Source organism: Mycobacterium sp. MMS18-G62 (genome assembly GCF_053877835.1).
In genome coordinates, this window is record NZ_CM132662.1 from 3627904 (window position 1) to 3684786 (window position 56883).

At 66.8% G+C, this 56883-nt stretch carries 56 protein-coding genes and 1 pseudogene (2 of these 57 cut by a window edge); 40 read left to right on the plus strand and 17 right to left on the minus strand.

Translation table 11 applies throughout. From position 1 onward, the window contains the following. Nucleotides 1–950: the 5' portion of an APC family permease gene (locus tag ACWW36_RS18055; protein WP_456137355.1), read on the minus strand. Its footprint begins 646 nt before the window's first position; the window shows 950 of its 1596 coding nt (coding positions 1–950); its start codon is at nucleotides 948–950; its stop codon lies off the left edge, out of view. A gap of 228 nt (nucleotides 951–1178) precedes the next feature. On the opposite strand from ACWW36_RS18055, the gene ACWW36_RS18060 reads away from it, so the two are divergent. Beyond that, nucleotides 1179–1505, plus strand: coding sequence for a DUF3349 domain-containing protein (locus ACWW36_RS18060; RefSeq protein WP_456137356.1), 327 nt, complete (start codon nucleotides 1179–1181; stop codon nucleotides 1503–1505). Here the strand turns inward: ACWW36_RS18060 and ACWW36_RS18065 are convergent. Continuing rightward, complete coding sequence (locus ACWW36_RS18065; protein ID WP_456137357.1) at nucleotides 1502–2551, minus strand: NAD(P)-dependent alcohol dehydrogenase; 1050 nt, start codon at nucleotides 2549–2551, stop codon at nucleotides 1502–1504. The genes ACWW36_RS18060 and ACWW36_RS18065 overlap by 4 nt on opposite strands. A 116-nt stretch (nucleotides 2552–2667) precedes the next feature. After that, nucleotides 2668–2943 carry a YciI family protein gene (locus tag ACWW36_RS18070; protein ID WP_456137358.1) on the minus strand — a complete coding sequence of 92 codons (276 nt, stop codon included), beginning with the start codon at nucleotides 2941–2943 and terminating at the stop codon, nucleotides 2668–2670. A 191-nt stretch (nucleotides 2944–3134) separates the two neighbouring features. Here ACWW36_RS18070 and ACWW36_RS18075 point away from each other — a divergent pair, with 191 nt between their 5' ends. The 4 genes from ACWW36_RS18075 to atzF are packed head-to-tail and all read left to right on the plus strand — an operon-like array spanning nucleotide 3135 to nucleotide 10019. After that, a complete protein-coding gene (locus ACWW36_RS18075; protein ID WP_456137359.1) occupies nucleotides 3135–3995 on the plus strand; it encodes an urea amidolyase associated protein UAAP1 in 861 nt (286 codons plus the stop codon). Nucleotides 3996–3997: 2 nt separating this feature from the next. After that, complete coding sequence (locus tag ACWW36_RS18080) at nucleotides 3998–4633, plus strand: urea amidolyase associated protein UAAP2 (RefSeq protein ID WP_456142539.1); 636 nt, start codon at nucleotides 3998–4000, stop codon at nucleotides 4631–4633. Next, nucleotides 4630–8268, plus strand: a complete 3639-nt coding sequence (gene uca, locus ACWW36_RS18085) for an urea carboxylase (RefSeq protein ID WP_456137360.1) — start codon at nucleotides 4630–4632, stop codon at nucleotides 8266–8268. Before ACWW36_RS18080 ends, uca begins: the two co-directional genes overlap by 4 nt. Further along, nucleotides 8265–10019, plus strand: a complete 1755-nt coding sequence (atzF, locus tag ACWW36_RS18090; protein WP_456137361.1) for an allophanate hydrolase — start codon at nucleotides 8265–8267, stop codon at nucleotides 10017–10019. The genes uca and atzF overlap by 4 nt, the downstream gene beginning before the upstream one ends. Here atzF and ACWW36_RS18095 read toward each other — a convergent pair. After that, on the minus strand, nucleotides 9968–10678 hold the full coding sequence (locus ACWW36_RS18095; RefSeq protein WP_456137362.1) for a TetR/AcrR family transcriptional regulator: 711 nt from the start codon (nucleotides 10676–10678) through the stop codon (nucleotides 9968–9970). The genes atzF and ACWW36_RS18095 overlap by 52 nt on opposite strands. Before the next feature lie 214 nt (nucleotides 10679–10892). Between ACWW36_RS18095 and ACWW36_RS18100 the strand changes: the two genes are divergently transcribed. Genes ACWW36_RS18100 through ACWW36_RS18150 form a run of 11 tightly spaced genes read left to right on the plus strand, consistent with a single transcriptional unit; the run spans nucleotide 10893 to nucleotide 22421 of the window. After that, nucleotides 10893–12899, plus strand: coding sequence for a dipeptide ABC transporter ATP-binding protein (locus tag ACWW36_RS18100; RefSeq protein WP_456137363.1), 2007 nt, complete (start codon nucleotides 10893–10895; stop codon nucleotides 12897–12899). Beyond that, nucleotides 12899–13768 (plus strand): ABC transporter permease, encoded by an 870-nt coding sequence (locus tag ACWW36_RS18105; protein WP_456137364.1) that lies wholly within the window; start codon nucleotides 12899–12901, stop codon nucleotides 13766–13768. The genes ACWW36_RS18100 and ACWW36_RS18105 overlap by 1 nt, the downstream gene beginning before the upstream one ends. Nucleotides 13769–13777: 9 nt before the next feature. Continuing rightward, nucleotides 13778–14782, plus strand: a complete 1005-nt coding sequence (locus ACWW36_RS18110) for an ABC transporter permease (protein WP_456137365.1) — start codon at nucleotides 13778–13780, stop codon at nucleotides 14780–14782. Then, complete coding sequence (locus ACWW36_RS18115; RefSeq protein ID WP_456137366.1) at nucleotides 14783–15412, plus strand: cysteine hydrolase family protein; 630 nt, start codon at nucleotides 14783–14785, stop codon at nucleotides 15410–15412. Continuing rightward, a complete protein-coding gene (locus ACWW36_RS18120; RefSeq protein ID WP_456137367.1) occupies nucleotides 15409–16989 on the plus strand; it encodes an ABC transporter substrate-binding protein in 1581 nt (526 codons plus the stop codon). The genes ACWW36_RS18115 and ACWW36_RS18120 overlap by 4 nt, the downstream gene beginning before the upstream one ends. A 4-nt stretch (nucleotides 16990–16993) precedes the next feature. Next, nucleotides 16994–17800 carry an N-acyl homoserine lactonase family protein gene (locus ACWW36_RS18125; RefSeq protein WP_456137368.1) on the plus strand — a complete coding sequence of 269 codons (807 nt, stop codon included), beginning with the start codon at nucleotides 16994–16996 and terminating at the stop codon, nucleotides 17798–17800. Then, nucleotides 17797–19089: an allantoinase AllB gene (gene allB, locus ACWW36_RS18130; protein WP_456137369.1), complete on the plus strand. Its 1293-nt coding sequence runs from the start codon at nucleotides 17797–17799 to the stop codon at nucleotides 19087–19089. The genes ACWW36_RS18125 and allB overlap by 4 nt, the downstream gene beginning before the upstream one ends. Continuing rightward, nucleotides 19086–19838, plus strand: a complete 753-nt coding sequence (locus tag ACWW36_RS18135) for an aspartate/glutamate racemase family protein (RefSeq protein ID WP_456137370.1) — start codon at nucleotides 19086–19088, stop codon at nucleotides 19836–19838. Before allB ends, ACWW36_RS18135 begins: the two co-directional genes overlap by 4 nt. Beyond that, nucleotides 19835–20863, plus strand: a complete 1029-nt coding sequence (alc, locus tag ACWW36_RS18140) for an allantoicase (RefSeq protein WP_456137371.1) — start codon at nucleotides 19835–19837, stop codon at nucleotides 20861–20863. The genes ACWW36_RS18135 and alc overlap by 4 nt, the downstream gene beginning before the upstream one ends. Beyond that, nucleotides 20860–21387 (plus strand): hypothetical protein, encoded by a 528-nt coding sequence (locus ACWW36_RS18145; RefSeq protein ID WP_456137372.1) that lies wholly within the window; start codon nucleotides 20860–20862, stop codon nucleotides 21385–21387. The genes alc and ACWW36_RS18145 overlap by 4 nt, the downstream gene beginning before the upstream one ends. Then, nucleotides 21384–22421 (plus strand): isopenicillin N synthase family dioxygenase, encoded by a 1038-nt coding sequence (locus ACWW36_RS18150; RefSeq protein WP_456137373.1) that lies wholly within the window; start codon nucleotides 21384–21386, stop codon nucleotides 22419–22421. Before ACWW36_RS18145 ends, ACWW36_RS18150 begins: the two co-directional genes overlap by 4 nt. Here ACWW36_RS18150 and ACWW36_RS18155 read toward each other — a convergent pair. Next, nucleotides 22414–23517: an iron-siderophore ABC transporter substrate-binding protein gene (locus tag ACWW36_RS18155; RefSeq protein WP_456137374.1), complete on the minus strand. Its 1104-nt coding sequence runs from the start codon at nucleotides 23515–23517 to the stop codon at nucleotides 22414–22416. The two genes, ACWW36_RS18150 and ACWW36_RS18155, sit on opposite strands and share 8 nt — an antisense overlap. Nucleotides 23518–23677: 160 nt before the next feature. On the opposite strand from ACWW36_RS18155, the gene ctaD reads away from it, so the two are divergent. Both ctaD and serB read left to right on the plus strand, forming a co-directional pair. Further along, nucleotides 23678–25423, plus strand: coding sequence for an aa3-type cytochrome oxidase subunit I (ctaD, locus tag ACWW36_RS18160; protein ID WP_456137375.1), 1746 nt, complete (start codon nucleotides 23678–23680; stop codon nucleotides 25421–25423). A gap of 16 nt (nucleotides 25424–25439) precedes the next feature. Further along, nucleotides 25440–26675, plus strand: a complete 1236-nt coding sequence (serB, locus tag ACWW36_RS18165; RefSeq protein ID WP_456137376.1) for a phosphoserine phosphatase SerB — start codon at nucleotides 25440–25442, stop codon at nucleotides 26673–26675. Here serB and ACWW36_RS18170 read toward each other — a convergent pair whose 3' ends face one another. After that, the gene (locus ACWW36_RS18170) at nucleotides 26676–26987 is read right to left on the minus strand and encodes a hypothetical protein (protein ID WP_456137377.1); all 312 of its coding nucleotides are present in this window, start codon (nucleotides 26985–26987) and stop codon (nucleotides 26676–26678) included. A gap of 80 nt (nucleotides 26988–27067) precedes the next feature. Continuing rightward, nucleotides 27068–27817 (minus strand): DUF899 domain-containing protein, encoded by a 750-nt coding sequence (locus ACWW36_RS18175; RefSeq protein WP_456137378.1) that lies wholly within the window; start codon nucleotides 27815–27817, stop codon nucleotides 27068–27070. Nucleotides 27818–28061: 244 nt separating this feature from the next. Here ACWW36_RS18175 and ACWW36_RS18180 point away from each other — a divergent pair, with 244 nt between their 5' ends. Beyond that, entirely contained in the window at nucleotides 28062–29069 is a 1008-nt protein-coding gene (locus ACWW36_RS18180) for a sigma-70 family RNA polymerase sigma factor (protein ID WP_456142540.1), read from the plus strand. 11 nt (nucleotides 29070–29080) lie between these two features. Here the strand turns inward: ACWW36_RS18180 and ACWW36_RS18185 are convergent, their stop codons facing one another. Together ACWW36_RS18185 and yczR are read right to left on the minus strand one after the other, a co-directional pair. Further along, complete coding sequence (locus ACWW36_RS18185; RefSeq protein ID WP_456137379.1) at nucleotides 29081–29551, minus strand: SRPBCC domain-containing protein; 471 nt, start codon at nucleotides 29549–29551, stop codon at nucleotides 29081–29083. A gap of 26 nt (nucleotides 29552–29577) precedes the next feature. Beyond that, nucleotides 29578–31023: a MocR-like transcription factor YczR gene (gene yczR / locus ACWW36_RS18190; RefSeq protein ID WP_456142541.1), complete on the minus strand. Its 1446-nt coding sequence runs from the start codon at nucleotides 31021–31023 to the stop codon at nucleotides 29578–29580. A 63-nt stretch (nucleotides 31024–31086) separates the two neighbouring features. On the opposite strand from yczR, the gene ACWW36_RS18195 reads away from it, so the two are divergent. From ACWW36_RS18195 to ACWW36_RS18230, 8 genes are all read left to right on the plus strand, one after another. Beyond that, nucleotides 31087–31239, plus strand: a complete 153-nt coding sequence (locus ACWW36_RS18195) for a hypothetical protein (RefSeq protein ID WP_456137380.1) — start codon at nucleotides 31087–31089, stop codon at nucleotides 31237–31239. After that, nucleotides 31232–31963 (plus strand): membrane protein YczE, encoded by a 732-nt coding sequence (yczE, locus tag ACWW36_RS18200; protein ID WP_456137381.1) that lies wholly within the window; start codon nucleotides 31232–31234, stop codon nucleotides 31961–31963. Before ACWW36_RS18195 ends, yczE begins: the two co-directional genes overlap by 8 nt. Then, the gene (locus ACWW36_RS18205; RefSeq protein ID WP_456137382.1) at nucleotides 31921–32763 is read left to right on the plus strand and encodes an ABC transporter ATP-binding protein; all 843 of its coding nucleotides are present in this window, start codon (nucleotides 31921–31923) and stop codon (nucleotides 32761–32763) included. Before yczE ends, ACWW36_RS18205 begins: the two co-directional genes overlap by 43 nt. Continuing rightward, on the plus strand, nucleotides 32760–33575 hold the full coding sequence (locus ACWW36_RS18210; RefSeq protein WP_456137383.1) for an NUDIX hydrolase: 816 nt from the start codon (nucleotides 32760–32762) through the stop codon (nucleotides 33573–33575). Before ACWW36_RS18205 ends, ACWW36_RS18210 begins: the two co-directional genes overlap by 4 nt. Next, entirely contained in the window at nucleotides 33572–34222 is a 651-nt protein-coding gene (locus ACWW36_RS18215) for an enoyl-CoA hydratase (RefSeq protein WP_456137384.1), read from the plus strand. Before ACWW36_RS18210 ends, ACWW36_RS18215 begins: the two co-directional genes overlap by 4 nt. 11 nt (nucleotides 34223–34233) lie before the next feature. After that, nucleotides 34234–35202: a class I SAM-dependent methyltransferase gene (locus ACWW36_RS18220; protein ID WP_456137385.1), complete on the plus strand. Its 969-nt coding sequence runs from the start codon at nucleotides 34234–34236 to the stop codon at nucleotides 35200–35202. Further along, the gene (locus tag ACWW36_RS18225; RefSeq protein ID WP_456142542.1) at nucleotides 35160–36362 is read left to right on the plus strand and encodes a THUMP-like domain-containing protein; all 1203 of its coding nucleotides are present in this window, start codon (nucleotides 35160–35162) and stop codon (nucleotides 36360–36362) included. The genes ACWW36_RS18220 and ACWW36_RS18225 overlap by 43 nt, the downstream gene beginning before the upstream one ends. Before the next feature lie 68 nt (nucleotides 36363–36430). Next, nucleotides 36431–37123 (plus strand): esterase, encoded by a 693-nt coding sequence (locus ACWW36_RS18230; RefSeq protein WP_456137386.1) that lies wholly within the window; start codon nucleotides 36431–36433, stop codon nucleotides 37121–37123. Between the two features lie 3 nt (nucleotides 37124–37126). On the opposite strand, the gene ACWW36_RS18235 is transcribed toward ACWW36_RS18230, so the two are convergent. Then, a complete protein-coding gene (locus ACWW36_RS18235; RefSeq protein WP_456137387.1) occupies nucleotides 37127–38410 on the minus strand; it encodes an outer membrane protein assembly factor BamB family protein in 1284 nt (427 codons plus the stop codon). A gap of 92 nt (nucleotides 38411–38502) precedes the next feature. Between ACWW36_RS18235 and ACWW36_RS18240 the strand changes: the two genes are divergently transcribed. Both ACWW36_RS18240 and ACWW36_RS18245 read left to right on the plus strand, forming a co-directional pair. Next, on the plus strand, nucleotides 38503–39240 hold the full coding sequence (locus tag ACWW36_RS18240) for an acyltransferase (protein ID WP_456137388.1): 738 nt from the start codon (nucleotides 38503–38505) through the stop codon (nucleotides 39238–39240). An 84-nt stretch (nucleotides 39241–39324) separates the two neighbouring features. Then, complete coding sequence (locus ACWW36_RS18245; protein WP_456137389.1) at nucleotides 39325–39612, plus strand: DUF4190 domain-containing protein; 288 nt, start codon at nucleotides 39325–39327, stop codon at nucleotides 39610–39612. Nucleotides 39613–39618: 6 nt separating this feature from the next. On the opposite strand, the gene ACWW36_RS18250 is transcribed toward ACWW36_RS18245, so the two are convergent. Both ACWW36_RS18250 and ACWW36_RS18255 read right to left on the minus strand, forming a co-directional pair. Beyond that, nucleotides 39619–40383: an ArsR/SmtB family transcription factor gene (locus tag ACWW36_RS18250; RefSeq protein WP_456137390.1), complete on the minus strand. Its 765-nt coding sequence runs from the start codon at nucleotides 40381–40383 to the stop codon at nucleotides 39619–39621. Next, entirely contained in the window at nucleotides 40376–41761 is a 1386-nt protein-coding gene (locus ACWW36_RS18255) for an MFS transporter (protein WP_456137391.1), read from the minus strand. Before ACWW36_RS18255 ends, ACWW36_RS18250 begins: the two co-directional genes overlap by 8 nt. Nucleotides 41762–41893: 132 nt before the next feature. Between ACWW36_RS18255 and ACWW36_RS18260 the strand changes: the two genes are divergently transcribed. Next, complete coding sequence (locus tag ACWW36_RS18260) at nucleotides 41894–42277, plus strand: hypothetical protein (RefSeq protein WP_456137392.1); 384 nt, start codon at nucleotides 41894–41896, stop codon at nucleotides 42275–42277. Between the two features lie 22 nt (nucleotides 42278–42299). Here ACWW36_RS18260 and ACWW36_RS18265 read toward each other — a convergent pair whose 3' ends face one another. Genes ACWW36_RS18265 through ACWW36_RS18275 form a run of 3 tightly spaced genes read right to left on the minus strand, consistent with a single transcriptional unit; the run spans nucleotide 42300 to nucleotide 45843 of the window. Next, complete coding sequence (locus ACWW36_RS18265) at nucleotides 42300–43541, minus strand: glycosyltransferase family 4 protein (protein ID WP_456137393.1); 1242 nt, start codon at nucleotides 43539–43541, stop codon at nucleotides 42300–42302. Then, nucleotides 43538–45061, minus strand: a complete 1524-nt coding sequence (locus ACWW36_RS18270; protein WP_456137394.1) for a 1,4-alpha-glucan branching protein domain-containing protein — start codon at nucleotides 45059–45061, stop codon at nucleotides 43538–43540. Before ACWW36_RS18270 ends, ACWW36_RS18265 begins: the two co-directional genes overlap by 4 nt. Further along, a complete protein-coding gene (locus tag ACWW36_RS18275; protein ID WP_456137395.1) occupies nucleotides 45058–45843 on the minus strand; it encodes a class I SAM-dependent methyltransferase in 786 nt (261 codons plus the stop codon). The genes ACWW36_RS18270 and ACWW36_RS18275 overlap by 4 nt, the downstream gene beginning before the upstream one ends. A 195-nt stretch (nucleotides 45844–46038) precedes the next feature. Between ACWW36_RS18275 and ACWW36_RS18280 the strand changes: the two genes are divergently transcribed. The 6 genes and pseudogenes from ACWW36_RS18280 (at nucleotide 46039) to mnmA (ending at nucleotide 52112) form a co-directional block, all read left to right on the plus strand. After that, complete coding sequence (locus ACWW36_RS18280; RefSeq protein ID WP_456137396.1) at nucleotides 46039–46839, plus strand: electron transfer flavoprotein subunit beta/FixA family protein; 801 nt, start codon at nucleotides 46039–46041, stop codon at nucleotides 46837–46839. A 55-nt stretch (nucleotides 46840–46894) separates the two neighbouring features. After that, nucleotides 46895–47851: an electron transfer flavoprotein subunit alpha/FixB family protein gene (locus ACWW36_RS18285; protein WP_456137397.1), complete on the plus strand. Its 957-nt coding sequence runs from the start codon at nucleotides 46895–46897 to the stop codon at nucleotides 47849–47851. Nucleotides 47852–48138: 287 nt separating this feature from the next. Then, nucleotides 48139–48975, plus strand: coding sequence for a GNAT family N-acetyltransferase (locus ACWW36_RS18290; protein WP_456137398.1), 837 nt, complete (start codon nucleotides 48139–48141; stop codon nucleotides 48973–48975). Next, a pseudogene (locus ACWW36_RS18295) lies at nucleotides 48972–49801 on the plus strand (lysophospholipid acyltransferase family protein). The gene ACWW36_RS18290 and the pseudogene ACWW36_RS18295 overlap by 4 nt, the downstream one beginning before the upstream one ends. A gap of 47 nt (nucleotides 49802–49848) precedes the next feature. Next, a complete protein-coding gene (locus tag ACWW36_RS18300; protein WP_456137399.1) occupies nucleotides 49849–51048 on the plus strand; it encodes a cysteine desulfurase family protein in 1200 nt (399 codons plus the stop codon). Then, nucleotides 51045–52112, plus strand: a complete 1068-nt coding sequence (gene mnmA, locus ACWW36_RS18305) for a tRNA 2-thiouridine(34) synthase MnmA (RefSeq protein ID WP_456137400.1) — start codon at nucleotides 51045–51047, stop codon at nucleotides 52110–52112. The genes ACWW36_RS18300 and mnmA overlap by 4 nt, the downstream gene beginning before the upstream one ends. Here the strand turns inward: mnmA and ACWW36_RS18310 are convergent. Beyond that, nucleotides 52109–52750: a sensor domain-containing protein gene (locus ACWW36_RS18310; RefSeq protein ID WP_456137401.1), complete on the minus strand. Its 642-nt coding sequence runs from the start codon at nucleotides 52748–52750 to the stop codon at nucleotides 52109–52111. The genes mnmA and ACWW36_RS18310 overlap by 4 nt on opposite strands. A gap of 53 nt (nucleotides 52751–52803) precedes the next feature. On the opposite strand from ACWW36_RS18310, the gene ACWW36_RS18315 reads away from it, so the two are divergent. From ACWW36_RS18315 to ACWW36_RS18330, 4 genes are all read left to right on the plus strand, one after another. Continuing rightward, complete coding sequence (locus ACWW36_RS18315; protein ID WP_456137402.1) at nucleotides 52804–53814, plus strand: methionine synthase; 1011 nt, start codon at nucleotides 52804–52806, stop codon at nucleotides 53812–53814. 74 nt (nucleotides 53815–53888) lie between these two features. After that, nucleotides 53889–54383 (plus strand): SRPBCC family protein, encoded by a 495-nt coding sequence (locus tag ACWW36_RS18320; protein WP_456137403.1) that lies wholly within the window; start codon nucleotides 53889–53891, stop codon nucleotides 54381–54383. Then, nucleotides 54380–54706: an ArsR/SmtB family transcription factor gene (locus ACWW36_RS18325; RefSeq protein ID WP_456137404.1), complete on the plus strand. Its 327-nt coding sequence runs from the start codon at nucleotides 54380–54382 to the stop codon at nucleotides 54704–54706. The genes ACWW36_RS18320 and ACWW36_RS18325 overlap by 4 nt, the downstream gene beginning before the upstream one ends. A 122-nt stretch (nucleotides 54707–54828) precedes the next feature. Continuing rightward, nucleotides 54829–55701 (plus strand): hypothetical protein, encoded by an 873-nt coding sequence (locus tag ACWW36_RS18330; protein WP_456137405.1) that lies wholly within the window; start codon nucleotides 54829–54831, stop codon nucleotides 55699–55701. On the opposite strand, the gene ACWW36_RS18335 is transcribed toward ACWW36_RS18330, so the two are convergent. After that, nucleotides 55687–56883, minus strand: the 3' portion of a protein-coding gene (locus tag ACWW36_RS18335; protein ID WP_456137406.1) for a 4-coumarate--CoA ligase family protein. Its footprint extends 411 nt past the window's final position; only the last 1197 of its 1608 coding nucleotides appear in the window; its start codon lies beyond the right edge, outside the window; the stop codon is at nucleotides 55687–55689. The two genes, ACWW36_RS18330 and ACWW36_RS18335, sit on opposite strands and share 15 nt — an antisense overlap.

Here is a 56883-nt window from a genome sequence, read left to right on the forward strand (position 1 = left end):
TTGTAGACGTCGAGCAGAAGTCCGCCGAGATTGGACTTCACCAACCCGAAGAACAGGTCCAGCGGCGAGGCACTGATCGACGCCTCGACCGACGCCTTGGCTCCGTTGCCTGCCAGCACCATCGCCGAGATGAACGTGTAAAACAGGCCAAGACCGACAACCGCGATCAGTGTGGCCCGGGGAATGATCTTCTTCGGGTTGCGCGACTCCTCGCCGTACACCGCCGTCGTCTCGAACCCGACCCAGGACCAGAACGCGAAGAACAAACCGATCGCCATCGAGCCCGCCGCGGCCGCCGTACCGAATGCGCCTGCGGGCAGGCTCTCGAACGCGTGGTTGAGCAGCACGGTCTTGTCGAGCATCAAGCCGTCGGGACCGCCACCCTTGACGATGACCGAAAAGGCAAGCACCAGAAGGATGATCACTTCGGACACCAGAGTGAAACCAAGGATCGCCGCGGTGAGGCTGATGTCGAAATGGCACAACACGCCGATGATCACGACGGCGCCTACCGCGAATGTCAGCCACGGAATGTCAACCCCCGCAATGGTGTTCACCGCGTCGTTGGCGAAGTAAGCGCAACCGCCGATCAGCGAACCCTCGAAGATCACATAGGCGAACGTCGCGAGCAGGCCGCTTGCCATGCCCCAGATCTGCCCGAGCCCGTGGGAGATGAAGCCGTAGAACGCGCCCGTCGTGGTGATGTGCTTGGCCATCGCCACGTAGCCCAACGCGAACAAGGTCAGCGCGATCGTCGCGAACAGGAAGCCCGCCGGAGCGCCGAGCCCGTTGCCGAACCCGACCGCGATCGGCACGTTGCCGGTCATCGCGGTGATCGGCGCTGCGTTGGCGACGGCCATGAAGATGACCGCAACGATGCCGATCGCGCCCTTCTTCAGGCCTGCCGACGGCGCGGCGGTGGACTCAACGGCTGCGGATTCAGTTGTCACCGCGGGCCTCCTGGTTCGGATAAGAGTGTCTGAGTGGCCCGCGACACTGCAGTCCGCAGTGAGCCTCGCACCCGTAGGCCGACTCGACAACCGGAGGACACCTGGCTGTAACAAACGGCTGCGAAGCGTCCCGCGGGCGCCAGGAATGGCGATGAACGCGCGATGAATGACCGACGAACTGTGTAGCCCGCTCTGGCGCGGCCACTGCACAGCAACGACACTTGCTGCGTGACCACCACGTCGCTTCTGAGCTCGATCCTGAATTGGCTGCGCGCGGGCTACCCCGAAGGTGTGCCCGGCCCCGACCGCGTGCCCCTGTTGGCGTTGCTCCGCAGCACTCCGCTGACCGAAGACCAGATCAAAGAGGTGGTGCGCAACATCACCGCCGACGGCTCGACGGCCCTTGTCGACGGTGAGATCCACGAGGACGAGATCGAGGCGTTCATCTCCGACGTCACGCACCATGACGCCGGCGCCGAGAACGTCAAGCGGGTTGCCGCCAAGCTGGCCGCGGCCGGGTGGCCGCTGGCCGGCGTGGACGACTCGACGGTTTAGCCGCGCAGCGACGAGGTGTCGATGACGAACCGATACCTCACGTCGCTGGCCAGTACCCGCTCGTATGCCTCGTTAATGTAGTCGGGTTCGATGACTTCGATCTCGGGGAGCACGTCGTGCTCGGCGCAGAAGTCCAGCATCTCCTGCGTTTCGGCGATGCCGCCGATCAACGAGCCCGAGATGCTGCGCCGTCCCATGATCAAGGATCCCGCGGGCACGCTCATCGGATGCTCGGGCATGCCCAGTTCGACCAGGGTGCCGTCGATGTTGAGCAACTCCAGATAGGCCCCCAGGTCGAGATTGGCCGAGACCGTGTTGAGGATCAGATCGAATGAGCCGGCAAGCTTGGTGAAGGTTTCCGGGTCGGCGGTGGCGTAGTACTCATTCGCACCGAGGCGAAGCCCGTCTTCCATCTTCTTCAGCGACTGGCTCAGCACTGTCACGTCGGCGCCCATCGCGACGGCCAGCTTCACGGCCAGGTGCCCGAGGCCGCCGAGGCCGATGACCGCGACCCGCTTACCGGGTCCGGCGTTCCAATGATGCAGCGGTGAATAGGTGGTGATGCCTGCGCAGAGCAGCGGTGCCGCGGCGTCCAGCGGCATGCTGTCGGGAATGCGCAGCACGTAGTTTTCGTCGACGACGATCGCGCCGCTGTAGCCGCCTTGTGTCGGCTGGCCGTCGCGGCCAACTCCGTTGTAGGTGCCGACCATGCCGGGATTCGTGCAGTACTGCTCCTCTCCGGCCCGGCACTGCGCGCACTCGCGACAGGAGTCGACGAAGCAGCCGACGCCGACGCGGTCGCCGACCTTGTACTTGGTGACCTGCGGGCCGACCGCGGTCACGATGCCCGCGATTTCGTGGCCCGGCACCATCGGGTACTGGACCTGACCCCACTCGCCCTTGACGGTGTGGATGTCGGAGTGGCAGATGCCGGCGAAGTGAATATCGAAGGCCACGTCGTGCGGCCCGACCTCGCGGCGGGTGATGGTGGTTTTGGAAAGCGGTTCGGTCGCCGACGGTGCGGCGTAAGCGGTAACAGTGCTCATGGCAGCCTTCTAAATCGTGTGATGGCTATGCGGAATCTGCCGCGACACTGCGGCCCACGCGAACACAACGGCCGATGCGGCGGCCGTCATTCCCGGTTCGAGCTGTGAGTTAGACCCTAAAGGCCGGGCGCGCGGTATGCCCCGTTGAACGTCAGGCGCTCGTATCGGCCCACCCCGGCCCGGGTGTACGGGTCGCGGGCGACGATGTCGTCGGCGTCCTCGCCGCTCATGTCGGTGGTGATCAGCATGCCGCCGGAGTTGTCCTCCTGGCGGCCGGCAAGCAGTAAGCGGCCGGCGTCGATCTCGGCTTTGAGGAATTCCAGATGCGCGGGACGGGTCTGCTCGACGACGTCGGGCGGCTGCAGGTACGTCGACTTCAGCACGTGGAACACGACTGTCACCCTAGTTGATCACGGACAGCGCCCATCAATATCTGTCACATGACAGACACACGCGACCCGCGTTGTTAACGAGGTGCGCGTGATCGGTTACACGAGGGCAACCAGCGCGAGCCCGAAATCAAGAAAACTGTCACTCGATAGAAATCAACCCTATATGACGGTGCCGCGAAGCAGGGAGCCCTGTGACCAGCGATGTGAAGTCCACGACCGCGACCACCGCGGGCGCCAAGGCGCATGCCCGCGCGCAGCACGGACGCGCTGCCGATCTGATGCGTCACGTTCCGGCATCCTCCAGTCCCACCGCGCCAGACGACGTGCCCGCTGAGCAACTCGTATGGTCGGAAACCGTTGCGCCAGGCGGATATACGACCGCCGTGCTGGCCCGCGGAACTCGCATCCGGCTCACCGACCCCGACGGTGATGCGTGCGCACACCTGCTGCTGCATCGTGCCGACGGGCCTCACGAGCGTCTGAATGTCGCTGACACGGTGAAGGTTCCGTGGCAGGCCTACATCGGCGCAGGGCATCCGCTGCTGAGCGGCTTCGGTCGTGTGCTTGCGACCGTGGTCGCTGACACGTCGGCTGCACATGACGCGCTCGCGGGTACCACTACCCGGGCGGGCAACGAGGCGAAGTACGGCGCGGCGGCGCCGGAATCGCCGTCGCCTGCCGGCAGGGAACTGTTCCTGCTCGGTGCGCTCAAACACGGTCTCGGACAACGTGATCTTGCACCTTCGGTGTCGTTCTTCAAAGGTGTGCGCGTTTCACCCGACGGATCCCTGCAATGGGAGGGATCGGCGGGCCCGGGTTTGACGGTCGACCTCCTGCTGCACGTCGATGCGATCGTCCTGCTCGCGAACACCTCACACCCGTTGGACCCCAGACCGGAGTTCACGTGCTCCCCGCTTCGAGTGCATGCCTGGCCTGCCGCACCCGACCTCGATGCACTGACCGCCGGAGAACTGATCGGGCCGCTGGGTCCCGAACATCGCCAGGCAGTTGCCAATACCGATGCCGACCTCGCCGCCCGAGGAGTCCTGTGACCGTGCCCGCGCTCGTTCCTGGCGCCGTTGTGCTCGACCAGACCGTCGCGGCGCGCGCCCCATGGTCCGCGATTGTCGCCAAGGGCGATGTCCTCACCATCGTCGACCTCGCAGGCAATCAGGCCGTCGACTGTCTGCTCTACGCCGCGGCCGACACCTCGGTGAGGTACTCCGCCCCGGAGACCATTGCGCGACAAGGCCGTATCGCGCTCACCACGGGATCGGTGCTTCGCGCAGACACCGGGCAGGCCTTGATGACGGTCGTCGACGACGAGGTGGGCGTGCACGACACACTCGGGGGCGCATGCTCGAAAGAGTCGAACACCCTGCGCTACGGGCAGCACACCCGCGCGCAACACGGATGCATGGAGAACTTCCTCATCGAGGGTGCCCGATATGGACTCGGCGCGCGAGATCTGGCCAGCAACATCAACTGGTTCATGAACGTGCCCGTCGACCCGGACGGCGCATTGGGCATCGTCGACGGTCTGTCAGCACCGGGCAAGCGGATCGCACTGCGCGCCGACATCGACACATTGGTCCTGGTGTCCAACTGCCCGCAGATCAACAACCCCTGCAACGCTTTTAACCCGACGCCGGTCCGCATGATCGTCACCCGCCCGGGTGATGCGGGATGACCGATACCGTTCTCGTCGCCAACCGCGGCGAGATCGCCGTTCGCTTGGTGCGCGCCGCCCGGCTCCTGGGTCTGCGCACCGTTGCCGTGTTCTCCGACGCCGACCGGGGTGCACCGCATGTGCGGCTCGCCGACGAGGCCGTGCGCCTCGGCCCCGCCGCGCCAGGTGAAAGCTACCTGCGGGCAGACGCGATCATCGACGCGGCGACGGCGACGGGTGCGCACCTCATTCATCCCGGATACGGATTCCTCTCGGAGGACGCCGATTTCGCCGAATACGTCGAGCGTGCGGGTCTGACGTTCGTCGGCCCGACGCCGAATCAGCTGCGTGTGTTCGGCACCAAACACACCGCCCGTGCCGCGGCGGTGGCTGCCGACGTACCGGTGTTTCCCGGTTCCGAGCTGCTCGACAGCGCGGCCGAGGCGGTCGCCGCGGCCAATGCGATCGGGTATCCCGTGATGCTGAAGGCGACGGGCGGGGGTGGTGGGATCGGCATGCAGGTCTGCCGCGACGCCGGCGAGCTGCGGGTGGCCTTCGATCGGGTGACGCGGCTGGCCGAGCGCAGCTTCGGGTCGGCGGGCGTTTTCGTGGAGCGGTTCGTCGAGCATGCCCGCCACGTCGAGGTCCAGATCTTCGGTGACGGGACGGGCCGCGTCGTATCCCTCGGTGACCGCGACTGCTCGCTGCAACGCCGCAACCAGAAGGTCATCGAGGAGGCGCCCGCGCCGAACCTGCCCGACGACCTTCGGACGCAACTGCATTCGTCGTCGCGAGCATTGGCGGCATCGGTTTCCTACCGCTCGGCGGGGACCGTGGAGTTCATCTACGATCCAAGCCGACGGGAGGCCTCCTTCCTGGAGGTCAACGCGCGTCTGCAGGTCGAGCATCCGGTGACCGAGGCGGTCACGGGTATTGACTTGGCCGGCTGGATGTTTCGGCTTGCGCGTGGCGAGCGCGACATGCTGGCCCCGTATCTGACGTCCAACGAGGTGCCGGTTCGTGGCCATGCGGTCGAGGCACGCGTCTACGCAGAGGATCCATCGCGCGACTACCGACCGAGCACGGGAACGTTGACCGCCGTGGCATTCCCTGACGACGAACGCGTTCGCGTTGACACCTGGGTAGAGCTGGGCACCGAGGTCTCGGCGTCTTATGACCCGCTGCTAGCCAAGGTGATCGCCGCGGGTGAGCACCGCGACGAGGCATTCGATCGGCTCGGCCACGCGCTGGACGCGACCGTCCTGCACGGCATCGAGGTCAACGTCGGCATGCTGCGCGCCGCCGTCGAGCGTTCCGATGTGCGGGCGGCGACGCACAGCACCTCGACGCTCGCGAGTGTCGTCGACCCGAGACCGCGGATCACCGTCGAGCGGGCAGGTCTGCTGACCACCGTTCAGGATCTGCCCGGTCGGGTCGGGCTTTGGGATGTCGGCGTTCCGCCCAGTGGACCGATGGACGATCTGTCGTTTCGGCTCGGCAATCGGGCGTTGGGCAACCCGCACGGCGCGCCGGGACTCGAGTGCACCGCGTCGGGGCCCGCGCTGCGCATGACCCACCCGACAACGGTCTGCGTTACCGGCGCTGAATGCCTTGTCACAGTGGATGGTTCACCCGTGCCGATGTGGGAGCCCGTCGAAGTCCCGGCGGGCTCTGTGCTCGACGTTGGCGCCGCCGAGACGACCGGCCTGCGAACGTATGTGCTCGTCGAGGGCGGATTCGACGTACCTGCATATCTCGGCAGCGCTTCGACATTCACGCTGGGCCGCTTCGGAGGCCACGGCGGCCGCCAGTTGGTCGTCGGTGACGTGCTGCGTGCAACGCCACCGACCGGCGGCGAAAAGCGACCGGAACCGGTGCCCGCGGAACTACGCCCGACGATGCCATCGGACTGGGAGCTGGCGGTCACCGAAGGTCCGCACGGCGCACCGGAGTTCTTCACCCGCGCCGATATCGAAACGCTTTCGCACGCCAGTTACCGCGTGCATTTCAATTCGGCCCGCACCGGCGTCCGGCTCGACGGCCCGCGACCGGAATGGGCCCGGCCCGACGGGGGAGACGCGGGGCTGCACCCGTCGAACATCCACGACACTGCGTATGCCGTTGGGGCGCTCGACTTCACCGGTGACACCCCGATCCTGCTCGGGCCCGACGGGCCGAGCCTCGGCGGGTTCGTGTGCCCGGTGACGGTCGTCGCCGCCGAGCGGTGGAAGCTCGGTCAGCTGCGGCCGGGTGACACGGTGCGGTTTGTGCCGATCCGCGTGTCCGACGCGCAGTCGCCCAGCGACGTCGGAATCGCCCGGCGCGCCGCGTCTTCCGTGCCGCGAACCGGCGGCGACGGGGACGACGGGGTGCTGGCGCGGCGATCGGCTGACGGCCGCCTTGCGGTCACGTATCGCCGCAACGGCGACGACAACGTGCTTGTCGAGTACGGCGACATGGTGCTCGACCTGGCGCTGCGGGCACGCGTCCATGCGCTGCACCGCCGGCTTGCCGCCGAACGCGTCAACGGAATCCTCGACCTGACACCGGGTATTCGCTCACTCCAGATACACGTGGACCCCGACCGGCTGCCGATCGACCGGCTGCTCGGCCTGCTGTTCGAACTGGAGGACGAGCTACCCGCGTCATCCGACCTCGTGGTGCCCAGCCGGTCGGTCCGGCTGCCGCTGTCCTGGGACGACCCGGCGACCCGAGAGGCCATCGCCCGCTACATGTCCGGTGTCCGCGACGACGCACCGTGGTGCCCGTCGAACATCGAATTCATCCGCCGCATCAACGGTTTGGTGGCTCAGAACGATGTGATGGACATCGTGTTCTCCGCCGAGTACCTGACCCTTGGCCTCGGCGACGTGTATCTCGGCGCGCCGGTCGCCACGCCGCTCGATCCGAGGCACCGTCTGGTGACGACGAAGTACAACCCCGCCCGCACGTGGACCGCCGAGAACTCCGTCGGTATCGGCGGCGCGTATCTGTGCATCTACGGAATGGAGGGCCCGGGCGGTTACCAGTTCGTCGGGCGCACGACGCAGGTGTGGAGCCGCTACCGGCACACGGCGCCGTTCGAGCCGGGCAGTCCGTGGCTGTTGCGATTCTTCGACCGCATCTCGTGGTATCCGGTGTCGGCCGACGAATTGCTCGAGCTGCGAGCCGATCTCGCCGCCGGACGCGGCGCGGTTGACATCACCGAGGGCACCTTTTCGCTGGCCGAGCACGAACGCTTCCTGGCGGACAATGCCGCATCGATCGCGGACTTCCGCGCCCGGCAGGGCGCGGCATTCGCCGCAGAGCGCGCCGCATGGGCGGCAGCAGGCGAATTCGACCGCGCCGAGCGGGCCCAGTCGAGGGTCACGGCGGTGACCGCCGACCTCGTCCTCGACGAGGGTGCGCAACGCGTGGACGCGCCGTTCGCGTCGAGTGTGTGGAAGGTCGACGTCGAGGTCGGCGAGCGCGTGGTGGCCGGGCAGTCGTTGTTGGCGCTGGAGGCGATGAAGATGGAGACCGTGGTGACAGCTCCGACCGATGGCATCGTCACGCACGTGCTCGTCGAGGCGGGCCATCAGGTGGACACGGGCGCGCCTCTGGTGGTCGTCGGACCCGACGGCGGTGGGCAGGACGCGGAGGGTATTCCGGCATGACGGCGGTCGAGCGAGTGCGGGCGGCATACGCCGCGATCGACGCCGTCGAGCGTCCCGAGATCTGGATCTTCCTGCGTCCCTTGGCCGATGCGCTCAGCGATGCCGCGGGCGTCGACGCCGCAGTCGAAGCGGGCGCCGAGTTGCCGCTGGCCGGGCTGACCGCGGCGGTCAAGAACAATGTCGACGTCGCGGGTGTGCCCACCACCGCGGCGTGCCCGGCGTACGCATCGACTCCCGCAGCAGCGGATGCGCCCGTCGTGGCGCGCTTGCGTGCGGCGGGCGCCGTCGTCATCGGCGCCACGAACCTCGATCAGTTCGCGACCGGCCTCGTCGGTGCCCGCAGCCCGTACGGCGCCGTGCGCGACGCGAGGCGGCCCGACCGCATCTCCGGTGGTTCGAGCGCGGGTTCCGCAGTGGCGGTGGCGCTCGGCCTGGTGGACATCGCCGTCGGCACCGACACCGCCGGATCAGGTCGGGTACCCGCGGCCCTGCAGGGCATCGTCGGGATCAAACCGACACTCGGTGTGGTGCCCACCGACGGCGTCGTTCCCGCATGCCGCTCCTATGACTGTGTGACGGTGTTCGCCCGCGATCTCGACACCGCCGACGCGGCGATCGGGGTGATGGCCGGCGGCGGCCGGCCATTTCCGAACGATGCTCCGCTCGCCGCGCCCGAGCAGCCCGTGGTCGCGGTGCCCCGCGAGCTGCCGGCCCTTTCCGATGAGTGGCAGGCCGCCTTCCGCAGCGCATGTGACCGCCTCACGAATCACGGTGTGGCGCTGAGGGAAATCGACCTCGAACCGTTCCTCGATGCAGCGCGGCTACTGTACGACGGCGCGCTGGTGGCCGAACGACACGAAGCGGTAGGCGCTTTCGTCGATGCGCATCGAGATGACGTCGATCCGACTGTGGGAGCGATCATCTCTGCGGCGGGGGCGGTGAACGCGACCGCTCTGTTGCGCGATCGGGTACGACTCGCCGAGCTCACCGCAACGGCACTCGCCGAACTCGGCGACTGCGACGCGCTTCTCATTCCGACGACCACCGAGCACCCGACGATCGCGGACGTGGCACGCGAACCGATCGCCGTGAATTCCCGGCTGGGCACCTACACCAACTTCTGCAACCTCATGGACCTCTGCGCGGTCGCCGTGCCGTCGGGTACCGCCGGTGACGACCAGTTCGGGGTATCGGTCCTCGCGCGATCCGGTGCCGACGCGGTCGCGTTCGACATCGCGCGACTCGTCATGCAGCCACCGGCCTCGGTGGCGCTGCCCGGCACCACCGACGCGCAATCCCCGGAATTGCCATGGCCGGCACGCGCAGGCCATTCGGTCACACCGCTGCTCGTCGTGGGTGCGCACCTGCGCGGTCAGCCACTGGCCTGGCAGCTGACCGACCGCGGCGCACGCTGGCTGGGGCCGGTGCACACGGCGCCGCTGTACCGGCTTGCCCGACTGAACACCACGCCACCAAAGCCCGGCCTGGTACGCGTCGGTCCTGACGAGGGTACGGCGATCGGTGGCGAGCTGTGGCTGCTCAGCACCGCGATGCTGGGTGATCTGTTGGCGTCGCTTCCGGCTCCGATGGCCCTGGGTCGCGTCACGCTCTCGGACGGCAGCGAAGTCGTGGGGTTCGGATGTGCACTGGACGCATGGCGTGACGGCGAGGACATCTCCGACTACGGCGATTGGCCGACCTATCTGGAATCCACTGCGGCGTCGGCACATTCGGATATTGCGCGCGTGTAACGGTCGACCTCGTCGCGGCTGCGCTCGCGCACCGGTGGGATTGCGTTGTCGGGGATACCCAGCACGCGCAGGCAGGCGTCGGCCACGTGGACGGGCAGCGCGGAACGCTCAGGGCCGGGCGGCACCGACCACATGTTCACCAGCGACTCGACCAGGCGGAAGGGGAAGTCGGCCGCGGCCTCGTGGACACCGGTCTGGTCGATGACGGCTCGGCTCAGCGCCAGGTAGTGCAGTCGCAGCCGCTCGCGGTCCGACCAGAACGGTTCCAACCCGGCGTCACGTAGTTCGGGCAGTAGATACAGCGCGCCCAAATTCCAACGCCCGCTGAGCAATTGGTCACCGTCAAAGTTTGCCAGCGCATGGAGGTGTTCGGCTGCCGTCAACGCGGGTTCGGCACCGAGCAGACTGGGGATGAACGACAGCGTGGGGGCCACCGTCTGGCTCAGCAGGGCGCAAAGGATGTCGTCTTTGGTCTTGAAGTAGTGGTACAGCGACGCCTGACGGATACCCACCGAGTCTGCGATGCTCCTCGTCGACGTCCCGGTATAGCCCATCGTGGTAAACAATTCACCTGCGGCGTCGAGGATTTCGTCACGCGCAGTGCTTCCAGGACGCCGCTGAACGTGCAGACGTGGGCGTCCGGCCCTGGCGAGCGACATGCTCTCATCGTGGACCATCCAGGCCGTCCAGCGGTAGCCCTGGCTTTTCTGTCACACGATAGAAACGCGCGATACGCATCGGTTACCTATGCCGTCGATTAGTTACGCCAGCGACACCCACCGGGCTCCTACCCCGTGAAAACTGTCAACTGACAGGCCAGCGAGCACACCGTCGTGCTGCGGCATCGCGATAACGGACTTCGGGAGTGCTCGGATGGTCACTGCGGCTTCTGCAGTCGATGCACCCACGGTGCACGCCGCGGTGCCGCCAACACCGGAGTACGTCGCGACCGTCGGCGACCTTCGAGTCACATTTCGCCGCAATGGGTCTGATGTCGCCGCGTTACGCGGCGTATCGCTCGCGATCGCTCCCGGTGAGATCCTCGGACTGGTCGGCGAATCCGGCTCCGGTAAGAGTGTCCTCGGGTTCACGCTGCTGGGACTGCTGCCAAAGCACGCAAAGATCGATGGCACCGTCCGCGTCGCCGGAGCCGACATGGTCAACGGTGAGCCCAAGGCATTGCGCAAGGTTCGCCGGCTCGACCTGGGTGCGGTCTTCCAGGACCCGATGACCTCGCTGAACCCGACCATGCGGATCGGCCAGCAGGTCACCGAGGCCGCGGGAAGCACCGACGAGGCGCTGCGCCTGCTCACCGCCGTTGGCATCCCCGATCCCAAGCGGCGGATGCGCGCGTTTCCGCACGAACTATCCGGCGGCCTGCGACAACGCGTGATGATCGCGATGGCGGTCGCCGGCAACCCGGAACTGATCATCGCCGACGAACCGACGACGGCGCTTGACGTCACGGTGCAGGCCCAGGTGCTGCGCTTGTTGCGGCGTCTGCGTGACGAGATCGGCTGCAGCATCGTGCTGATCACCCATGACCTCGGCGTCGCCGCCCAGATCTCGGACCGCATCGCCGTGCTGTACGCAGGCCGCATCGCCGAGATCGGTCCCACCGCGGACGTACTCGGCATGCCCGCACACCCGTACACCCACGGATTGCTCCGCTCCCGGCTGACCCTGGACACGGCGCGCGACCGCAAGCTCGCAGCGCTTGCCGGTTCGGTGCCCAGTCCCACTGCGCCGCTGCCGGGGTGCGCCTTCGTACCGCGCTGTGCGCTCGCCATCGACGACTGCGCCAAGACTCCGCCGGATCCCATCGCCGTCGCACCGGGCCGCGTCAGCGCGTGCATCCGCCCCCTCGACGACGTCGCCGGCGAGCTCGGAATCGCGTCGACCAACACCGCAGAACCCTTCGCGGCCGCGGACCCCGACGACGAGGAACAACCGCCGTCGGTGGTGTGCAAGAACGTGACGAAGACGTTCACGGTCGCGCGGCGCTGGCTGGACCGGTCCTCGGACAACCACGGCAAATTGCAGGCACTGCGCGGAGTTTCGCTGCAAGTCGGGCACGGCGAGTCGGTGGCATTGGTCGGGGAGAGTGGATCGGGCAAGTCGACGCTGTTGCGCATCATCGCGGGTCTGGAGAAGCCCTCGACCGGGTCCGTCGACCTTGCCGACAATCCCGGCCCGCAGATGGTGTTCCAGGATGCGGGCGCCTCACTGACGCCGTGGCTGTCGGTCGGTGAGCTCATCGACGAACGGCTGCGCGGGAATTCGATGTCACGTGCGCAGCGCCGCGCCGCGGTGGTCGAGGTGCTCGAACGCGTCGGGTTGCCCGCCGAGGTCGCGAAGTCGCGCGCAGGTCAGCTGTCCGGCGGTCAACGGCAGCGTGTCTCGTTGGCCCGCGCCACGGTCGTGCCGCCGTCAGTGCTGCTGTGCGACGAGCCGACGAGTGCCTTGGACGTATCGCTGGCTGCGTCGGTGCTGAACCTCATCGGCGATCTGCGCCGCAGCCTGGACATGTCGGTCGTCTTCGTGACCCATGACCTGTCCGTAGCCCGTGTGATCGCCGACAGGATCGCTGTCATGTACTTGGGCCGCATCGTCGAGATCGGTCCCGCCGAGCGCGTAATCGGTGAACCCGCCCATCCGTACACCCAGGCGCTCGTCGACTCAATCCCTGACCTCGGCCGCGAATCCGGTGTGCTGGCAGGCGAACCGGCGAGTCCGCTGTCACCTCCGAGTGGCTGTGCATTCCACCCGCGCTGCCCGATCTCGATCGATACGTGTAGCGGCGCCGAACTCGACGTCCGTCTCGAGGGTTCGCCCGGCAACCCACACCAAGTGGCATGCATCGAAAGACGAGCGGTCTGATGGCCATCGCAATACCCACCGCCCCCCTTGTCCGCGGACGCGAACGGCGACTCCTCGCGCTGCCGGGATCCAGCTCGACGATCGTGACCTGGATCGGTGTCTCGCTGGCGATCGTGGTAACCCTGATCGCGATCGCCGTGCCGCTTCTGGCGCCGCACGACCCACTGATACCGGTCGGGATGCCGCTGCAAGCGCCGGGCAAGAGCGGCTTCCTGCTCGGCTCCGACAGCATCGGCCGCGACATCTTTTCCCGCGTGCTCTACGGCGCTCGCGCAAGCTGGTTCGCCGCACTCGTCGTGGTCGCGATCGGCCTGCTCATCGGAGGGTTGGTCGGGCTCATCGCCGGCGCAACTGGCGGGTGGGTCGACTCGGTGTTGATGCGCATCACGGACGGGTTCCTGTCGCTGCCCGCACCCGTCTTGGCCATCGCAGTGGTCGCGGCGCTGGGCCCCGGCTTCGTCCACACGTTGATCGCGGTGTCGATCGTGTGGTGGCCGTTCTACGCGCGGCTGGTGCGCGGCGAGGTCGCACGGCTCGCCGCACGGCCACACATCGAAGCCGCAAAACTCGCTGGGGTGGGCCGGATTCGGTTGGCATGGCGTCATCTGCTGCCCGGCGCGGTACCCAACGCGTTGGTCGCCGCCAGCCTCGACATCGGCACGCTGATCCTCACCCTGGCGGCGCTGTCGTTCCTCGGTCTCGGCCAATCGGCGCCCGCCCCTGAGCTGGGCGCCGACACCGCACGCAACTTGACGTACTTCCTTCAGCAGTGGTGGGTCCCGGTGATGCCCGGTCTCGCCGTGCTCGTCCTTGCCTTGGTCGCCAACATCGCAGGCGATTGCCTGCGCAGCCTGATGAAGACGAGCTAGGTGCCGAGCATGCGAAACTTCATCCTGTCCCGGCTGGCCGCCACGGTGGCCATCCTCATCGCACTGATCGCGGTGATGTTTGTGCTGCAGCACATTTCGCCGATGGATCCCGTGAAGGCGCAGCTTGGCGCAAACGCATCCGCGGAGGCGGTTGCGGCACGACGGCACACGCTGGGCCTGGATCAGCCGATGATCAACCAGTTCTGGAATTACCTCGTCGCGGCCGTTCACGGCGACCTGGGTAGCTCCTTCCGCACGCGGCACCCGGTGAGCAGCGACTTGGGCGACTTCTTCCCGGCGACACTCGAGCTGGCGATGTATGGGCTGGGCTTGGCGCTGATCCTGGCCGGCCTGCTGGCATTCGGCACCACACTGAAATGGCGGGGCGCGAGTGTGCTGCGGGCCATCCTGTTCACGGGCGCGGCCGCACCGATGTTCTTGCTCGGCATTCTGGGGCTGATCGTCTTCTACCAAAAGCTCGGGTGGGTACCGGCGAACGGCCGCATCAGTGTGCCGAATCCGCCGACCGGGCCCACCGGAATGCTGACCGTCGACGGGCTGCTTGCCGGCCGGTTCGACGTCGTCGCCAACGCAATGCACCACCTGATCCTCCCGGCGGTGGTGATCGCTCTCGGCCCCGCGGTCGCGATCGGACGGGTCCTGCGGTCCAGCCTGTTGACCGACGCCGACAGCGATTACGCCAGAACAGCACGGGCCAAAGGTCTTTCGGAGGGCCGGATCATGGCCGGCCATGTGCTGCGCAACTCGGTGGGCGGCGCGCTGTCGATGACGGGGCTGCAGGTGGGCCTGATGTTCTCGGGCGTTCTGGTCGTCGAGCAGGTGTTCGGCTGGCCCGGTATCGGTCAGTACATCGCACAGAGCATCCCGGTCGCCGACTTTCCCGCCATCGCCGGCGTCACGCTGATGTTGGGCGTCCTCTATGTCGTCATCAACACCGCAGTCGACCTATTACAGGCGGCGGCAGACCCACGAATCGCAGTCACAGGAGGTTAGGTGCCAACACAGCCACTCATCGTCGGAAATCCTGTGCTGGTCGTCGTCGACATCCAGCAAGGCGGCGCAATGCCGGTGTCGGAGGTGGGAATTCCGCATATGGCCGGCCATGCCGAACGCGTCGAGCGCGCCGAAAAGCTTGTCGCCGCCGCCCGCTCGGCCGGTGTACCCGTCGTGTTCTTTCAAGAGGTACACCGGCCCAGCGGGGTGGACTTCGGTCGTGAACTGGACGGCACCGAAGGCGTGCACTGTGTCGAAGGCCAGCCCGGCACGGACCTTGAGCCGTCGCTGCGGCCGCGGCCCGACGAGTTTCACATCGTCAAGCGGCGCTACTCCGGTTTCATCGGAACGGATTTCGAGATCGTGCTGCGGGGACTGCGCGCGTCGACGCTGATTCTGATCGGCGGCCTGACCGACGTCTGCGTGCATTACACGTTCGCCGATGCCCATCAGCGCGACTACTACGTTCGAGTCGTCACCGACTGCGTCGGGGGTTCCTCGCAATACCTTCACGATGCTGCCCTCGCCGCGATGGAGTACCTCCAGACCGGCGCGATGCGCACCACCGAGGAGATCCTCGCCGCCTTCCAAACGCTAGAACAACCACTTCTCGAAGGAGCAGCACGATGAGCAAGCGCCTACTGACTTTCGCCGCCGCGGGCGCCGTCGCGATGCTGACCCTGTCAGCCTGCGGCGGTTCGAATTCCGGTGGTGGCACACCCAATGCGGCGCCGACCGACAAAGTGCTGCACCTGTCGTTCCTGCAGGATCCAGGCCAGCCGCCGGACCCCGACGTGTACTACGCGGGGCAGGGCCTGCTGCTGACCACCAACCTGTACGAGGGGCTGCTGCAGTTCAAGGGCGGCGAGGGCAAGGCCGAGTTGGAACCACTACTCGCCACCGAATACACCGCGTCGCCCGACAACAAGGTGTTCACGCTCAAGCTGCGTGAGGGAGTCAAGTTCCATGACGGCACGCCGTTCAAGTCCGATGCGGTCAAGGCGTCGTTCGACCGCAGGCTAGCCGTCAACGGTGGGCCCGCGTACATGGTCAAGGACATCGAATCGATCACCACCCAAGGCGATTACGGCGTCACGATCACGCTGAAGAATCCCAACTCGGAGTTCCTCGACTACCTCGCGTCACCGTACGGCCCGCGCATGCTGAGCCCGACCGGCCTGCAGACGAACGGGGGCACGGACTTCGCGCAGAACTACCTCACCACGCACGACCTCGGCACCGGTCCGTACACGCTGACCGATGCGCAGGTCGGCTCGCACTACGGGATGGCGTCGTTCCCTGACTACTGGGGCCCGAAGCCGTATTTCGAGAAGGTCGAGATGCCCGTCATCACCGACACCTCGGCGCAGCAGTTGCAGTTCAACAACGGTCAGCTCGCGGCGATCTTGCATGACCTGCCCTCGTCGGCGGTCGAGCAGTACCTGAACAACTCGAAGTACTCGCACTACTCGCTGCCGACGATGATGTCGAACTTCATGTATCTCAACCCGAACAAGGGCGTGATGAAGGACCAGGCCACTCGCACCGCGGTGATCGATGCCATCGACGTCGACCAGGTCGTCAAGCAGACGTTCTTCGGCCGCGGCAAGGTCGGCGCTCAGATGTATCCGCCGTACGTGCTGGCCGCCGAATATGGGAAACAGAATCTGACGCATGATCCCGCGGCGCTGACCAAGATCGCCGCCGGGTTGCCCGCCGATCAGAAGATGATCACCATCGGGTACGACACCAGCAACCCCGATATGCAGCTGGTCAGCAACATCGTGCAGACTCAGCTCGCGGCGGCTGGACTCACCGCGAAGGTGCAGGGATACCCGACCTCGGAGATCTACGGCTGGATCGGCACCGACATGCAGGCGGCACCGGAGATCCTCGCCAACACGGTGTGGCCGGACGCTCCGTCGCCGTACACCTGGGGCCACATCTCGTGGGACAAGGACGGCGGAATCAATTACCTGGGTTGCTCGGATCCGCGTGTATCCGCGGCGCTGGCGCAGGGACTGCCCAACGGTGCGCCGCAACCGTATTCGGACGCCGGCGCGGCTGCCGAACAGACGGGATGCTGGTTGAACGTCGCCGACATCGACGACTTCGTGGTCGCCCAGCCGTGGCTGAAGGGCGTCGAGCAGGCGCACGCGGTGTCCAACCCGAACTCGCTCCGGATCGCCGCGCTGTCGGTGGGCTGACTCCATGGGAAAGGTGCGCCGGATCGTCTTGTTGACGCTCGGCTGGGAGGAGCTGCCGAAGGCCATATCGGTCTACGGCACTCCTCCCGAGGAGCGGTTGCGTGAACCGGTGCCAGGGGTCCTGCTACAGACCGACGGCGGTTGGGTGCTTCTGGACACCGGGTTCAACACCGCGCTGATCCGGGATCCCGCGCTGTACCGACGGTTCTATCCGACCGTCGAGTACATCCCGGTGCTGCCCGGCCCTGGTGAGCCGATCGAGCAGTCGCTGCTCGACGTCGGCATCGACATCGACGACATCCACGCGGTCGCGGTGAGCCACCTGCATCACGACCACGCCGGCGGGCTCAAGCTGTTCGCAGGCAAGGTGCCGGTGCATGCGCAGCGGCGGGAGGTCGAGTACGGCCTGTCGAATCACCCTGAGCCGGAACGGCATGCGATCGCCAGGATCGACTTCGACGATCCGCGGATCGATTGGCAGCTGGCTGACGGTGAGGCCGAGATTGCGCCAGGCATCAGCGTGGTGCCGACATATGGCCACACACCCGGGCATCAGAGTTTCGTGGTCGAACTCGACGAGTCGGTGGGTGGTGACGGCTTCGTGTTTGCTTTCGACGCCGCGGACCTGACGGAGAACATCGAGCAGGAGCTGGCGATCGGCGGGTTCATCGACGTCGCGCCGGAGGAGACCATCGAGCCGATCCGCCGGCTGAAGAAGTTGGCCAGAGACAAGGGTTATCAGCTGATTCCGGGCCACGATCCGCATGTGTGGCCGGAGATGACCCGGCACTTCCACGAGCGGTTCGGATGACCGATGTGGTGCTCCGCGCCGAGCGGACGCTGATCGACGGCGCGCTGCGGGCGGCCGCCGTCGCGATCGTCGACGGCCGAATCGCAGACATCGGCACGTTCGACGCGGACTACGCGGCCGCCGAGGCGCTGGTGCCGTCGAATGCCGTTCTGCTTCCCGGTTTCGTCGACACACACGTGCACATCAACGAACCCGGCACCGACTGGGAAGGCTTCGCGACGGCCACCGCTGCAGCGGCAGCCGGCGGCATCACGACATTGGTCGACATGCCGCTGGATTCCGATCCCGTCACCACGAGCGTCGCGGCGCTCCACGTCAAACAAGCCGCCGCCCAAGACAACTGTCAGGTCGACGTCGGCTACTGGGCGGGCGTGGTGCCCGACAACCTGCACGACCTCGCACCGTTGGCGACGGCCGGTGTGCGCGGCTTCAAGTGCTTCCTCACCGACTCCGGCAACCCGAATTTTCCCCGCCTGACGTCCGGTCAGTTCCGGCAGGCGATGGAACACATCGCAGAGCTCGATTCGGTTCTGCTGGTCCACGCCGAGAGCCACGCCGTCATCGATGGCAGCCCGCGGCCGTGCGGGCGCGACTACTCGTCGTTTCTGAACTCGCGGCCCGACGCGGCCGAGGAGGATGCCGTCGCGTTGGTGTTGGACACCGCTGCGGCCACCGGCGGCCGCGCGCACATCGTGCACGTTTCCAGCGGGCGAGTGCTCGCACAGTTGGCCGAGGCCAAGCGGGACGGGGTGGCGGTCACCGCGGAAACCTGTCCGCATTACCTGACGTTCGCTGCGGAGAACATCCCCGACGGCGGCACCGAATTCGCGGCATGCCCACCGATCCGCGGCTCGGCCAACCGAAATCTCCTGTGGGACAGCCTGGTAGACGGCACGCTGGACATGGTCGTATCGGACCACTCGCCGTGCGCACCCGAATACAAGGGCGACGGTGACTTCGGGCGGGCCTTCGGCGGGGTGAGCTCGTTGCAGCTCGGTCCGCGCGCCGTCTGGACACAGGCCGCGCGGCGCGGCGTGGAGGTGGCCGACCTGAGCCGGTGGATGTCCGAGAGACCCGCCGTGCTGGCTGGGCTCGCCGACAGGGGGCGGATCGCCGTTGGCCTGCGGGCGGACTTCTGCGTGTTCGATCCGGACGCAGAAGAGGTGATCGACGCCGGCGCACTTCGGCACCGGCATGCGGTCAGCCCGTATCACGGTATGGCGCTGCGCGGTTCGGTGCTGCAGACGTGGTCGGCAGGGCGGCTGGTGTTCGACGAGGTGCCGGCATGAAGATTCTGGTGATCAACCCGAACATCTCCGCGTCGATGACCGCAGAGATCGCATCGGCCGCGCGTGCCGCGGCGGCCGCGGGAACAGAGATCGAATGTGTGGAGCCGTATTTCGGAGTCACGGCGATCGACTCGGCGGCTGAAAGCTATCTGTCGGCGGTGGGGGTGATGGACGCGGTTGGCCGCCGTCTCGATGAAGGCCGATTCGATCACGACGCGGTCGTGCTGGCCGGTTTCGGCGAGCACGGAAAAGACGCCCTGCAGGAGATGCTGACGGTACCGGTGTTCGATATCGCCGAGTCCGCTGCACATATCGCACATCTGATCGGCCGGCGGTTCTCGGTCGTCACCACGCTGGCCCGCTCGATCGCGCCGATCGAAGACCGGCTGATGCTGGCCGGGCTCGACGCCCACTGCGTCTCGGTGCGCGCGTGCGGCCTCGGCACTGCCGAGGTGGACGCCGACCCGGCCGCTGCGGTGGCCGCCATCGTCGACGAGGCGGTCCGCGCAGTCAGCGAGGACGGCGCCGACGTCATCTGCCTCGGATGCGCGGGAATGGCTTCAGTGACGGCGGCGATCACCGAAAAAGCCGGTGTCCCTGCGGTCGACGGTGTGGCCGCGGCGGTGGGATTGGCGCAGGCTGTCGTCGGACTAGGGCTGTCGACCAGCAAGGCGGGCGTGTACGCGCCGGGTCCAGACAACCCGCGCAGCCACTGGCCGATATCGAAAGCGTTGGGGTTGCAATCATGAAGCGCCGGATCAATGGCGCAGTCGACCTCGCGTCACGCGCGCTCGGCGGCAGCGTCGTCGCCGCCAGTGACGAGTCGTTCGGATTCAAGGAAAGCCTCATCGACCCGTCGGAGCCCGCATTCGTGCCGGGCACGTACGACCTGCGGGGCGAGGTCGTCGACGGCTGGGAGACGCGACGGCACGCCTGGCCGGACGGCGACTGGGTGATCGTGCGGCTGGGAGTCACCGGACAGCTGCACGAGGTCGACGTCGATACCCGTTTCTTCTCGGGCAACCATCCAACCGGCTGCAGCATCGACGCGTGCTTGCTCGACCCGGGCCGTGACCCAACCGCGCCGGACGTGATATGGGTGCCGCTGATCGAATCGACTGTGCTGAAACCGGATTCGCACAATCTGCTTGCTGTCGACAACCCGCAACGCTGGAGCCATCTGCGGTTGCGGCTGGAATCCGACGGGGGAGTGGCCAGGCTGCGGGCATTCGGCGAAGTGATCCCCGATCCGGCGCTGTGGTCCGACGTCACCGTCGAGGTGTCCGGTGTCGAGTGCGGTGGCCGGGTCGAGTGGTGCAGCGACAGTTTCTATTCGCATGCCAGCGTGCTGATCGCTCCGAACCGGCCCGTCAACATGGGCGACGGCTGGGAGACGCGCAGGCGCCGCGATATCGGGCCCGACACCCATGACGCAGTGATGATCTCGTTCGCGGTGCCCGCCGACCTGCGTCGCATCGAAATCGACACGACCTGTTTCGTTTTCAACGCCACACCGGAGGTGGCCGTGCTCGGCACACGTGCCCGGCCCGACAGCGAACACGGTTGGGCGCTGATGCCGTTCGACGAAACTGTGCTGCCCCGAACACGATTGGCCGCCGACTGCAGGCAGGTGTTCGTCGTCGACGCCCGCGGCATCACCGCCTTGCGTGTGGAGGCGTACCCCGACGGCGGGATCGCCAGGGTGCGCGCAGTCGGAACGCCGACCGGCGAGGGCTTGGCCCTGCTGCGACAGCGGTGGGAGGAGTCGGCATGACGGCGGTGCTGGCATCCGACTGCGTCGGGCTGTGGCGGCGGACGCTGCTGATCGAGGCTGACGGCTCACGTGACACCGGAACCGACGTCACCTGGTTGCAGGGCATCACCGCGTATGTCGACTCGCGAGGTTTCGCCGGCACGCTGAGCCAGAACGGCGACGTCTTCGAATGGCATCGCGCCGTCGAGCTGGAACCGCCAGGGCCGCATCCCGATGCGGGGTCGATGCGGTGGCACGACGGCATCCTCGTGGAGACGGGGGTATACGCCGACTACGTCGAGCATTGGTGTCGTGACAGCGCCGCCGCGACGCCGTGTGGCGCGCTGTTCCTGGCCGCACCCGACGGCGAAACCGGTCTTCTGATGCGCGTCGGCACCCTGTTCGGCTGGGCGGGCGGCGGCGACGTCGTGATCGACGCGGTCGACGGACCGCGATGGAACGCGCTGGTGATCAGCGGCGAGTATGTCTGGGCCAATGGTGTCCGCTGGACGGTCGAACGAAGCGAAGGGAACGTGAATCCATGAGTGGCGCAACGTCATTCACCTCGGTGCCGATCGTTGACGTTAGCGGGCTGCGCTCGCCGGATCGGGCCGACCGCGAGCGGGTGGCCGCCGATATCGGCAGAGCCGCACGCGATGTCGGATTCTTCTACATCAGCGGCACGGGAGTCGACGAGTCGCTGTTCGACCGGATGCTGGCCGCCACCAAAGAGTTCTTCGCGCTGCCCGTCGAAGAGAAGATGCGCAGCTACATCGGTCTGTCGCGCTGCCACCGCGGGTACGTGCCCGTCGGAGAAGAGGGGGTGGAGACCGGCACTCCGGACTTCAAGGAGGCGTTCGACACCGCACTGGACCTACCCGCCGACGATCCCGACTACCTCGCGGGCAACCCGATGCTCGGCCCGAACACGTGGCCGGACCTGCCAGGCTTCGCCGAGGCCGTCACCGCCTATTACGAAGCCGTTCTCGAGGAGGGGAATCGGCTGCTGTGGGCATTCGCGGTCGCGCTCGGCGAGGACCCCGACGTGTTCTCCCGGCACGCCACCAAGACCCCGAGCCAGTTGAGGCTTGTGCACTACCCCTACAACCCGCAGGCTCAGGACGGCCAGGGCATCGGCGCACATACCGACTACGAGTGCTTCACGCTGCTCAAGCCGACGGCACCGGGGTTGGAGGTGCTCAACGGGTCGGGTGAGTGGATCGACGTGCCACCGGTGGAGGGCACATACGTGGTGAACATCGGCGACATGCTGGAGCTGTGGACCAACGGCGCGTTCGTCGCGACCAGTCACCGGGTGCGCAAAGTTGCTGAAGAGCGTTACTCGTTTCCGCTGTTCTTCAACGTCGACTACCACACCGAGGTCAAGCCGCTGCCGCAGTTCGCCACCGCCGGCGCGATTGCCCGTCCGACGCTGCGCGCGGGCGAGCACCTGTTCGCCCAGACGGCCCAGACGTTCGCGTACCTGCGCAATCGGATCGACAGCGGAGAACTCGTGCTACCCGACGGATCGTTGGCCCCCAACCAATTCGGTCAGCAGGCGCTGCAAGCACCTAGTTGATCGGGGCGTTGACCCACTTCAGGTCGGCCAGTATGCCGCGCGCGGCGACGATGCCCTCACCGGTCTGCCAGACCTCGTTGTTGACGGCGAACACGCGGTTGTCACGGTTGGCCGACAACTTCTTCCACGCGTTGCTTTCCAGCACCGTCGGGGCGCGGTCCTTGGCCGCCGGCGATGCGAACGAGATGTAGACGATGTCGCCGTCGGCGGCGGAGAGGTCGGGGGAGTTCTCCAGATCCGTGTCGGTGATGCCGATCTCGATATACGGCTTGTCGGTAAACCGTTGTGCCGCAGGCCGATCCGCGCCGACCGCGCCCAACACGCTACCGGGGAAGGTGTCGGTGCCGTAGACCCGCATGGTGGTGTCGGTGAACTGCACGACCGAGGCCTGGAAATGGGTGGCGTCGTCGTCGGCACCGGTCTTGTCGGCGTCCTTCTCGAACCCGTCGATCAGCCCGTTGGCGGCGTCGAGGCGTCCGGTCGCCGCGCCCACGGTGCGCAGGTTGTCCTGCCACGCCGCGCCGGGCGGGCCGGTGAACACCGTCGGCGCAATAGCGGTCAGTTCGGGGTACGCCTCCGGTGTCAGCGCCTGCGAGCCGAGGATCAGGTCCGGCGCGGCGGCCTTGATCGCCGCGATGTCAGGCGCGCTGCGGGTGCCGACGCCAGGCACGTTGTGCACGACGGTGCCGAGATACGACGGCTGGTTGGTCGACCCGTCGGGTAGCGCCGCTCCGACGATCCGTGACTGCAGGCCCAGTGCACACAACGCGTCGAGCTGATCACCGGACAGCACCACTATGCGCTGCGGGTCGGCGTGCACGGTGGTGGTTCCCGCGGCATGGCGGACCTCGCGGTCGGGAGGACCCGGGTCGAGGGCCGCCGGATCAGGTGCGCACGATTCGTCGGGTCGGCGCTGGTTGCCGAGGACGCCCGCGGTGGCGATTTTAGTGGTGCTGGTGACGACGGACCGTTGCCCGGCGGGGCTCTCTGGGTTCTTGCCAGATGATCCGCAGCCGCTGATGACCGTTATCGAAACCGCGGTGACGACAGCGGCCACGCCCGTTATCAGACCTACGCGCGGTCGGCTGATCAGCACGTCGCCGACGGTAACATCCGGGCTGCTGGCGGCCACTCAACCAGCGAGCCCGACTAATTACGACGGTTTGTAGGACCACCCCGACCTCGGGTCGTGGCAGACGATAGGATTCAGCGGTGAAGTCTGCGGGGATGTCCCGACCGGATGTTTGGAGGACCTGTTGGTAGCCGAAGCGCCCCCAATCGGAGAACTCGAGGCTCGCCGTCCGTTCCCGGCCCGGCTCGGTCCAAAGGGCAACCTGGTCTACAAGCTCATCACGACCACCGATCACAAGATGATCGGCATCATGTACTGCGTCGCCTGCTTCATCTTCTTCTTCATCGGCGGGCTGATGGCGCTGTTCATGCGCACCGAGCTGGCCCTGCCCGGCCTGCAGTTCCTGTCCAACGAGCAGTTCAACCAGCTGTTCACCATGCACGGCACGGTGATGCTGCTGTTCTACGCGACCCCGATCGTGTTTGGGTTCGCCAACCTGGTGCTGCCGCTGCAGATCGGCGCACCCGACGTGGCGTTCCCGCGGCTGAACGCGTTCTCGTTCTGGCTGTTCCTGTTCGGCGCGATGATCGCTCTTGGCGGTTTCATCACCCCGGGTGGCGCCGCCGACTTCGGCTGGACCGCCTACACGCCGCTGACCGATGCGATTCACTCGCCGGGTGCGGGCGGCAACCTGTGGATCATGGGCCTGGGCGTCGGTGGTCTCGGCACCATCCTTGGCGCTGTCAACATGATCACCACGGTGGTGTGTATGCGAGCTCCTGGCATGACGATGTTCCGCATGCCGATCTTCACCTGGAACATCCTGGTGACGTCGATCCTGGTGCTGCTGGCCTTCCCACTGCTGACCGCCGCGCTGTTCGGGCTGGCGGCCGACCGCCTGCTGGGCGCTCACATCTATGACCCCGCGAACGGCGGCGTGCTGCTGTGGCAGCACCTGTTCTGGTTCTTCGGGCACCCCGAGGTGTACATCATCGCGCTGCCGTTCTTCGGCATCGTGAGTGAGATATTCCCGGTGTTCTCGCGCAAGCCGATCTTCGGCTACACCACCCTGATCTACGCGACGCTGTCGATCGCGGCCCTGTCGGTCGCCGTGTGGGCTCACCACATGTACGCCACTGGGGCAGTGCTGCTGCCGTTCTTCTCGTTCATGACATTCCTGATCGCGGTGCCGACCGGTATCAAGTTCTTCAACTGGATCGGCACAATGTGGAAGGGCCAGTTGACGTTCGAGACGCCGATGCTGTTCTCGATCGGCTTCCTGGTCACGTTCCTCCTCGGCGGCCTTTCGGGTGTGCTGTTGGCCAGCCCGCCGATCGACTTCCACGTCACCGACTCGTATTTCGTGGTGGCGCACTTCCACTACGTGTTGTTCGGCACGATCGTGTTCGCCACCTACGCCGGCATCTACTTCTGGTTCCCGAAGATGACCGGTCGCCTGCTCGACGAGCGGCTGGGCAAGCTGCACTTCTGGCTGACGTTCATCGGCTTCCACACCACGTTCCTGGTGCAGCACTGGCTGGGTGACGAGGGCATGCCGCGCCGCTACGCCGACTACCTGCCGACCGACGGGTTCACCACGCTGAACATCGTGTCGACCATCGGCGCGTTCACCCTTGGCATTTCGACGATCCCGTTCGTCTGGAACGTCTTCAAGAGTTGGCGCTACGGCGAGCCGGTGATGGTCGACGACCCCTGGGGCTACGGCAACTCGCTGGAGTGGGCCACCAGCTGCCCGCCGCCGCGGCACAACTTCACCGAGCTTCCCCGAATCCGTTCGGAGCGGCCGGCTTTCGAGCTGCACTACCCGCACATGGTGGATCGGATGCGTGCGGAGGCGCACGTTGGACGCGCTCACGGGCCGGAGGACGGCGACGTGACCCGGCTGGACAACGAGAACGTCCGCACCTGACCGTAGGTGTGCGGGGGTGAGTACATCGAAGGTGTCGGTGCTGATCACCGTCACCGGCCGCGATCAGCCAGGCGTCACGTCGGCGCTGTTCGAGGTGCTGTCGCGGCACAAGGTTGATCTCCTCAACGTCGAACAGGTGGTCATTCGCGGCCGGTTGACGCTGGGCGTGCTCGTGGCTGGGCCATCCGAGATCGCCGGCGGGGCCGAATTGCGCGACGAGGTCGAGGCCGCCATCCACGGGGTCGGCCTGGACGTCACGATCGAACGCAGCGACGACCTGCCCGTCATGCAGGAACCGTCGACGCACACCATCGTCGTGTTGGGCCGCCCGATCACCGCAGAGTCGTTCGGCGTCGTCGCCAGGAAACTGGCCGTGCTCGACGTCAACATCGACTTCATTCGCGGCGTCTCCGACTACCCAGTGACGGGTTTGGAGCTGCGGGTATCAGTGCCCCGAAACGGCGTCTACGGAGAGCTGCAGGTCGCGCTGGCACGGGTCGCGGTCGAGGAGGGCGTCGACATCGCGCTCGAGGATTACAGCCTGTCGCGAAGGGCCAAGCGGCTCATCGTGTTCGACGTCGATTCGACTCTGATCCAGGGTGAGGTCATCGAAATGCTGGCCGCCAGGGCAGGCGCCGAGGCGGCCGTCGCGGAAGTCACCGAGGCGGCGATGCGCGGCGAGCTGGACTTCGCCGAATCACTGCACCGCAGGGTGGCGACGCTGGCGGGTCTGCCCGCCTCTGTGCTCGAGGACGTCGGCGAGCAGATCGAGCTGACGGCGGGGGCACGCACGACGCTTCGGACGTTGCGACGCTTGGGTTATCACTGCGGCATCGTCTCCGGTGGTTTCCGGCAGGTGATCGACCCACTCGCGCACGAGCTGGAGATGGACTTCGTCGCCGCCAACGAACTGGAGATCGTCGACGGAAAGCTGACCGGCCGGGTGATCGGCCCCGTCATCGACCGGCCCGGAAAGGCCAAGGCGCTCAGAGACTTTGCGCAGCAAGCCGGTGTGCCCATGGAGCAGACCGTGGCCGTCGGCGACGGTGCCAACGACATCGACATGCTCGCCGCCGCGGGGCTGGGGGTGGCGTTCAACGCCAAGCCGGCGTTGCGTGAGGTCGCCGACGCATCGCTGAGCCATCCGTATCTGGACACCGTGCTGTTCCTCCTCGGCATCACCCGCGGCGAGATCGAGGCGGCCGACGCGCTGGACGGCGTGGTCCGTCGCGTCGACATCCCCGACGACTAGCTAGACGACTCGAAGCTCACGGCTGCGGAAGTACAGCACCGCGGCGGCGACGACGACCTCGACCACCGCGAAAGCGGTGGCCAAGCTCATCACCGTCGAATGAGGCGTTCCCGCAGCAGCCATGCCCGCGCCGCCGTGGTGGTGATGCCCGGCTGATCCAGGGGAATGGATGGCAATCATCGCGATATTCATCAAGGCGACCAGGACCCAAGCCCGCGACGAGCCGCGAGCCCACAGATCACGTGCACAGAACAGACACGCCGCGAGCATCACCACGGTCAGCGCAGTCGCAGTGGCGCTCGTCGCCTCCATGAGCGAAAAGCCATGCAGCACAGCTGAACACGCTGCGATAATCGCACACGCTCGGCGGCCGAAGACCGCGGCGCGACCGATCATGTGGTGTCGCCGTCCGGCTTCGTGCGCAGCAGGGCCTGCGCGGCGGCGGCACGCCTCTTCCATTCCTCGGACGACGACGTGGGATCTTCGTATTCGTCGTGCCAGTTCCACCATTCGTACGGCGCCGACTGAGGATAGCCGTCCGGTGAATCCTCCCACTGCTCTTGGCGCCCAAGAGCGGTGATATCGAGGTAGCTCCACGTGCTACCCAAGGCTTCGTCGCCGCGGTTGTTGATGAAGTACGTGCGGAAGACGTCTTCGCCGTCCCGGATGAACGCGTTGGTTCCATGCCACTGGTCAACGCCGAAGTCGACGTCGAAGTCGTCGGTGATGGTGTACCACGGCATCCGCCAGCCCATCCGAGCCTTCACCCGCTCGATGTCGGCTTGCGGTGCGCGCGAAACCAATACGAGCGTGGTGTCGCGGGCGTTGAGGTGCGCGACGTGGCCGATGTTGTCTGCGACCATGGAGCAGCCGCGGCAGGCGTGTTCGGGCCACCCGTGCACGCCAGGTTCGAAGAATGCACGGTAGACGACCAGTTGACGACGGCCGTCGAACAGGTCGAGCAGGCTGGCGCCGCCCTCCGGCCCGTCGAACCGGTACTGCTTGTCCACGCGCAGCCACGGCATCCGTCGGCGCGACGCCGCGAGCGCATCACGGGCCCGGGTGACCTCTTTTTCTCGGCTCAGCAGCTGCTGGCGCGCAGCTTCCCAGTCCTGCGCCGACACGATGGGGGGTGTGTTCATAGCGATTCATGCCTTTCGGTTCTCGTGTATTCCAACTGTTGGTATTGACGCCGGCCGATCCACGAACTGGGCGGTGACGGCCTACGCGTGCGATCGAATGGATTCGAACTGCCGAAGATGTAGGCGCTGCGACACTGAGAAACTGGGCGCGCAATCTGCGCCCAGTTCTCGCCGTGGTTGACGTCGATACTTGAAAGTCGACAAGAGGAGCGAGATACGTGACGCGAGGGCGAAGTGGTCGCAGGTGATGGCATCCGACTTGATCACCAGGGCACGGGCCGGGGACGGCGACGCGTTCCGAGAGCTGACCGAGCCGTACCGTCCAGAACTACTGGTGCACTGCTACCGGATGCTCGGGTCGTTCCAGGACGCCGAGGACGCCCTGCAGGACACCTTGTTGTCGGCCTGGCAGGCGCTCGAGCGATTCGAGGGTCGAGCCTCGATCCGCACGTGGCTCTACCGCATCGCCACCAACAGGTGCCTCGACGTGCTTCGCTCGACCAAGCGGCGCCCGGCCAAGGAGTGGGACATCTCGACGATTGAGCCGCCCGAGCCTACCCGGCTGGGCGAAATCACTTGGCTCGAGCCATATCCCGACGCACGCCTGGAAGGCGCGGTCAACGTGCCGCTCGGCCCCGAGGCACGCTACGAGCAGACCGAGGCCATTTCCCTGGCCTTCGTGACCGCGTTGCAAGTCCTGCCCGCCCGCCAGCGTGCGGTCCTCATCTTGCGCGAGGTACTCGGGTACCACGCGAACGAGGTGGCCGAAATCCTCGACTCGAGCGTCGAATCGGTCAACAGCGCGCTCAAACGCGCCCGCGCCGCACTGCAGCGGCGCCTGCCGGGGGCCGGCGAGGACGAACCACCTCCCGCTCCCGAGTCACCCGCCGAGCAGGCGCTGGTGGCAAAGTTCGTGCGCGCGTATGAATCTGGCGATGTCGAGGAGCTGGTCGCCCTGCTTACCGCCGACGTCACCGTGTCCATGCCGCCGGTTCCGCTCGAATACCAGGGCCGCGACGTTGTCGCCCGCTTCTACGCAAGCGTCTTCGGCATGGGCAGGAGGTATCACCTCGTGCCGACACGCTCGAATGGTCAGCCGGCGTTCGGCGCGTACCTCAGCACTGCCAGCGGCCTGCGCCACGGGGCGGGCCTACTCGTGCTCACCGTCGTCGGCGACCGGATCTGCGCCCTGACACGGTTCGACAATGACGTGCTTCCATCGTTCGGGCTGCCGCGCTCGCTTCCAGGCTGAAGATCTTCGCCTTATTTCGACGCTTCCTGCGCCTCAACGAACTCGGCGAGCTTTGCCAGTGCCATCCGCGTGCCCATTTCGTTGTCGGCGGCCGGCACTCTGTCGGGCACGCCGTCGTGCACGATGAGGACATCGGTACCGCCATCGGCATCGGTGAGCGTGGTCGTCATCGTCATCGTCCCGCGCAGCGCGGGGTCGGCGGTCTCGAACTCCGACACTTCGACCACCTGCTCGTCCGGCACAAGCAGCGCGAAGTGGCCGTGGTAGGTGTCGGTTTGCGATGCCGACTTGCCGGCCCGGTCCGGCGCATCGTATGTGAGCGAGATCCGGAATCTACCGCCTTCGCGGGCATCGAACTCGTGCACGTGAGCGCTCATGCCTGCGGGGACACGCCATGTCGCGATCGCGTCCGCATCCAGCAGCGCTCGATAGATCGCCGAGCGCGGCGCGTTCACGTGCCGCGAAACCTTGGTCGAATACACGCGTCCACTTTCGCAGATACGCGTTGTCAAACAACCATCGCGTGACGTTCGGGCGTCGCCGTACCGGTGACTGATCGCCACGCGCGGGCCAGCAATTCGATTGCCTCGCTGAGCTGTTCCTCGGGCAGCGTGTACGGGATTCTGACGAACCGCTCCAGCGTTCCGTCGACTCCAAAGCGTGGGCCCGGAGGAATTTCCAGGCCTAGCCGCGACGCCGCGGCCGACAACGCCGAACTCATCGGAGCGGGCATGCGCACCCACAGCGACATGCCGCCGCTGCCAGGGGCGGCATGCCAGTCCGGCAGATGATCCTGCAACAGGGACAACAGCAGCGCGCGGCGGGCGCGCAATATCTCACGGCGCTCAGGCAGCAGGTTGTCCGCTTGCGCGAGAAGCGTTGCGGCTGCGAGCTGTTCGACGATCGCTGTGCCCATGTCCACGGCGGGACGAAGACCCGCGATCGTCGCCAGAGCGTTGCGTTCGGCGCGTATCCAGCCGATGCGCAGGCCGCCCCAGAACGATTTGGACATCGATCCGATGGTCAGCACAAGCTCGCGGCGTGTGGACATCGAGGCCGCAAGTGGCGGCGGGACGGGCTCGTCGAGCCACACCTCTGTCATGGTCTCGTCGACGATGGTATGGGTTCGGGTTTCGGAAATGATCTGCGCCAACTGCTTTCGCGCCGCTGCCGGCATCGTCAATCCGGTCGGATTGTGATTGTCCGGTACGAAGTAGGCCAAGGTGGGGGACAGTTGCCGTATCGCGGCGTGCACCGCGGAAAGTTCCCAGCCGTCGTCAGCGAGCGCGACGGGAACGGGCCGCGCGCCCATGGTGGTGATGGCGGAGATGGCGCCGTGATACGTGGGCTGTTCGACCAGCACGCGGTCGCCGGCCGCGGTGTAGGTGTTCAGGATCAGGCTGATCGCTTGCTGCGCGCCGCTGGTGACCATGATCTGGTCGGGATCGGTGGGAAGTCCTCGCGCACAGTATCTTTCGGCGATCGCTTCGCGCAGTGGCGCGACACCGCGCAGGTCATGGCCCGTCTGGTGCAGATACGGCGGCATTTGCCGCGTGGCTTCGACGAAGGCTTCCTGAACCGCGCCGGCCGGAGCGGCCAGCGCAGCAACCGCCAGATTGACAGACGGCGAGGTGTACAGCGGGGGAGCAGCGACGGGCGCTTCGGGCAATGACGTCGTGCTGCGTGCGCCGCGGCGGGCGTTGAGATACCCGTCGTCGCGCAGTTGCGCATACGCGGCGGTCACCGTCGTACGGGACACCCGCAGCGTGTCGGCCAGCGCCCGCTCGCTGGGCAGTCGAGCGCCGACGGGGAGGCGCCCGTCGACGATCAGCATCCGGATGCCGTCGGCTAGTCCCTGGTACGCCGGACCACTGCGACTGGACGTGCGCCAGTTGCCGAGTTCACGGGCCAGCAGGTCCACATCGAGCGCGCGAGCAGCCATATCGACGGTCATATCCATGCCAGTATGCGACAACTGGCTATTGATAAGCAAGCCAGTCGTCGCAACTATCGGGTCATGAACACGAACTGGATATCTCGACTGGTCCGGCTATGGGCCAGACTCCTTGCCCCGGTGGAAGCCCTGCCCGCCGAATTCGTCGACCGCGACGCCGAACGCGTGCGCCGCGAATTGGACTTGATTCGGATTCGCTTCCCACACCATGCGTAGAGCCGCACTACAAGGTGCGGCCCTGCTGATCGGCCTGTCCGGATACGGCTTCTCGATGGCGGTGATGGTGCGCGCCGGCCTGGGCCTCGATCCGTGGGACGTCTTCCATCAAGGTCTGACGATGCACACGCCGATGACCATCGGCGTCGCCTCTGCGGTGGTCGGTGTGGCGGTGCTGCTGGCCTGGATTCCGCTGAGGAACCGGCCGGGCGTCGGGACGGTCGCCAATGTCATCGTCATCGCTGTCACCGTCGACGCCGCGCTCTGGATGCTGCCGGCACCGACCTCACTTGGCGTGCGCATCGCGATGATGGTCGGCGCCGTGGTGTTCAACGCGTTCAGCACGGTCCTCTACGTCGGTGCGGGCCTTGGCCCCGGCCCGCGCGACGGCCTGATGACGGGGCTCGTCGTCCGCACCGGCTGGTCGGTGCGCGTGGTCCGCACGTCGATAGAGGCCACTGTGCTGGCCGTCGGCTGGCTGCTCGGCGGGACCGTCGGCGTCGGCACCGTCCTCTATGCGTTCGGCATCGGCCCGCTGGTACAGCTGTTCCTGCGCATCACACCCAACAGGGTGCTGGCGGTCAGCGGATGGTCGTCGGTGGCCGAGGCCAGCGATTTGGGCGCGCGAACCGGCGCGAGGCGCGTGGGGGCGCGCCGAAATCGCGTCACTACGATGGTCGAGTGCCAGTCGCCGGAGAAGACGCAGCCGACCCCGACCTGCTGATCGACTTCGCCAAGGTCACATTGCGACGTGGTCGCCAGCTTCTGGTCGGGCCGATCACCTGGTCGGTAGAACTCGACGAACGCTGGGTCGTCATCGGGCCGAACGGGGCGGGCAAGACGTCGCTACTGCGCATCGCCGCGGCCATGGAGCATCCGACGTCGGGTACGGCCTATGTCCTTGGCGAGCGGCTGGGACGCGTCGACATGTCCGAACTGCGCGCGAGGGTCGGGCTGAGCAGCTCCGCGCTATCGCAGCGGGTTCCCGACGGCGAGGTGGTGCGCGACCTGGTCGTGTCCGCCGGCTACTCGGTCATGGGCCGCTGGCGCGAGACGTACGAGGACGTCGACTACAACCAGGCCATCGACATGCTGGAAAGTGTCGGTGCCGAGCATCTCGCCGAGCGCACCTACGGCACCTTGTCCGAAGGCGAACGCAAGCGGGTGCTGATCGCGCGGTCGATGATGACCGACCCGGAGCTGCTCCTGCTCGACGAGCCTGCGGCGGGATTGGACCTCGGCGGTCGCGAGGAGCTCCTGGCGCAGCTGGAGGACCTGGCCGCCGACCCGGACTCACCCGCGCTGGTCCTGGTCACCCACCATGTCGAGGAGATCCCGCGGGGTTTCAGCCATTGCCTGATCCTTTCGGAAGGCAAGGCCGTCGACTCCGGCCTGCTTGCCGATGTGCTGACGGCTGAGAATCTGTCCAAGGCGTTCGGTCAGTCGATCGCGCTGGAAGTCGTCGACGGTCGCTACTTCGCCCGTCGCACACGCACTCGGGCTGCGCACAGGAGGCGAGCATGACCGACCCCTTGATCCCGCGGCCGGCGGCGACCGTGATGCTGATCCGCGACACCGCCGACGGCATCAAGATCTTCCTGATGCGGCGTCACTCGGAAATGGACTTCGTCGCCGGAGTGATGGTGTTCCCCGGAGGCGGCGTCGACGACCGCGACCGCAACGCCGACATCGCCTGGTTCGGCCCCGACCCGTCGTGGTGGGCCGAAAGATTCGGCGTCGAGCCGGATTTGGCCGAGGCGCTGGTATGTGCCGCTGCACGCGAGACTTTCGAGGAATCGGGTGTACTGTTCGCCGGGCCCGCAGATGACCCCGACGGCATCGTCGGCGACGCGTCGGTCTACCACGAGTACCGGCGGGCGCTCGAGGATCGATCGCTGTCGTTCGGTGAATTCCTGCGCAGTGAAAATCTGGTGCTGCGCGCAGATCTGCTGCGGCCGTGGGCGAACTGGGTGACTCCGAAGGAGGAGCGCACCCGGCGTTATGACACCTATTTCTTTGTGGGGGCGCTGCCGGAAGGTCAGCGTGCCGACGGCGAGAACACCGAGACCGACCGCGCCGACTGGATCACGCCCGAGGCGGCACTCGACGATTTCGCTGCCGGGCGATCGTTCCTGCTGCCGCCGACGTGGACGCAACTGGATTCGCTCGCCGGCAGGACTGTGCCCGAGGTGCTTGCCGTCGAACGTCAGATCGTCGCGGTTGAGCCGCACATCGCCGAGACGAACGGCAATTGGGAGATCGAGTTCTTCAACAGCGACCGGTACAACGCCGCCCGCAATCATCGGGCGCCGCAGGGCTACGTCGACAAAGGATGAACGAGTTCGTCTCCGTCCATGTCAGCGACGAACAGCCGGGCATCGCGACGATGCTGTTGTCCCGCCCCCCGACGAATGCGCTGGCGCGCCAGGTCTACCGCGAGATCGTTTCCGCGGCAGCTGATCTCGGTGAACGCGACGACATCTTCGCGGTGGTCGTGTTCGGAGGCCACGAGATCTTCTCCGGCGGAGATGACATTCCGGAGTTGCGTACGCTCAACGCCGAAGAAGCCGAGGTGGCCGCGCGGGTGTGTCGCGAGGCCGTCGACGCGCTGGCCGCCATCCCGAAGCCGACGGTCGCGGCCATCACGGGCTATGCGCTGGGAAGCGGGCTGACCTTGGCGCTGGCCGCTGACTGGCGAGTCAGTGGCGACAACGTGAAGTTCGGCGCGACGGAGATCCTGGCCGGGCTCGTACCGCAAGGAGGCACCGGGCGGCTGGTCCGGGCGGTCGGCGACAGCAAGGCCAAAGACCTGGTGTTCAGCGGGCGTTTCATCGACGCCAAGGAGGCGTTGGCGCTGGGCCTGATCGACGAGATGGTGGCCCCGGACGGCGTATATGACGCCGCGGTGGCCTGGGCGCGGCGTTTCGTCGACTATCTGCCCCAGGTATTGGCTGCCGCCAAAGCGACCTTTACCGGCTATTAGGCTGCCCTGTTATGACGAGTACGGACCCAGCTCCCAACCCGCACGCCACCGCGGAGCAAGTCGAGGCGGCCCGCCACGACTCCAAGCTCGCCCAGGTGCTGTACCACGACTGGGAGGCAGAGTCCTACGACGACAAGTGGTCGATCTCCTACGACAAGCGCTGCGTCGACTACGCGCGCGATTTGTTCGACGCGACCGTGCCCCCCGAAGAGCTTCGGGAACTGCCGTACGACCGGGCGCTCGAGCTGGGCTGCGGAAGCGGTTTCTTCCTGCTCAATCTGATCCAGGCAGGGGTGGCTCGGCGCGGCTCGGTGACCGACCTGTCGCCCGGCATGGTGAAGGTGGCCACCCGCAACGGGGAGAATCTGGGCCTCGAGATCGACGGACGGGTCGCCGACGCCGAGGGCATTCCGTACGACGACAACACCTTCGACCTCGTCGTCGGGCATGCCGTGCTTCATCACATTCCCGACGTCGAGTTATCGCTGCGCGAGGTGGTGCGGGTGCTCAAGCCTGGCGGCCGGTTCGTGTTCGCCGGCGAGCCGACAAGTGTCGGCAACGGCTATGCGCGCACGTTGTCGACGTTGACGTGGCGGGTCACCACCAACGTGACCAAGCTGCCCGGGCTCGGCGACTGGCGGCGTCCGCAGGCCGAGCTCGACGAGTCGTCGCGTGCGGCGGCGCTGGAGGCCGTCGTGGACCTGCACACGTTCGATCCCGCGGATCTGGAGCGTATGGCCACCAATGCCGGCGCCGTCGACGTATCTACCGCCACCACCGAATTCACCGCGGCCATGCTGGGCTGGCCGCTGCGCACCATCGAGGCAGCCATGCCCCCGGGCCGATTGGGTTGGGGCTGGGCCAAATTCGCGTTCACCAGCTGGACGACGCTGAGCTGGGTCGACGACAACCTCTGGCGGCGCGTCGTGCCCAAGGGCTGGTACTACAACGTCATGGTGACCGGGGTCAAGCCGTCGTAGATTTCACCCTCGACGACGTTGCCTATCTGCGTTCCGACGCGGGCGCGCAGGCGCTGCGTGAGGTTGCTGCATATCGGCTGACCGACACCTCGCTTGTCAGCGACATCGCCTCTGTGCGAACAGTTTTCGGTGACCGCGCCGCCGTGTTGGTGGAGACGACGCTGTTACGGCGCAAGGCCGCCGCTAAATTCGCGGACCCCACGGCTTGGCTGTTCACCGACGAGGCGCTACAGCAGGCCACCGCCCAGCCAGTGGCCGAACACCGTGCGCAGCGGTTGGCGGGTTCAGTGGTGCACGACGTGACATGTTCGATCGGCACCGAGCTTGCGGCACTGCGGAGTTCGGCCGCCTATGTGCTGGGTAGCGACATCGACGCCGTCCGTTTGGCGATGGCCCGCGGCAATGTTGCCGACGTGGACCTGTGCCGCGCGGACGCCCTGCGGCCCGTCACACGCGACGCAGTCGTCCTCGTCGACCCGGCACGGCGCAGCGGCGGTCGACGCCGCTTCGACCCGCGGGCCTACACGCCGGCGCTCGATGCGTTGCTCGATGTGTACCGCGGCCGCGATCTCGTCGTAAAGTGCGCTCCCGGAATCGATTTCGGTGAACTGAACCGCCTGGGATTCAGCGGGGAAATCGAGGTGACGTCGTTGGCGGGTAGCGTACGCGAGGCGTGCCTGTGGTCGGCGAGCCTCGCGGGCGAAGGAGTGAGCCGGCGGGCCACATTGCTGGACACCGGCGATCAGATCACCGACGCCGAACCCGACGACTGCGCGGTCGCGCCAGCAGGCCGGTGGATCATCGACCCCGACGGCGCGGTGGTGCGCGCTGGGCTGGTCCGCCACTACGCCGCCCGGCATGACCTGTGGCAGCTCGACCCAGATATCGCCTACCTGTCCGGCGATCACCTCCCCGACGGCGTTCGCGGGTTCGAGGTACTCGAGCAACTGAGTTACAGCGAACGTCGACTGCGCCAGGTGCTTTCGAGTCGCGACGTCGGCGCCGCCGAGATCCTGGTCCGCGGCGTCGACGTCAACCCGGATGAGTTGCGAGCCCGTTTGCGGCTACGCGGATCGCAACCGATCTCGATCGTGATCACCCGCATCGGGTCCGGGGCCGCAAGCCGGGCAACGGCATTCATTTGTCGTCCGTCCCGCTGAAGCGCCACGTACCCTGTCAGTAATGCGCCGGTGCCGAAGCCGGTGCCGGCTCTCGAGGACGTCCGACGATGCGCATTCTCAGGGTGGCCGCGATGCTCGCGGCCGGTGTATTGGCCTGCTCGGCCGCGGTGTCGCCCGCTGCGGCACAGTCGGCATGCGCAGACCTGGGCGGCGCCGTCGGGCCCGACGGAATCTGCAGCGTCCACGCCGCAAATCCGACGTACACGCTGGACATGAGCTTTCCCAACGACTATCCGGACCAGGCAGGGCTGACCGGCTATCTCACGCAGGCCCGCGACGGATTCATCAACGTCGCGCAAATGCCGGGCTCGTGGAACCTGCCCTACCAACTGGACGCCAAGGGAACCGGGTATCGCTCGGGTTCACCGACCGGCGGGACGCAGAGCGTGGTGTTCGAGATGTACCAAAACGTCGGAGGCGTCCATCCGCAGACGTTCTACCAGGCGTTCAACTGGGACCTCGCCAAACGCGCTCCGATCACGTTCGGCACGTTGTTCAAGCCCGGCACCAAGCCGCTCGACGTCATCTTTCCCGAGGTCAACAAGTACCTGCAGAAGCAGCAGGGCATGATCGATCCGATACCGCCGCGAGACGGCCTCGACCCGGCGAACTACCAGAACTTCGCCCTGACGGACGACTCGGTGATCTTCTTCTTCGGCCAGGGCGAGATGTTCGCCGAGGCCGCGGGCGCCACGCAGGCCCCGGTGCCGCGGGCCGTGCTCGCGCCGCTGCTGGCCTAGCGGTTACGCCGGCGCGAAGCCGTACACCTGGCCGTCGCTGGTGGCGGTGACGACGCGGCGGTCGTGGCCGACCGACACGCCGACCGGCCATCCCGTCGCGTCGGGCAACGGATAACTGTTCACCGCGTGACCGTCGGCGGGATTGAACACCTGCAACGCCTGGCCCCTGTCGCCGTCCTTGACGATCGTGTAGCCGATGTCGCCGGCCAGGCTCGACGTCGACAGGGGGATGGCGTCGTCGCGGGTCCAGACCACGTCGCCTTTGTCACCGGTATCGCGGACCCCGACGAGCTTGGCGCCCGGGCCGCCGCCCGCGACGATCATGCCGTTGGGCGCCACCGACGGCGGCGTTTGGGCGAGATAGTTCAGTGGGACAGACCATTTGGGTTTGCCGTCGGCGGTGTTGATCGCCCATAGGCGCTGGTCGTGACCGTTGACGTAGGCCGTTTTCCCGTCGGACGACAGCACGGGGCTGGCCAGCGGTCCACCGCCGACCGCGTCGCTGGTCCATTCCTGCGTGAGAAGCGGTGTTTGGCCGGGACGGTAGCGCAGCCCGACGAGGATGGGCGCCGCCGCGTTCGGTTCCCACAGGCCGAGCACCACGATTCCGGTCGCAGACGAGAATGCCGGTGCCGCCGCGACCGGGCAGCCGGCACGGACCGGCTGGCAGTCGCCAAGGCCGCGGGTGGAATCGGTCGGGTTGACGCCGCTGACCAGATCGAGCGGAGAGCCGACGACGACGCCTTTGTGGGCGTCGAACACGAGCACCTGACCGAGATGTGTCACCACCAGCAGCTGTCCAGGCGCGAGAACCCTTGGCGTGGTGGGCATTCCGATCACTGGCTGGCGCCACCGGATCCACTGTGTTGGCGGGAACGACAGCATGGCACCTGGCTGGCCGACGTAGACATTGTCGAACCCATCGAAAAGGGGACTGGACAGTCCGCCACCCTGCACCAGCCGGGTGCACCACCGTTGGCGCGCGTGGTTGTCGGTTTCCCACACCATCAGCGAGCAGCCGCCGGGGGTTTGCGCGTTGACGGCAAGATAGCTGCCGGAGCCGAGCGACACCTGGGCGGCCAATTCGCCCTTCACCGACCGCCGCCAGTCCAGGCGCAACGTCTGCGCGCCGGCGACGGGCGAGGAACTGCTGTTGGCGGCGTCGCCGTACTGCGCGGCCCAGCCCGACGCCGCATGCGCTTCGACCCAGGTATCGGTGTTCCCGCATCCGGCCAGCACACCCGTGAGCAGCCCTGTTGCCGCCATCACGACCAATCGCCGGAACACTGCACCCTTTCCAGATCTTCCCGGCCATGTCTTCCACGGCCCACGTGAGGGTAACCGCTCGACATACCGGGGCTCGCGTAGGCTTTCCGGCCATGACGACCATGTGGGGTGCGCCGTTGCACAAGCGCTGGCGTGGTTCGCGGTTGCGCGACCCGCGACAAGCAAAGTTCCTCACCCTGGCGTCGCTGAAGTGGGTGATCGCCAATCGCGCCTATACACCGTGGTACCTCGTGCGCTACTGGCGGCTGCTGAAGTTCAAGCTCGCCAACCCGCACATCATCACGCGCGGCATGGTGTTTCTCGGCAAAGGCGTGGAGATCCAGGCCACCCCCGAGCTGTCCACGATGGAGATCGGTCGCTGGGTCCACATCGGCGACAAGAACACGATCCGCTGCCACGAGGGCTCGCTGCGGTTCGGCGACAAGGTGGTTCTCGGCCGCGACAACGTCATCAACACCTACCTCGACATCGAGTTGGGTGACTCGGTCCTGATGGCGGACTGGGTCTACCTGTGCGACTTCGATCACCGCATGGACGACATCAACATGCCGATCAAGGATCAGGGCATCGTCAAGGGGCCAGTGCGGATCGGACCCGATACGTGGATCGCCACCAAGGTCACGATCCTGCGCAACACCACCGTCGGCCGTGGGTGCGTTCTGGGATCGCACGCGGTGGTGAAGGGCGACATCCCGGACTTTTCGATCGCGGTCGGCGCGCCTGCGAAGGTTGTGAAGAACCGCCAGCTGGCGTGGGAGACGTCGGCCGCTCAACGCGCCGAACTGGCCGCGGCGCTGGCTGATATCGAGCGCAAAAAGGCATCGCACTAATCCCCGCTGCCAAGGGACCTGAACCGCGCCGGGCTGCGGCTCGTAGTACTGCACGAGCACGCAGAACTTCCGAAGGGAACGACCTTGGCGTATCCGAATTCGTCCGGCTGGCCGCCACCGGGGGCGCCGCCAGCGACGTATGTCTTGGTGCCGGCGACCAACGGAATGGCGATCGCAGCCTTGATCCTCGTGTTTGTGTTCTTCCCGCTCGGAATCGTCTTCGGCCACGTGGCGCGCGGACAGATCAAGCGGACTGGAGAAGGCGGGCAGGGGCTGGCGACCGCCGCCCTCATCATCGGCTATCTGCAAGTCGCCGCGATCGTCGGTGTCGTGGGCACGGCCGCTGTCCTCGTTGCGCTCGGCGCTCAGTAGGCGTCGCTAGTCCGTCCACTCGATGCCGAACGCATCGGCCAACGCTGTGCGTCCGTCGTCGGTGACCGTCAGTGCCCGTCCGCGTGGTACTCGTTTCACCCAGCCTGCGGACAGGAACCGATCGAAGACCGCACGGCCAAGTCCGCCGGACAGATGGTGGCGTTGCTCGGTCCAGTCCACGCAGTAGCGCACGAGTGGCCTTCTGCCCGTGGGTATTTCGACACCAACTTCGGTAAGGAATTCGCGGCCGTGGTCAGTCAGCTCGTAGGGGACGTCGTTACCCGGGCTGCTCAACGCGTCATGCGCGTCGCGGGCCGCGTCGTAGCGGCCGTCGCCGCCGACCAACGCGTCCCGATCCAGCAGGCTGCCCATGATCCGGACACCGAGCCGGCCCGCGACGTGGTCGTAGCAGGTTCGGGCCGAGCGCAGTCGCGCCGCACGAGTGCCTTCCCGCAGTGAACGCACCTGCCGCAACGGCGCAAGGCGGCCCAACTGCTCGAGCAGCTCGCCGACCTCGGGACCGGCGAGCCGGTAATAGCGATGGCGGCCATGGGATTCCACAGCCAACAGCCCTGCGTCGGTCAACTTGCCGAGGTGGCTGCTCGCGGTCGGCCTGCTGACGCCGGCCTCGTCGGCCAGGACGCTTGCCGGTAGTGCCCGCCCGTCGTCGAGTGCGAGGAGCACCTTGCACCGAGCGGGGTCGGCGAGCAGCGACGCCAGCGCGGCGATGTCGACGTCGCCACCCGTGGGCAGTAATGCCGCGTCACGCATGACAGACCTCCTCCTCTGCGGGTGCCGGGGCCTCGGCTCTCGCCCACGTGAAGGCGGCCAGGGCGCCGATCAACTGAACCGTTCCGCCGATCACCATCGCGACACGCACTCCGGTGACACCGCCGATCACGCCGAATGCACTGCCCAGCACCGCGACTCCGACAGTGATACCCACTAGGCGGGCAAGATTCACCACACCGGACGCCAGGCCCGCGCGTTGCAGGGGCACCGACGACATCGCCAGCCCGACGGCCGGTCCGGTGTTGAGCGCGAGGCCGGCGCCGGCCAGCACGAACGAAAGCTCGAGCAGCCACACGTCGGCCTGCGGCCCGGCCGCCGCGTACAACGCCATGCCTGCCGCCATCAGGACCAGTCCGGCGGTCATCGGCGGGCGTGGGCCAGTCCGGTGGGCGAGGGCGTTGACAGCCGGGATCAGCACCAGATACGTCAACGGCATGGGCAGGAACCACAGCGCGGTTGCTAGCGCACTGGCGCCGCGTTGTTGTTGGAACGCAAAGCTATTCACCAAGAGAAGGCCGTAGATGCCGAAGGTCATCGTGAACGTCGCGACGAGTGCCGCTACAAGTTGCCGGCTACGGAACAGGTCCAGCGGCAACATCGGATGTGTGCCGCGCCGCTGACACCACGCGAACGCGGCGAGGGCGCAGACAGCGGCGGCCGCCAGGAACACCACCCAGATCGGCGCGAGAGTCCGGCCCTCGACCAGCGCGATGGTGAGCGCGCCGAGGCCGATCATCGCGAGCGTCTGGCCGGGTATGTCTATGCGGGCGGCGTCGGGGTCGCGGGATTCGGGCAGGTAGCGATACGTCATCAGCAGAGCGACGACGCCGACGGGCGCGTTCAGCCAGAAGATGTAACGCCAGCCGAGGCTATCGGTGAGCACGCCGCCGAGGATCGGGCCGATCGCGGTGCTCATCGCGGCGGCCATCGCCCACGCCGCGGTGGCCCTGCCGCGCTCGATCGGGTTCGGGAACGCCGCCGCGGTGATCGCCAGGCCCTGGGGAAGCATCAACGCGGCGCCGACGCCCTGGACCGCCCTCGCGGCGAGCAGCATCGGCAGCGAGGTAGCGGCCGCGCAGACCAGCGACGCGGCGACGAATGTCAGCAGGCCGATGCGCAACAGCGTGCGCCTGCCGAATCGATCGCCGAGCGATCCGGACGTCAGCAGCATGGCGGCGAATGTGATGTTGTAGGCATCAATCGTCCACTGCGCGCCGGAGATCCCACCGCCGAGGTCGTTGCGAATTGCCGGTAAGGCGAGGTTGATCGCATTCGCGTCGATCAGGCCGACGAAAAGTCCGAGGTAGGCCGCGATCAGGGTCAACGTCGTATCGAGGGTGAACCGTTTCGTGTCCATATTCCCGACGGTAGGTCCGAAACGATTCGACACCGATCGAACTATTGCGCCGGGTATGCGAACGTACCCCCGCGCTTCGCCGTGTCCAAAGTATTAGGTGCGTAAAGGCGCGCACCGGAACGGAATGTGATCATGATGCACAAGATCCTCGCGGCAAGCGCTCTGGCCGGCATCATCGTCACCGGCGCGGCAGCGGCGCCGGCATACGCCGGAGGCGGAAACCCCAGCGGCACTGGACCGCCAAGCCAGTCCTGCGAGGACTCAGTAGCCGCGGGAGGCACCACCCCGGGCCGCACCGCTTCGTCACCAGGGGCCCCATTCAACGAAGGCGTCGGCACCGGCGGACTGAACTACAGCGAGAAGTCTCAGTACGACGTGGCCTGCGTCAAAGGCCCGCAAGCGCCTCCGAGTGTGACGGCGACGTCGGCAACGGATTCGACAACCACGGATCCGATGGCACCGGCAATCACCGGACCACAAACGAACAAGCATGGGCACGCGCCACACGGTGGTTAGACAACGACTTCCGTTGTGACGGTCAGCGGTCTGGCAGGGCCTGCTCGACGATGATGCGCCGCCGGTGCGGTTCGCGTTCCCGGCGCTTGGCGGCCAGGTACACCTGCGCGGTTTCGTCGGCGACGGTGTGCCAGTCGAAATCCGATGTGAGACGTTCACGGGCCGCAATCGCCCTCTGCTGGGCCGCATCCGGGTCATCGAGCACTGTCCGGACAGCCGCGGCCAGCCCCGCGACGTCGCGAGGCGCATAGGACATACCGGTCTGCCCGTTGATGACGGCTTCGCCGAGGCCGCCGACGTTTGAGGTGACCAGCGGTATGCCTGTCGCTGCGGCCTCCAGCGCGACGATGCCGAACGGTTCGTAATGGCTGGGCAGCACCGCGGCGTCTGCGGTGTGCAGCAGCCGGACGAGCGCTTCGTGGTCGAGATGGCCGACGAACGTTACGGCCTTGAGCACCTTGTGTTTTCGGGCCTGCTCCACGAGCCAGTGTTGTTGGGTGCCTGTGCCGGCGATGGTCAGCGTGGTGCCGGGGTGGCTCCGCCTGATGCGGGGCAGCGCCGCGATCGCGTCGTGAATGCCCTTTTCGTATTCGAGGCGACCGAGGTACAGCAGCTGCGCCGGGCCACTTCGGGGCTTACGCGGTGCGAAAGGCCATAGTGCGGCGTCGATTCCGTTGCGAATGACCCGAGTCTCGACCAAGCCCGGGCCGAACAGCTCGGTGATCTCGTCGCTCATCGAGGCCGAACACGTGATGAGCGAATCGGATTCGTGCACAAGCCACGACTCGACGGCATGGACCTGGCGGCTGATCGGGCCCGACACCCAGCCCGAATGCCGCCCCGCCTCGGTGGCGTGGATGGTGGAAACCAGTGGCACGTCGAAATATTCGGCCAGCGCGATGGCGGGGTGGGCGACCAGCCAGTCGTGGGCATGCACGACATCCGGACGCCATGGACGGCTACGTCGGCTCTTGATGGAGAGCCCGGCACGGACCATCGAATGGCCCATCGCCAGCGTCCAGGCCATCATGTCGGAGCCGAAGTCGAATTCGTGTGGGTCCTGTGCGGCGGCGACTACCCGTACGCCCTCGGCGATTTCATCGCTCGACGGGTGCGTGCTGGGGTCGGTGCCGGTGGGTCGACGGCTGAGGACGACGACCTCATGACCCGCCGCCGCCAGCGCCGTCGCGAGGTTGTACACGTGCCGGCCGAGCCCACCGACGACGACCGGCGGGTACTCCCACGACACCATGAGGACTTTCATCGCGGCAGTCGTCTCGCATCGAGCGCGCCGAACAAGCCGTCGGCGCGGTTCCAGCCGTCGGCCAATCGCTGCGCGTGGTCGCGACGGCCCGACGCCATTGCGTCAGCGATCTCGCGGGTGGCGTGCGCGTGCAGGTGTGCGCGATAACGCGCGTAGTCGGCGGCGGAGTCCTTGCTGACCATGAACGGCCAGTCGCTGGACACCGTCAGCAGCGTCTCGCGAAGGATCTGGTCGGCGACGAAATTCCGGGCCGGCGGCCTGTCCGTCTCGCCAAGGGCCTTGTCGACCGTGGTCAACGCGGTGTCGACCACTTCGGTGTTCAGGTGGACGAGATCGGACACCTTTTCGCCGGCCCACACCTGCCAATCCTTGCCGGAACCCCAAGAGCTGGGCGGTAATTGGACAGCCGGGCCGACGAAACCGTCCGCGACTGCGTCCGACAGCGTGCCGACACGCACGCCCGCTTCCGGCAGCGCGCGCAATACCCGCTCCAGCCACACCGGCCCCTCGTACCACCAGTGCCCGAACAGTTCGGTGTCGAACGCGGCCACGACGTGGGCGGGCCTACCGATCCGTTCGGATTCACCGATGAGTCGCTGCCGCACCACGTCAACGAAATCGGCGACGTGGACGTCGACCGCCCGGTCGGCCCGCTCAGGGTCATAGGGCGCCTTGGCGTCCGACGGCACATTGCGGCCGGTGACGCGGGCCGGCTTCAGCCCGGTGACGTGGTCGTAGGTGTGGAAGTCGCGGTAGGCGGCGTGACCGGGGTAGCCCGACTTCGGTGACCACACCCGGTAACTCACCTGCAGATCCCTGCCGAACGCGACGACGTCAGACGAGGCGACAGGCCTCCCTAAAGCGGTGTCGCCGTGCAGTGAGGGACCGTCAACCATGAAGTGTCCGACACCCGCTGCGGCATAGTCGATTTCCATGCCCGGCGCGTACGCACACTCCGGCGCCCAGATGCCTGCCGGTGTGTGCGCGAATCGCTGCTTCGCGTCGGCCAAACCCTCCCGCAGCGCGAACTCCCGCAATCTCGGATTCAGCAGCGGCTGGAACGGATGCGCCAGCGGACCGCCGAGCAACTCGATCGTGCCCACGTCGATCAGTTCACGAAGTAGCGGGCTGCCGCCGTGCGCCCACAGCGTGGAGAACTCGTCGAGCGCTCTTTCCGCTTCCGCTCGTTCACGAATCCCGAACTCGCGCAACGGCTCGCTCAGCGTCGTCGCCTCCAACGCGCGCAACTGCCAGTTGGCCAACCAGTGATGCATGCCCGTCAGGCAGTACGGGTCGTCGAGCTGTGCGGTGACAACCGGTGTCATGCCGAGCGTCAACAAATGATGACGGCCCTCGTCGGACAGTTTCCGCAACACCCGCATCAACGGCAGATAGGACGCCGACCATGACTGATAGAGCCATTCCTCGCCGACCGGCCAGCGACCGTGATGGGCCAACCAGGGCAGGTGGGTGTGCAGAACGAGCGTGAACAGGCCTGGCGTCGGCTCCGAATTAGTCACGGCCGCACCGCAATTGCGACCAGGTCCAGGCTCTCATCGATGTCGCGTTGGGTCGCGTCGAGAAGATCGAAGTCATCGGTGGTCACGGACGCCACGTCGGCGAGCAGGTCGGCGGGCCACGGTGCATCCGCCAGGGCCCGGGTGATCTGGGCGTCGATGATCGAGCCACCGTGCCGCTCGTCGAGCTCGGCCAGCCGCGAACCGTGGAAAACGCCGTAGACGCCTTCGATCCCGAAACCCTGCGACGTCAGAAGCTCGGTGAGCTCGACGGCGTTGAGCTCACGCGTGTGAAACGGGTTGATCGGGGTGTCGCGGCCGGGGGAGAAGGTGATCCGATTGGGGGTGGACATCAACAACACACCGCCGGGTCGCAGCACGCGGAGGCACTCGCCCACGAATTGGCCTTGATCCCACAGGTGTTCGATCACCTGGAAGTTGACCACCACGTCGACAGACCCGCCGGGCAGCGGCAGCTCGGCGAGGTTGCCGTGCAGCATCTCCACCCTCGGGTAGCGGGCCCGGACGTGAGCCACCGCGGATTCGTCGTAGTCCAAGCCGATCACGCGGCGGGCTACCCCGGCGATCAGGTCAGCCCCGTAGCCCTCGCCGCAGCCCGCCTCGAGCACATCGCGCCCCGCACAGCGGTCGGCCAGCCGTTCATAGACGACCTCGTGGCGGCGGAACCAGTAGTTCTCCTCCGCGAGCCCGGGAATCGTGCGCTCCCCGGTGAGGGGTAGTGCGTCGTCCCCAAGCGGATCGTTGGTAACGAATGAGGCGCTCATTGCAAGGCAGGCTAACGCGGATCGGCCCGATGGCGAACGGTTCAGGTGCTACGGGCTGCTAGAACACAAACTTCGACCAGCTATGGTGATCCTGCGAACCACCACAAGTTACCCGCGAGTAACATGGTGGTACTTGCTTGAAACGTGGTATTGCAGGCCGGCTGCCGGCCTCTCCGAGGAGGACGAACTCAAGTCATGACGAACATCGTGGTCCTGATCAAACAGGTCCCAGACACGTGGTCGGAGCGAAAGCTGACCGATGGCGATTTCACTCTCGACCGTGAGGCCGCCGACGCCGTGCTCGACGAGATCAACGAGCGCGCCGTCGAAGAGGCACTCCTGATCAAGGAGAAGGAAGCCGCCAACGGCGCGGAAAGCACTGTGACAGTGCTCACAGCCGGCCCCGAGCGTGCGACCGAGGCCATCCGCAAGGCGCTGTCGATGGGCGCCGACAAGGCGGTGCACCTGCTCGACGACGGCATGCACGGCTCGGACATGGTCCAGACGGGCTGGGCGCTGGCCCGCGCGCTGGGCACCATCGAGGGCACCGAACTCGTCATCGCGGGTAACGAGGCCACCGACGGCGTCGGCGGCGCGGTACCGGCGATCATCGCGGAGTACCTGGGCCTGCCCCAGCTGACCCACCTGCGGAAGGTATCCGTCGAGGGCGGCAAGGTCACCGGTGAGCGCGAGACCGACGACGGTGTCTTCACCGTCGAGGCGCCGCTGCCAGCGGTCGTCAGCGTCAACGAGAAGATCAACGAGCCCCGCTTCCCATCTTTCAAAGGCATCATGGCCGCGAAGAAGAAGGAAGTGACGACGCTGACGCTGGCCGAGATCGGTGTCGAGGCCGACGAGGTCGGCGTCGCGAACGCCGGCTCGAAGGTGCTGTCCTCGACGCCGAAGCCGCCGAAGACGGCCGGCGAGAAGGTCACAGACGAGGGCGATGGCGGCACCAAGATCGCCGAGTACCTGGTTGCTCAAAAGTTGATCTAGCAGATCATTCCGACTGAACCCAAGCTTGTAAGACACCGAAAGACATAGAAGACACATGGCTGAAGTACTTGTGCTCGTTGAGCACTCCGAAGGCGCGCTGAAGAAAATCACCGCCGAACTGATCACCGCCGCCCGCAAGCTGGGCGAGCCCTCCGCTGTCGTGGTGGGCAAGCCGGGCACGGCAGCGTCGCTGACCGACGGGCTGAAAGAGGCCGGCGCCGCCAAGATCTACGTCGCCGAGTCCGACGACGCGGAGAACTATCTGATCACCCCGTATGTGGACGTGCTGGCCTCGCTGGTTGAGTCGGCCACGCCCGCGGGCGTGCTGCTGGCCGCCAGCGCCGACGGCAAGGAGATCGCGGGTCGGCTCGCGGCGCGCATCGGCTCCGGCCTGCTCACCGACGTGGTCGAGGTCAAGGAGGGTGCCAAGGGCATCCACTCCATCTTCGGTGGCGCGTTCACCGTCGAAGCCGAGGCCACGGGCGACACCCCGGTCATCACCGTGCGCCCGGGTGCCGTCGAGGCCGAGCCCGCCGCAGGCGCAGGCGAGGTCGTCAACGTCGAGGTTCCGGCGCAGGCCGAGAATGCGACGAAGATCACCAAGCGTGAGCCCGCCGTGGCAGGCGATCGTCCGGAACTGACCGAGGCCACCGTCGTCGTCTCCGGCGGCCGCGGCGTCGGCAGCGCCGAAAACTTCAGCGTGGTCGAGGAATTGGCCGACTCGCTGGGTGCGGCCGTCGGTGCGTCGCGTGCCGCGGTCGACTCCGGCTACTACCCGGGCCAGTTCCAGGTGGGCCAGACGGGCAAGACCGTGTCGCCGCAGCTCTACATCGCGCTGGGCATCTCCGGGGCGATCCAGCACCGGGCGGGCATGCAGACGTCCAAGACGATCATCGCGGTGAACAAGGACGAAGAGGCGCCGATCTTCGAGATCGCCGACCTCGGCATCGTCGGTGACCTGTTCAAGGTGACTCCGCAGCTGACCGAGGCGGTCAAGGCCCGCAAGGGTTAATTTCTCGCGCAAACGCCCCCAGTCCTAGAGACCGGGGGCGTTTGGTTTTTCGCGAGCGCACAGCCTTGTACGGTTTCGGGCCCAAAAGTCGTACAAGGGTGAGCGCTCGACGTCTTCTCGCCACGTGAAGGTGGCGCAGGAGACCTGTGGGTGCTGTCGTGTGCATGCGCGATCGGCTATCCGGACCCCGCCTTCGCCAGCTGGACGCCTCAATTCGTCACCTATCGCTCACGGACACGTCACCGCCGCGATGCCATCCCGAGATGCGGCTGGGCGACCGTGCAGCCATGAGCACTGCTTCTGTACTCATCGCCGCCGATCCGCCGACGTCATCAACGGATACACCCCGCTACACCCTGCTGCTGTCCACCGACCCCGCGCTCATCGATGCCGCTCAGCGCCTTCGCCACGATGTGTTCACCTCCGAGCCGGGATTCGCGTTGGCCGGTGCGGCCGACGGCAGGGACGTCGACCGTTTCGACGAGCACTGCGATCACCTCCTCGTCCGTGAGGACAACTCCGGCGAAATCGTCGGCTGCTACCGCATGTTGCCTCCGCCGGGCGCCATCGCCGCCGGAGGTCTTTACACCGCAACGGAATTCGATGTTCGTGGGCTCGACCCACTGCGGCCGTCGCTGGTCGAGATGGGCCGCGCCGTCGTGCACGAGGATCACCGCAACGGCGGCGTCGTGCTGCTGATGTGGGCGGGCATCCTGGCCTACCTCGACCGCTGCGGCTACGACTACGTCGCCGGCTGCATATCGGTACCCGTCGAAGGCCCGGCCGGGCAGGCGCCCGGCAGCCAGATTCGCGGCGTCCGCGACTTCGTGCGCCGCCGCCACGCCGCCCCCGAGCGGTACACAGTTCGGCCGTACCGGCCGGTGACGATCGACGGGCGAGGCCTCGACCACATCGAACCGCCGGGCCGCATCGGCGTCCCGCCGCTGATGCGGGGCTATCTGCGGCTTGGCGCGCAAGTGTGTGGAGAACCGGCCCACGACCCCGACTTCGGGGTCGGTGACTTCCCGGCCCTGCTCGACAAGCGCCGGGCCGACATCCGCTACCTGCGCAGGCTGCGGTCGGTGGGGGCGGCCGCCGCGATGGCCGACGGGATCTCATCATGACGGTCGAGCACTCCTGGCTGCCGCGGGCGTCGTGCGACGCGAGCTCATGCGCGCCGGGGCCGCCGCAGCGGGCAAGCCCGTGATCGTGGCGCTGCGCGTCGCAATACGGGCCACATTCGCGGCGCTGCTGCTGTCAGCTGTGCCGCTGCTGGCCGTCCCGACACCAGGGCGCTCGCACATCCAGCGCGGCTACTGCCGGCTGATGCTGCGTGCGCTCGGTGTGCGAATCACGGTGTCCGGCGGGCCTATTCGCAACCTGCGCGGTGTCCTGGTGGTCAGCGGACACGTGTCATGGGTGGACATCTTCGCAATCGGTGCCGTCATGCCGGGCAGGTTCGTCGCCCGCGCCGATCTCGTCGAGTGGATTGGTTTGGGAATGGTGGCCCGGCTGATGAAGGTCATCCCGATCGACCGGGCCAGTCTCCGCCGGCTGCCCGACGTGGTGAGCGCGGTCGCCGAACGGCTGCGTGCGGGCCAGACCGTGGTCGCCTTCCCGGAGGGCACGACGTGGTGCGGGCTGGCGTACGGGCCGTTCCGGCCCGCGATGTTCCAGGCCGCGGTCGACGCCGCCAGGCCGGTGCAGCCATTGCGGCTGACCTACCACCACCGCGACGGCAGCCCCTCAACGATCCCCGCCTACATCGGCGACGACACGCTGTTCGCGTCGATCAGCCGACTGGTCACGGCGCGGCGCACGATCGTGCACGTGCGGGTCGAATCGCTGCAATTACCGGGGGATGACCGACGTGACCTCGCGGCACGCTGCGAGGCCGCGGTCCGCGGTGACACATCGCGGCGTGCGCACGGTCACGCACTCGTGGCCTGACCTCGAGATCAGGGCGGTCCGGGCCCGGCGGTTATCCTGGACAGGTCATGAGCACCTCCGATTCGGTGTACCTCGATCACGCCGCCACGACCCCGATGCACCCTGCTGCCATCCAGGCGATGACGGCCGTGCTGGCGACCGTCGGCAACGCCTCGTCGCTGCACGGCACGGGCCGAGTCGCACGCCGCCGGATGGAGGAGGCCCGCGAGACGCTGGCCCATCTGCTGGGCGCACGGCCGTCGGAAGTGATCTTCACCGCCGGCGGCACCGAGAGCGACAACCTCGCGGTCAAGGGCATCTACTGGGCCAGGCGCGACGCTGAACCACGTCGCCGTCGAATCGTCACCACGCCTGTCGAGCACCACGCGGTGCTCGATGCTGTCCAGTGGCTTGCCGACCACGAAGGCGCCGAGGTGACCTGGCTGCCGGTGGGGGAGGACGGCGCGGTCGCACCGGCGGCGCTGCGAGAAGCATTGCAGGACCACGACGATGTCGCATTGGTTTCGATCATGTGGGCCAACAACGAGGTCGGCACCATCATGCCGATCCACGAATTGGCCGCTATCGCAGCGGAATTCGAGGTTCCGATGCACAGCGACGCGATTCAGGCGATCGGCCAGATACCGGTCGACTTCGCCGCGAGCGGACTCTCCGCCATGAGCGTCGCTGCGCACAAGTTCGGCGGCCCGACAGGTGTTGGTGCGCTGGTGCTGCGTCGCGACGCCGCCTGTGTGCCGTTGCTGCACGGCGGTGGACAGGAACGCGATGTCCGTTCGGGCACACCCGACGTCGCGGGCGCGGTCGCGATGGCGGCGGCGGCCCGAGTGGCCGTGGAAGGCTTGGAAACCACGAGCGCCCGGGTGCAGGCGTTGCGCGACAAGCTGGTCGACGGCGTGCTGTCCACCATCGACGACGCATACCTCAATGGCGCCACCGGCGCCGGGCGGTTGCCCGGCAACGCGCACTTCACGTTCCGCGGCTGCGAGGGTGACTCGCTGTTGATGTTGTTGGATGCCAAAGGGATCGAGTGCTCGACGGGCTCGGCGTGCACCGCCGGCGTGGCTCAGCCGTCACACGTCCTGATCGCAATGGGTGCCGATCCGGCCAGTGCCCGCGGCTCGCTGCGGCTCTCGCTGGGCCACACCAGCACCGACGCCGACGTCGAGGCGGCATTGGCGGTCCTGCCTGCCGCTGTCGACCGGGCACGCCAGGCCGCGCTCGCTAGTGCAGGAGCGGCCGAACAGTGAGGGTGCTCGTCGCGATGAGCGGCGGTGTCGACTCGTCGGTCGCCGCCGCCAGAATGGTCGACGCAGGCCACGACGTCGTCGGTGTGCACCTGGCGTTGTCGTCGGCGCCCGGCACGCTGCGCACCGGCTCGCGGGGGTGCTGCTCGAAAGAAGACGCCGGTGATGCCCGTCGGGTGGCCGATGTGCTGGACATCCCCTTCTACGTATGGGATTTCGCCGATCGCTTCAAAGAGGACGTGATCGACGATTTCGTCGCGTCCTACGAACGCGGCGAGACGCCGAACCCCTGCGTGCGGTGCAACGAACGAATCAAGTTCTCGGCGTTGGCGGCTCGCGCGCTGGCGCTCGGATTCGACGCCGTCGCGACCGGTCACTACGCGAGGCTTTCCGATGGCCGGCTGCGCCGCGCCGTCGACCGTGACAAGGACCAGTCCTACGTGCTGGGCGTCTTGACCGCCGAACAGCTGCGCCACGCGGTGTTCCCGATCGGCGATACGCCCAAGCCGCAGATCCGCGAGGAAGCGGCCCGTCGTGGCCTGGCCGTCGCCGAAAAGCCCGACAGCCACGACATCTGCTTCATTCCCTCGGGTGATACCCGTGCATTCCTCGGTGCCCGCATCGGCGTGAGGCGCGGCGCGGTCGTCGACGCCGGCGGCACGGTGATCGCCGAACACGAAGGCGTGCACGGCTTTACGATCGGACAGCGCAAGGGGCTCGGCATCGCCGGCCCGGGCCCCGACGGACGACCGCGATATGTGACGGGTATCGACGCCGACACCGCAACGGTTCACGTCGGTGACGCGGCCGATCTGGACGTGCGGAAGCTCGCCGGCGATAAGCCGGTGTTCACCTCGGGTGTTGCGCCGGCGGGTCCGGTGGAGTGCTCCGTGCAGGTGCGCGCGCACGGCGGCATCGCCGACGGTGTCGCCGAACTGCGCGACGGACGCCTGGTGGTCGAGCTGCGTGCACCGCTGCGCGGCGTGGCGCCGGGCCAGACGATGGTGCTATACCGCCCGGATCCCGACGGCGACGAGGTCATCGCCAGCGCGACGATCCGGCGCTAGTCGGGCACCTTGGCCAGGATGTTCGTCATCACGATGTCGGGCACCGAACCGGGGAACTGGCACGACGTCACTTCGACGAGCACGACGTTCTTCACCCGGTAATCCCGCCCGCATCCGTTGTCCGCCCGCGTCTGCAACGAATCGGCCGTCGCCGTCCACTCACCGACGAACATCGGCCCGAATGTCGTCGACGCGCAGCCGTCCACCAAATGGACGAGATCGCTGAACGCGCCTTGGGCCGTTGCCGAATCGCGATACCCGGCAACGCCCTCGGAGATCTGCGCGCCGCGGGGTGGATCCTGAAACGTGGTCTTGTGGAATTCTTCGACCTGAGCTCCGAATGTGCGGGTCTCCTCGAAGAACCATTGGCATTGCGGTGGAGTGGTTTTCGCGAGCTGGTCGATGTCGACGGGCACCTTCGCATCCATGCTCGGGATGATGGTGAGGTCGTCGCCGGCGCCGGTGATCGCGCGCATCTGCGACTGATCGAGCATCACCGTCTCCACGTCTATCGGGGACAGGGAGTCGTCATCGATACCGGGAGCGGACCGCGTCGCGTGGCCGCTGACGGTGTGCGTGCAACCCGCCACAATGACCGCCGCGCACCAGGCCCAGAACGGCCCAGCCGCTGTGCGCATGACGTCGTCCCCTTCCCGGCCCGAGCGTAGCCCGATCGAATACTGTTCAACGAGTGAATGTTTTCGCCGCAGCGACGGGCATCGGGTCGTGGCCTGGATCGTCGCCGCGCGAAGCCGCGGAGATCGTCGTCGGCGAACTGCACAGGCTCACGCATCTGGTGGAACTGCCGGACCGTGGCGTCGGCGCTGACTTGATCGGACGAGCCGGTGCGCTGCTGGTCGACATCGGAATCGACACCGTGCCGCGCGGCTACCGCATTGCCTCCGGCCGCAGCGCGGTCGTTCGCCGGGCGGCCAGTCTGCTCGACGAGGACATCGACGCACTCGAAGAAGCGTGGGAGAAGGCGGGCCTGCGTGGCGGAACGCGCACGGTCAAGGTGCAAGCGCCAGGACCGATCACGCTGGCCGCCCAGCTCGAGCTGCCCGGCGGTCACCGGGCCATCACGGACGCCGGCGCACTGCGGGATCTCGCGGCTTCGCTGGCCGAAGGTGTGGCCGTCCATCGCGCGCACCTGGCGCGTCGGCTGGACACTTCGGTGGTGGTGCAGTTCGACGAGCCGTCCCTACCGGCTGCGCTCGAAGGCCGGCTGGCCGGGGTGACGAGCCTGACGCCGGTGCACCCGGTCGACGAGTCCGTGGCCACCGCGCTGCTCGACGATTGCGTCGCGGCCGCGGGCGCCGACGTGGCTCTGCATAGCTGCGCTGCCGGACTGCCGTGGAAGATGTTGCAGCGCAGCACTGTTCACGCGGTGTCGGTCGACGTTTCGACGTTGACGGCCGCTGATCTCGACGGGGTGGGGGAGTTCGTCGACTCCGGCCGCACCGTGATGCTGGGCGTCGTGTCGTCGACGGCGCCTGCCGGTCGGCCGTCGGCTGAAGAGATCGCCAAGGCGGCGGTCGCCATCACCGACCGACTCGGATTTCCCCGCTCGGTACTGCGTGAGCGGATCGGTGTCACGCCCGCATGCGGATTGGCAGGTGCGACGGCCGAGTGGGCGCGGGCTGCCATCGAGTTGGCCCAGAAGGCGGCCGACGCGTTCGGCGACGACCCGGACGCGATCTAATCCCATAAGCGCAACCAAAAGGTTGCGCGTTGCGCCGACGACGTATACGGTAAAACGCAACTAGGAGGTTGCATATGGATACGGATCGGATCGAAAAGGAAGTACTGCTTCGGGCGTCGCTGGAGCGGGTCTGGCGGGCGATCAGCGATGCCGAGGAGTTCGGCCGCTGGTTCGGCGTGCGCTTCGACGGGCCGTTCGTCGCGGGTGCGTCGGTCACCGGCGTGATGACGCCGACAACCGTCGACGACGAGGTGGCCAAAATGCAGGAACCGCATGCGGGCAAGTCGAGTGCCTGGCAGATCGTCGCGGTGGAGCCGCAGCGCCGGCTGGCGTTCAGGTGGCACCCATTCGCCGTCGAACCCGACACCGACTACTCGCAAGAGCCGACCACGCTGGTCGAGTTCACCCTCGACGAGACCGCCGACGGCGTTCTGCTGCGCATCGTCGAGTCGGGGTTCGATGCGATCCCTGCCGACCGCCGGGCATCGGCGTTCGAGAACAACAGCAAGGGCTGGGCCAAGCAAACCGAATTGGTTCGGAAATATCTCGCACTCAGCGAGAAGGTGTGAGCGTATCCGTCGCCAACGCGCCGTTATTTGACGCACTCGGCGACCCCAATCGCCTGCGCATCGTCACACGGTTGTGCGACGGCGGTCCATGCTCGACGTCGCAAATCACGCACGCGGTTCCGGTGAGCCGCCAAGCCGCGACGAAACATCTTCTGCTGCTGGAGGCGGTCGGGCTGGTGAGCAGTCAGCGCAATGGCAGGGAACGCATCTGGCGGATGCAGCCCGAGCCGCTGGCGGAGGCGAGCCAATACCTCACCGCGTTGTCGCACCGGTGGGACCGGGCTATCGAAAGGTTGCGCGCGTTCGTAGAAGACGAGAATTAGGTAATTTTCGCTAACGATTTTTTCGCGTTCGTAAAAGAGACTGGGTTTTCGCAGTGACCCCGTGCAACAATGCTGTGAAAACGATCTTGTGCTCGTCTTTGCTATTCGCGAAAGAGGAAACTGTGGGCCCGTCGAACCTGCGCCTGGCGGCGGGTGTCGGAGTTGTCGCGGCTGTCGTGATGGTGGGCGGACCCACCGCGTCGGTGGCCATCGCCGATCCCGGCGGGTCGCATTCGAATCGCTCCGATCACCGCGGCGGAGGAGACGACCGTGGCGGGTGGAAGCACGGCGGCGACGACCGTGACGGCGACCGTGGCGACCGTGGTGGCAGCTACGGAGATAATCGCGACGGCGGCTTCGGCGGTGACCGCGATGGCGGCGACCGTGACTACAACGGTGGCGGCGACCGAAGGGCCGATCGCAACCGGTGGGGTGACGGCAGCCAGTGGGATGGCGGCGACGGTCAGAAGTCGACATCGGGCAGTGATAGCAACCAACGCAGCACGAGCACCAGTACCAGCCGTAGCAGCACCTCGTCGCTGGCACCGCAGACAAATACTGGTTCGCAAGCCTCGGATAACTCGGCGCCCGCGCCGCAGACCCCAGCCGACGGCCCCGGCTCAGACACCGTCTCGGGCGCCGACGTCTCGGGCCCGCCGACCGCCACGGCGGTAGAGCCGCCGCGAGTGGTTGTCGGCAACGGCCGCTCGCCGGGAATTCAGACGCACGCCCCGGAGCCAACGCGGCCGTATTTCATTCTGCCCGAGATCGCGCCAGCACCGCCTCCGCCGCCTCCGATAGAAATTCCGCCGGCCCCCAGCGATCGCGTCCACCCGCAGCGCCTCGTCCCGCAGCTGGCCATCGCCCCCTCGCTCGACTGGACTGATCCACTGTGGGGCTTGGCCGGATTGATCGTCATCCCTGCCGCCGGCGCTGTTCTCGGTTACCGGCAAGCCAAGGCCACACGCGACGCCGAGGTGCTAACCCGAACGTAGATCCTTGCGCAGGATCTTCCCTGAGGCCGACTTCGGAATCGCCTCGATAAACTCGACCTGCCGCACCTTCTTGTACGGCGCGACCTGCCCGGCGACAAAGTCGATCACCTCGTCCTCGGTCAGCTCGGCGCCAGATTGCTTGACGACGAACGCCTTCGGCACCTCTTCGCCTTCGGAGTCGTTGACGCCGACCACCGCGGCGTCGGCGATCGATGGGTGGCTCAGCAGCAGCGCCTCGAGCTCGGCCGGCGGGACCTGGTAGCCCTTGTACTTGATCAGCTCCTTGAGCCGGTCGACGATGTAGACGCAGCCGCACGCGTCGACCTGCGCCAAATCCCCTGTGTGCAGCCAACCTTCGTCATCGACGGTATCCCGGGTGGCCTCTTCGTTGTTCAGGTATCCGGCCATCACGTTGGGCCCCTTGAACCACAGCTCACCGGTCTCGCTGAGACCCTTTGCGGGCGGGTCGATTTCGGCGCCGGTCTCGGGATCGATGAGTTTGGACGCGGCGTTGGACACCGTCCATCCGACCGAGCTCAGCGGCGCGACCATCCCCATGTTCCGCACGCCGCCGTCGAACGGCGTGATGTGGCTGACCGGGCTCAGCTCGCTCATCCCGTAGCCCTGCACGACGCGACAGCCGAGCCGTTTTGCGACCGCGTGACCGAGGTCGGCGTCCAACGGGGCTGCGCCCGACATCACGGTGTTCAGTGATGACAGGTCGTACTCGTCGATCAGCGGGTGCTTGGCGAGCGCGACGGCGACGGGCGGCGCGATGAACGCGATGGTGCACTTGTGGTTTTGGATGTTGCCGAGGAACTCGCCCAGGTCGAAGCTCGGCATGATCACCAGCTTGGCGCGCGCATGCAGCGCGGCGTTGAGCAGAACGGTCATTCCGTAGATATGAAAAAACGGCAGCACCGCGAGGATCACGTCGTTTTCGACGATCCCGTGCAGCGGCCGGATCTGCGCGACGTTCGCGACCAGATTGCGGTGCGTCAGCATCACACCCTTCGGGTTGCCCGTGGTGCCGGAGCTGTACGGGAGCACCGCCAAATGCGACGACGGGGCGAAGTTCACTTGCGGCGCAGGCGATCCCGCCGCGAGCAGGTCGGCCGCATTGGGATGACGGCCGGCATCCTGCCCCTCGCCGTCGAGCACCACGAGGTCGGCATCGGCGAG

Excerpts from the sequence above, each read along its gene's own strand:
- ACWW36_RS18065 (WP_456137357.1), bottom strand. The coding sequence starts at position 2,551 with ATGAGCACTGTTACCGCTTACGCCGCACCGTCGGCGACCGAACCGCTT.
- uca (WP_456137360.1), top strand. The coding sequence starts at position 4,630 with ATGACCGATACCGTTCTCGTCGCCAACCGCGGCGAGATCGCCGTTCGC.
- atzF (WP_456137361.1), top strand. The coding sequence starts at position 8,265 with ATGACGGCGGTCGAGCGAGTGCGGGCGGCATACGCCGCGATCGACGCC.
- ACWW36_RS18095 (WP_456137362.1), bottom strand. The coding sequence starts at position 10,678 with ATGTCGCTCGCCAGGGCCGGACGCCCACGTCTGCACGTTCAGCGGCGT.
- ACWW36_RS18100 (WP_456137363.1), top strand. The coding sequence starts at position 10,893 with ATGGTCACTGCGGCTTCTGCAGTCGATGCACCCACGGTGCACGCCGCG.
- ACWW36_RS18105 (WP_456137364.1), top strand. The coding sequence starts at position 12,899 with ATGGCCATCGCAATACCCACCGCCCCCCTTGTCCGCGGACGCGAACGG.
- ACWW36_RS18110 (WP_456137365.1), top strand. The coding sequence starts at position 13,778 with ATGCGAAACTTCATCCTGTCCCGGCTGGCCGCCACGGTGGCCATCCTC.
- ACWW36_RS18120 (WP_456137367.1), top strand. The coding sequence starts at position 15,409 with ATGAGCAAGCGCCTACTGACTTTCGCCGCCGCGGGCGCCGTCGCGATG.
- ACWW36_RS18125 (WP_456137368.1), top strand. The coding sequence starts at position 16,994 with ATGGGAAAGGTGCGCCGGATCGTCTTGTTGACGCTCGGCTGGGAGGAG.
- allB (WP_456137369.1), top strand. The coding sequence starts at position 17,797 with ATGACCGATGTGGTGCTCCGCGCCGAGCGGACGCTGATCGACGGCGCG.
- ACWW36_RS18135 (WP_456137370.1), top strand. The coding sequence starts at position 19,086 with ATGAAGATTCTGGTGATCAACCCGAACATCTCCGCGTCGATGACCGCA.
- alc (WP_456137371.1), top strand. The coding sequence starts at position 19,835 with ATGAAGCGCCGGATCAATGGCGCAGTCGACCTCGCGTCACGCGCGCTC.
- ACWW36_RS18145 (WP_456137372.1), top strand. The coding sequence starts at position 20,860 with ATGACGGCGGTGCTGGCATCCGACTGCGTCGGGCTGTGGCGGCGGACG.
- ACWW36_RS18150 (WP_456137373.1), top strand. The coding sequence starts at position 21,384 with ATGAGTGGCGCAACGTCATTCACCTCGGTGCCGATCGTTGACGTTAGC.
- ACWW36_RS18170 (WP_456137377.1), bottom strand. The coding sequence starts at position 26,987 with ATGGAGGCGACGAGCGCCACTGCGACTGCGCTGACCGTGGTGATGCTC.
- ACWW36_RS18175 (WP_456137378.1), bottom strand. The coding sequence starts at position 27,817 with ATGAACACACCCCCCATCGTGTCGGCGCAGGACTGGGAAGCTGCGCGC.
- yczR (WP_456142541.1), bottom strand. The coding sequence starts at position 31,023 with ATGACCGTCGATATGGCTGCTCGCGCGCTCGATGTGGACCTGCTGGCC.
- ACWW36_RS18195 (WP_456137380.1), top strand. The coding sequence starts at position 31,087 with ATGAACACGAACTGGATATCTCGACTGGTCCGGCTATGGGCCAGACTC.
- yczE (WP_456137381.1), top strand. The coding sequence starts at position 31,232 with ATGCGTAGAGCCGCACTACAAGGTGCGGCCCTGCTGATCGGCCTGTCC.
- ACWW36_RS18210 (WP_456137383.1), top strand. The coding sequence starts at position 32,760 with ATGACCGACCCCTTGATCCCGCGGCCGGCGGCGACCGTGATGCTGATC.
- ACWW36_RS18215 (WP_456137384.1), top strand. The coding sequence starts at position 33,572 with ATGAACGAGTTCGTCTCCGTCCATGTCAGCGACGAACAGCCGGGCATC.
- ACWW36_RS18220 (WP_456137385.1), top strand. The coding sequence starts at position 34,234 with ATGACGAGTACGGACCCAGCTCCCAACCCGCACGCCACCGCGGAGCAA.
- ACWW36_RS18230 (WP_456137386.1), top strand. The coding sequence starts at position 36,431 with ATGCGCATTCTCAGGGTGGCCGCGATGCTCGCGGCCGGTGTATTGGCC.
- ACWW36_RS18240 (WP_456137388.1), top strand. The coding sequence starts at position 38,503 with ATGACGACCATGTGGGGTGCGCCGTTGCACAAGCGCTGGCGTGGTTCG.
- ACWW36_RS18250 (WP_456137390.1), bottom strand. The coding sequence starts at position 40,383 with ATGCGTGACGCGGCATTACTGCCCACGGGTGGCGACGTCGACATCGCC.
- ACWW36_RS18255 (WP_456137391.1), bottom strand. The coding sequence starts at position 41,761 with ATGGACACGAAACGGTTCACCCTCGATACGACGTTGACCCTGATCGCG.
- ACWW36_RS18260 (WP_456137392.1), top strand. The coding sequence starts at position 41,894 with ATGATGCACAAGATCCTCGCGGCAAGCGCTCTGGCCGGCATCATCGTC.
- ACWW36_RS18265 (WP_456137393.1), bottom strand. The coding sequence starts at position 43,541 with ATGAAAGTCCTCATGGTGTCGTGGGAGTACCCGCCGGTCGTCGTCGGT.
- ACWW36_RS18275 (WP_456137395.1), bottom strand. The coding sequence starts at position 45,843 with ATGAGCGCCTCATTCGTTACCAACGATCCGCTTGGGGACGACGCACTA.
- ACWW36_RS18280 (WP_456137396.1), top strand. The coding sequence starts at position 46,039 with ATGACGAACATCGTGGTCCTGATCAAACAGGTCCCAGACACGTGGTCG.
- ACWW36_RS18285 (WP_456137397.1), top strand. The coding sequence starts at position 46,895 with ATGGCTGAAGTACTTGTGCTCGTTGAGCACTCCGAAGGCGCGCTGAAG.
- ACWW36_RS18290 (WP_456137398.1), top strand. The coding sequence starts at position 48,139 with ATGAGCACTGCTTCTGTACTCATCGCCGCCGATCCGCCGACGTCATCA.
- ACWW36_RS18300 (WP_456137399.1), top strand. The coding sequence starts at position 49,849 with ATGAGCACCTCCGATTCGGTGTACCTCGATCACGCCGCCACGACCCCG.
- ACWW36_RS18310 (WP_456137401.1), bottom strand. The coding sequence starts at position 52,750 with ATGCGCACAGCGGCTGGGCCGTTCTGGGCCTGGTGCGCGGCGGTCATT.
- ACWW36_RS18320 (WP_456137403.1), top strand. The coding sequence starts at position 53,889 with ATGGATACGGATCGGATCGAAAAGGAAGTACTGCTTCGGGCGTCGCTG.